This is a genomic window from Roseicyclus marinus (assembly GCF_030163795.1).
Lineage (GTDB): Bacteria > Pseudomonadota > Alphaproteobacteria > Rhodobacterales > Rhodobacteraceae > Roseicyclus > Roseicyclus marinus.
In genome coordinates, this window is sequence record NZ_JASJOF010000002.1 from 1 (window position 1) to 57509 (window position 57509).

The window sequence follows — 57509 nt, forward strand, 5'->3', positions numbered from 1 at the left end:
CGCGGCTTTACCCGATCACCATGGGCCTGTCGAAACAGCTTTTGCCGATCTACGACAAGCCGATGATCTACTACCCGATCAGCGTGCTGATGCTGGGCGGCATCCGCGAGATCGCCATCATCACCACACCGCAGGACCAGGACCAGTTCCGCCGCACGCTGGGCGATGGCAGCCAATGGGGCCTGTCGCTCACCTATATCCCGCAACCAAGCCCCGACGGCCTCGCGCAGGCCTATATCCTCGCCCGCGATTTCCTGAACGGCGCGCCCTCGGCCATGGTTCTGGGCGACAACATCTTTTTCGGTCACGGCCTGCCCGAGATCCTGGCCGAGGCCGATGCGCAGACCCATGGCGGCACGGTCTTCGGCTATCGCGTGGCAGACCCCGAACGCTACGGCGTGGTGGATTTCGCCCCCGACGGATCGGTGCGTGCCTTGATCGAGAAACCGACCCATCCGCCCTCACCCTTTGCTGTGACGGGGCTTTATTTCCTCGACGGTACCGCCCCCGACCGCGCGGCGACGGTCACCCCATCGGCGCGGGGCGAACTGGAAATCACCAGCCTTCTCGAAAGCTATCTGCACGACGGCACGTTGCGCGTCGCCAAGATGGGGCGTGGGTTCGCCTGGCTCGATACGGGCACCCATGCGAGCTTGCTCGATGCGGGAAACTTCGTGCGGACGCTTGAGCAACGTCAGGGGATGCAGACCGGCAGCCCCGATGAAATCGCCTATGCGCAGGGCTGGATCTCTGCAGAAGATCTGGCCGCCCGCGCATCCCTGTTTGGCAAGAACGAATACGGGACATATCTATATTCGCTTTTGACTGCGATAACCGCCGATCATTCATCGGACCGACGATGAACACACGCCCAGATTGAATAGTTCGGCTGAACGCCTACCGCCCCGCTATCGAAGTCTTTTTGCGGAACGTTCAACCTTCCGCGCAGATTAGACCAGGCTCAAATTTTTATACTGGAAAGCGCAGATTCTGTATCCGACCATATCGACCGCAAGCGTGAGCCAGTCGTTATATCGTTATGCACCCCCCGATGGATCGCATCCTCAACGGCGACGAGTTCTCCATGAAGTGCTAAGGCACCGAACATGGCGGCAGACCCCGCTGCGTGATGGGCTTCATTGGCAAGCTCGGGTCCTATCTCACCGCGCTCGATAAAGGATGCGACTGCCTCTACGCTTTCCGCCATTTCATTGCAAAAGCTCGCTAAGAGATCTGAGAACTTCGAACGGCCTAGAGCGCTGTTGAGCTCCTTGAGCTGGGTATCGTCAAGCAATATGGTCGAGTTGGGAGTGGCAATGGCGGACCAGTGGGGACCTCGTGAAAACCGAGCAAGCATGGAGCGCAGACCGCGCCTCGAGATCGGCTTGACAAGGATGTCATCAAGACCCGCAGCCCGGAAACGCTCTTTATCGGAGTCGGCTGCATGCGCCGTAAGGGCGACTATTGGAAGACGTGTGCCTCGCCCCTCAGCTAGACGGATGGCCCGAGTAGCTTCTACACCGTCGAGCACGGGCATGGAAATATCCATGAAAACGATGTCGTAGGAAGCTTTATCGACCTTTTCGACACCCTGTTGACCGTTATGAGCCTCGTCTACAGTGTGACCGTCCTGCTCGAGAAGGTCGCGTAGCACGATCCGGTTGATACGATTGTCCTCTACGATAAGAATTTTCATCGGCGCGACGACCGCTGCATCTGTAGAGTACTCTACGGTGCTTTCAGGCGGGCTAGGGGGCAACCCCATAGCTGTGACCGATTCCAATGGTATGCGCACGCGGAATAGGCTTCCTTTACCTTTGACACTCTCAACGCAGATCTCGCCGTCCATCGCCTTTACGAGGCGTCGTACGATGCCAAGGCCAAGACCTGTACCGCCGACGGCACGGGTATAAGAGGTGTCAAGGGTCACGAAGTCTTCAAAAATCCTTTCGAGGTCAGAGCCATCGATGCCAATTCCATCGTCGATCACGCGAAACTCAACTGCTTCAAGACCATCTAGGCGTTCGGCCTCAACCAAGATCGTGCCATTGCGCGTAAACTTAATTGCATTGCCCAAAAGGTTTAGCAGCACCTGCCGAATACGTATCGGATCGCCAACAACAGTGTTTTGATCGCCAATCATGACACGACATGCGAGAGCATTTCCTCGGTGCTCTGCTACAATACGCTGACTTTCAATTAATTCGCGCACAAGCGCGTCCAGCGAGAATGGCTCTTTGTTGAGAGCGATCTTGCCTGACTCAATGCGAGACATATCAAGCACGGTGTCTACATGATACAAGAGTTGTCGCCCTGACGCTCGGATTATATCAAGATATTCACGTTCCTTCGGTGAGCGGTCGCGCACGTCGAGCAGATCGAGCGTGCCAAGCATTCCATTTAGTGGCGTGCGCATCTCGTGACTCATGACGGCGATCAGATCGGCCTTGGCCTTTTCGCCGGCCACCGCCTCGTCTCGGGCTTCGATCAACTCACGCTCGGCGGCGACCCGGTGCGAAATGTCACGTATGTAGGAAATGAAAACCTCACCATCGCGGGTTTCTGCAGACGAGATTGACAATTCTACAGGAAAAACTCTACCCAACTTGTTGCGCGCTTCGAGCCGGACGCGTCCCTTGTCGATCACGCGTTTCTCGCCGGTGCTCAAGTAGCGCCGCATGCCGTCAGCGTGGGCAGCGCGGTGGTGGTCCGGCACGATCAGGTCGTCCATCGGATTGCCTAGAGCTTCCTCGCGGGCATAGCCGAAGATATTCTCTGCAGCACTATTGAATTCAAGAATACGTCCCTGGTCGTCAGCCACAATAATTGCATCGAGCGACGTTGAAATTATCGTTCCAAGTCGAGCCCTTGTTTGCCCCTCTTGGTAGGCGCGAGTGCGTTCCCGAAGCACGAAATGAGCAAGTAAAGCAAGTAGCACAACCATAAAGAAGAACAGCGCAAATGTAATTCTAGAGACAAAAGACAGCGTCGAGGCAACGCCAGACCTTTGTTCGTCCGATTGGCGCGCCAGGGCAGCGACACCCTGAATAGTTACAGTCCGCACATCGGCTCTGATCTGTTCGGCACGGGCAGAAAGCATGGGGAGCCCAGCGCGAAGCTGAGCATCTTCCGCATCAATCAACGGGACCATATCTTCGAGAAAAGCTTCGAGACGAGAGAGGGCCGCCATCGCGGACGGGTCTTGTCTTACGATCGAGAAGAGCGGGCTCGACTGAAGAATATTGAAACGGCTGTACAGTATGTCGAACCGACGTCGTACTTCGCCGACTGGATTAGGTTCCAATCCATCCGTAACCAAAGCATCGTTGATGGCATCGACCAGCCCGAGAAGTTCGACGTCGGCCTGCGCTAGCGACCATTGGGTGTTGTCAGAATTAGCGGTTGCGAGCTCATCGATCTCTCGGCTGACTTGCTGACCCATATTGATCAGAAAAGCAAAGGCCAAGACAGCTGGTATCAGGCTAAAAAGGATAAATGCCCACAGACGAAATCGTCGACTGTCAGACTGGCGACTTGTCCCTCTTGGCCGCTCGTCAACCTGGGTCAGGGCAGCACCTCGATCCTGTCGAGCTGCCAAATGCTGCGGGAGTAAATCGTCTCGCTCTGATATTCAGGCGAACTATCGAATGGATAGATCAGCCAAAGCGGACCCTTGTCGCGGAGGCCCATAAGTTCGCCATTTCGAAGAAACGCGATGATCGGCCCGCCTTCGATCGCATCCGCTATTGGGATATCGACGGCATAATCATTGTGAGCAATAGCACGAAGGCTACTGCCCTCGGCCATGATGGCATCGAGCAAGTCGACAAGCTCCACGCCCTCGAAGGTCTGTAGGCCGTCGGTCCAGATCGTTGAGGTTTCAATCACCACCGTGCCGAGAGTCTCAAGGAGCGGAAGATCAAACTCAGCCGCTTGCCCGGAGTTTGTCGCGCCGATCTCCCCAGTCACGGTCAGCAGGACCTCACCCTCGGTCGGTTCAAGCGCCGTCGCGGTCCCTGCCGCCAGAATGGCAGCCGCGAGCGTCAACGGTTTAGCAAGCGAATAGAAACCCATTCCTTGGCCCCTTTAACATCCTGTCTGCAGTGATCTGCACACTAACTTTGCTTGTGCCACAGCGCCCGAGGACAATCACTGGCGCAAGAGGATAATAAGCTATACTTTTGTATAGGAAAGTATGTCGTTTTTCTTCTTCTCTCGCTTTCCAAGTATATTGAACGATGCAATGATGGGACGATAGTAGGGCTAGCAGGTGTGCAGATTATGGTTGAGTTCAACCAATCACGGAGCGACGACATGCGCATTTTGGTAGCCGATGATCACGACCTCGTCCGTGAAACCATCGCCGCCTTCCTGAAATCCGAAGCCCAAGCCGAAGTCTCAACAGCCGGTTCCCTGGCCGATGCGCTCGAGATGGTCGCGACGAACGGCGCCTTCGATCTCGTGCTGCTTGACTACAACATGCCGGGCATGAACGGGCTGGAGGGCCTGCGGAGAATGATTGCTTCAAACGGCGACAAGCCTGTGGCTGTCATTTCTGGAACCACGACACGGGCGCTTGCTGAAGAAGTGCTGAATGCCGGGGCACAAGGGTTCGTCCCGAAGACACTATCCTCCAAATCGATGGTGACGGCCGCTCGCTTCATGGCTGCAGGTGAAATCTACGCGCCATTCCAGCTAGTCCGCGACCGCGACGAGGCCGCTTCGGAGCTATTGACGCCCCGAGAGACCGATGTTTTGCGTGGTGTCTGCCGCGGACAATCGAATAAAGAAATCGCACTCGACTTCGATCTGGCGGAGGCAACTGTGAAGCTTCATGTCAAAACTCTTTGCCGCAAGCTCGACGCCAAGAACCGCACCCATGCCGCGATGATCGCGCGGGACCGCAACCTCGTGTGACCGGCCCTCGCAGGCGACCATAGCACCCCAACGCCCCACGCACGAAATTGTTCTTGCGGGCAGCCTTACCCCGGACCTATCCGAATGGATAGGATGGACTGTCCAACCGGGCGGCGTTCTCTTCTCCTGCGCGGACGACTTTATCATTAAAGCACCTTATCGCTGCCTCGACCAACTGAGGTGGACCCATGATCACGATTCTCAACGCCGCTCCGGACACCGGAAATCAGGGTGTCAGCGCATTGTGCCATTCCGTCGTCGCGGGGCTTTGGCAGCGCGGCGGCCGCGCGATCACGGTCGCCGACCACGGTCGCGGCCTGCGACGTGCGGAATGGGGGGCGGTAAGTGTAGATCTTGTGGGGCTAACGCATCACCGCCGTGTCTGGCGCAGCGATAATCTACGCGCAACGCACGCTATGCTGCGCCTCGGCGTCGTCGGCACGGCACCCGCACGCGTCATTGCCCGCTCGCAGGCCGTGCTCGACATTTCAGGCGGCGATAGCTTCACCGACATCTACGGGTCGAAGCGATTCAGCGCGATGGTGTTGACTAAGCGTCTTGCACTTGACGCCGGCGTTCCGTTGATCCTCCTACCGCAGAAGCTGGGGCCGTTTCGCGACCCAGCGAACGAAGCCAAGGCCGTCGCGATTCTGAAGCGAGCCACCGCTGTATGGGTTCGCGACGCCAGCAGTTTTGCGTTCCTGCAGGCAGCCCTGCGTGAAGACTTCGATCCTGAACGGCACCGTCTTGCAGTCGACGTCGCGGTCGCTCTCCCTGCAGAGGCACCTGTTGGGCTCGACAGCGAGACGATGGCCTGGCTTTCTCCAGAGCGCGGTTTCCCACTGGCAGCACTGAACGTATCGGGGCTTCTATGCAACAATGCGGTGGCTGCGAAGGACAACTTCGGCTTGACCGACCGTCACGACGCCCAAATCGAGGCTGTAGCCCGTGCTTTGCTGGAGGCTGACCCATCGCTGCGATTGCTCCTAATGCCGCACGTGCATCGTCCGGTTGGCGACGCAGAAAGCGACCTTGCCGCGTCGAACGCTCTATTTCACAGGCTCGGCGCCGAAGCTGAAGGCCGGGTTCGGATAGTCGAGGCACCGCTACCGGCGATGCAGCTGAAGTGGGTACTTTCAAGATTGGACTGGTTTGCCGGGGCACGGATGCATGCCACGATCGGTGCCTTCTCCTCAGGCACACCAACGCTCGGGTTGGGCTACACCGATAAGACCGAGGGCGTCTTCGCCGAATGCGGGATCGCCAGCGACGTTGCCGACCTTCGGAAGCTCGACGCGCGTGCGCTGTCGCATCGCGCTCTAGTGTCCTACGCTCGTCGGCACGACCGTGCGGACGACCTCGCCAAACGCGTAGTCGCGCTGCGAACTCGCGCCACAAAAGAAATGGAAGAAATCGCGCGGCAGGCTGGGCTTTGATGGCACGCAGTCTGCAAGAGGGTAAGGCACTGGCTTGGGGCGTGCCAATGCTGGCCGAAGCCGCAGCGCTGGGTCGCTCGGTTGCCTTTGCCTGGGCAATTGGTCCGGACGAACTGGGCCGCGCTTTGATGCTGGCGCTCACGGTGCGACTGGTAGAAATGATGAGTGATCTCGGTGCCGACCGGCTCATGCTTCAAGCGCGTGACGGCAATTCCGCGGCGCTACAGGCCGAGTTGCAGGGCGGCTTCGTGCTACGCGGGCTTCTGGGCGCGCTTGTGCTACTCGCGGCCGCGCCGGTCCTTCCGGTGCTCTTTGACGGCGGACCCACAGCTGCTTCTTACGCTCTGCTCGCGTTGGTGCCGCTTCTGCGCGGCGTCACGCATCTCGATTTCCGCCGCGCTGAGCGCGGCTTCCGCTACCGGCCGATGGCCTTGGTCGAAGGCGGTGCGACGCTGGCGATGGCCCTGGCGGTATTGCCCGCCGCCGCCGTGTTGGGCGACCACCGTGCGATGGCGTGGGTCCTAATCGCCCATGCCTCGGCGCTTGTCTTGCTTTCGCATGCCGTCGCATCGCGGCACTATCGGCTGCGGGTCTCGATCCCTGCGCTCCGGCGCATGTGGCTGTTCGGCGCGCCCCTGATGCTCAACGCGCTCCTGATGTTCGTGACCTTCTACGCAGACCGAGTGATCGTAGCGACGGCCTATGACTGGGCGACGCTGGCTCTTTACGGAGTGGTGCTGCAACTGGCGCTGTTGCCTGCACAGATCGTGGGCCGCGCCGCCGGCTCGCTCGTGCTACCGCGGCTACGCACCGCCCTTGCGCAGGGGCGGATGGGCGCAGTCTGGGCACCGCTCGTGGCCGCCCATGCGGGCCTTGCGGCGTTGCTAGCACTTGGTTTCGCCGTACTCGCCGCGCCCGTGATTGGACTGGTCTACGGCGCGGTCTTCCAGCCCGACGCGGCGCTCGCCTTGGCGACGGGCCTTGCAGCCGGGTTCCGCGTGCTGCGCACGCCGTTTTCGCAACTGGCAGTTGCCACGGGCCGCACCGGCGACCCGGCGCGCGCCAACATCATCCGGGCGCTGGCACTGATCCCCGCCGCGGGCGCGGCCGCGCTCGGCCTGCCGCTGGCCGGCATCGCCGCCGCCGCGGCACTTGGCGAGGCCGGCGCGACCCTTCGCGCCTGGCTTCTCACGCTGCCCCGGCGCAACCAGACACAGGAGAGCTTCGCATGAGCGCCGATCCGATCACCAAAATCGTCGCCTGCAACCTCTGCACCGGCTGCGGGGCCTGCGCGGGCGCCTTCCCAGAGTTAATACGCATGGTCGATGACCCGATGAACGGCCGCCGCCCCGTCGTCGCCGCCACCGCCGAGGGCCGCGCCGCCGCACGCGATGCCGTGGCGCTTTGCGCCGGAAGTGCAAGCGACTGGACGACGCTCGACCGCGCCGACAAAATCGATGACGACTGGGGTCCGGTGCTGGCCACGTGGGAGGGTTGGGCCACCGACGACGAGATCCGCCACCGGGGGTCCTCGGGCGGGGCCGTCACTGCATTAGCAGCTTTCGCGCTGGAGAGCGGCGTTGCCAAGGGTGTGGCTCATATTGCCGCCCGCGTCGATGATCCGCGCCTGAACGAGGCCGTCATCAGCCGCGATCGTGCGGCCCTGATGCGCGGGGCGGGGTCGCGATATGCGCAAGCAAGCCCGGCCGAGACCCTCGGACGGATCGCCCGCAGCGACGAGGCCGTGGCCTTCATCGGAAAACCCTGCGATGTCGCATCGGCCCACAAGGCGATGCGAGCGGATAGCGGCCTTACCGACAAGATCCCACTGACCATCGCCATCTTCTGCGCCGGTGCGCCGAACCTCAATGCGACCAACAATCTGCTCGACAGGTTAGGAGTACCGAAGGGCGGCAAGGTCGTCGACCTGCGATATCGCGGGGAAGGGTGGCCGGGGCTGATGCAGGCGGAATGGGTGGACGACGATGGCAACCGCCACACCTCGGACGGTATCCCCTACGCCGAGGGCTGGGGCCGTATCCTGCAAGTCGAGCGCCGCTGGCGCTGCCGGGTCTGCGCCGATCACACCGGCGCTTTCGCCGACATCTCGGTCGGCGATCCATGGCACAACCCGCCCGAGGGCAACACCGACGCGGGTCGGTCGCTGATCGTGGCGCGCACACTCCGCGGGCGGGCCTTTGTCGAGGCCGCCATCGCGGCGGGCGTGCTGGTGACCGAGGCACGCGGGCGCGCCGTGATCGCGGCGGCGCAGCCGAACCTGAAGGCGACGCATGGTGCCGTCTGGGGCCGCCGCGTTGCAATGCGGGCCGTCGGCCTGCGGGCGCCACGTGACCGCGGGCTTGCGCTCTTCGGGATGTGGCGCGGGCTGAGCTTGCGCGAAAAGCTACAGTCGTTCGCGGGCACTTGGAAGCGGGTCATCCGCGAGCGCCTGTGGCGCCGCGTCGTGATTTCAGGGGCTGCGCGATGAAGCTGGGCCAGGCCTTTTCCGAGGGGCGGAGCGTCAACCTCGACGCGCTGCGGCTGGTGCTGGCGGCTGCCGTCATGATTAGCCACGCCTGGCCGCTGGCGCTGGGTTCGGGCACGCCTGAGCCGCTGTTGGCGCTGACCGGCCATGCACTCGGGGGTTGGGCCTTGGGGCTCTTCTTCTTCCTATCGGGTCTCCTGGTGACGGCCAGCGCCGAGCGCCGCGGTGCGCGCGCCTTCTGGGCCGCCCGAGCACGCCGGATCGTGCCGGGGCTCGGCGCTGCACTTTTGGTTACTCTCGGGCTGGCCTATGCCAGCGGTGCTGTCGCCGGCCCAGCGGAGGCCGCAGCGTGGTTCCTTCGCGCGCTGACGCTCGTGTCAATCGAGCACCGCCTGGAGGGCGCCTTTGCCACGAACCCCTATCCGGAGGTTTTGAACGGCCCGCTCTGGAGCCTGTTCCACGAGGTCACGGCCTACGTGGTCTGTTTCGGCTTCGTCGCTCTCGGCGGCACGCGGCGCCCGGTCGCGGTCGTGGCCCTTATTGCTCTCGCGGCCTTCGCCGCGCTCTTCTCCGAGGCGCTGCCCGGTCGGATCGGCACCTTTGCGCCACTTTTCGCGGCGTTCTCGCTCGGCACCGCCGCGCATGTCTTCCGTGACCGGCTGCACCTGTCGCCCGTGCTTGCTTTGGCCGCTCTGCCGCTTGCCCTTGTCGCAGCCTGGCCGCTGGCCATCGCGGCGCTCGGCTACGCGGCGCTTGTCCTATCGCTCCGCGCCCCGGCGCTGCACCTGCCTAACGACATATCCTACGGGGTCTACATCTACGGCTGGCCAGTGATGCAGACTATTGTCCACCTTGTTCCCGAAATAGGTCCGCTCGCCCTAGCAGCGGCCAGCCTCGCCGCCACGCTGCCCTTCGCCATAGCGAGTTGGCACCTGGTAGAGCGCCCTGCCCTGACCCGCTGCAGGTCGCGTTGTAAGTCATGAGCACCGCGACTGTCCCCTCAAAGATCAAACGCATTTTCGGCGTACCCGCAGCGGTCGCGCTGTTTTTCGTCGCGATGATGCTGCCGACCGCGGTATCAGTGAACCTGGGCGGCCTACGTCTTTCGGCCTATCGAGTGGTTCTGATCGTGATGTTCCTGCCGATGCTAATCCAGCTGTTGTCAGGCCGAGCCGGGCGTATCCACATCTTCGACATGCTGGTCTTTGCCCATTGCGCATGGGCGCTCATGGCACTGATCAACTGGGGCGGCGTTGCGCAAGGGATCGAGTCGGGCGGAATTTACATCGTGGAGTTCGCCGGCGCTTACCTGTTGGCCAGGGTCTACATCCGCAGCTATGAGGACTTCTCGGCCATGGCGAAGCTCTATGTGGGGCTGGTGCTTGGCACCCTGATCTTCACGATCCCCGAGGCGCTGACCTCGGTCCATTTCCTGCACGACACAATCTCGGGCGCGCTGGGTGGCCCGATGGCCCCCTATATCGAGCAGCGCATGGGGCTGGAGCGCACCTTCGGACCCTTCGATCACCCCATCCTGTACGGCGTCTTTTCGGCAGCAGCCTTTTCTCTCGCGTATTACGTGATCGCCGAGGCGCGGCTCATGAACGGGGGTGGCATGCTCAAGGTTTTGGGTGTGGGGCTGGCGACATTCATGTCGGCCTCAGGCGGGCCTTACGTGGTGCTCATGATGCAGGGCTTCGTCGCCGCGTGGCAAAGGGTGCTGGGCAAGATCCAGGGCCGCTGGGCGGCGCTCTTTACGATGTTCGCCTTGATGTATGTCGCGATCGACGTCTTCTCGACTAAGACGCCTTTCCATGTCTTCGTCAACAACTTCACCTTCTCTCGGCAATCGGCCTACAACCGCATCCTGATCTTTGAATTCGGCAGCGCCGAGGTCCGCCGTCACCCGATCTTCGGGATCGGACTGGGAGATTGGGAGCGTCCAGTCTGGATGTCCGACAGCATGGACAATTTCTGGCTGGTGACAGCGGTGCGTTACGGGCTGCCTGCCCTGTTCCTTCTTATGGGGCTGCTGTTCGGGCTGCTCTGGGCAGCGGGCCAGCGCAAGGGTCTTCCGCCGGAATGGCGCCGCGCTCGCCATGCCTGGGCCTTCACGCTCTTCGGGATCACCGTAGCCGCAGCCACTGTACACCTGTGGAACGCGCTCTTCGTGCTGTTCCTGTTCCTGATCGGTGCGGGCGCCTGGCTGCTTGATGCTAAGCCTGGAACCGCCCAAACCGCCCTGAACACCCGCCAGCGCGGCGGCTCCGCCGTCCGGCGCGCGCAGCCAGCCCGCCTTTTCTGAGACCGTTTTCCATCAAGGACGCATTCGCATGGACCTCTCCATCATCATCGTGAACTGGAACACAGAAGACTTTCTGCGCGATTGCCTGCACAGCGTCCTTGCAGGGCTCGGGCCGCTCACGGCCGAGGTGATCGTCGTCGACAACGCCTCGTCCGACGGATCGGTTGCAATGCTGCGGGCCGAGTTCCCGCAGGTGCGGCTGATCGAGACGGGGCGAAACCTGGGATTTGCGGGTGGCAACAACGTGGCCCTGAGGGTTGCGCGGGGGCGGCACGTGATGCTCTTGAACACCGACACGCTGGTGCATGGCGATGTCCTGCCCCGCGCGGTCGCCTGGATGGACGCGCATCCGGGGGTCGGTGTGATGGGGCCGCGTGTGCTGAACACAGACGGGACGGTGCAGCCGTCCTCCTCGGCGTTCCCCTCGCTGAAACACCTTGCCATGCAGACGCTGGGTCTGACGCGTATCCGTCGCTTCGACAGCTATAGGATGACGGGATGGGACCGGAGAACCGAGGCTCGGGTCGAGGTCATCTCGGGCGCGGCCATGTTTGTCCGTCGCGCGGCGATGGATGGGGTGGGCCTGCTGGACGAGGCGTTCTTCTTCTACGGCGAAGAGACCGACTGGTGCCACCGCTTCGCGCGCGCGGGCTGGGATCTGGTCTTCGTGCCGATACCGTCGATCACCCATTTCGGCGGCGGTGCTGCGGGCAAGCTGAACCACCGGCGTGACGTTCTGATGACCGAAGGCACCACGCGTCTGCACCGCAAGCATGGCGGGCTGGTCGCAGGGCTGGCCTGTTTCGCTATGCTGTCGGCGCATAACGCCTCGCGCGCAATACTATGGACGGGGCTGGCGCTCCTCGGGAACCGTGGTGCCCGCGCCCGCGCCCGGCATTTCCGCGCCGTGGTCGCCGACCTGCCCAAGGCATGGCCCACACGGGGGGCTACGGCATGAAGGTTTTGCTGCTCGCCCCGAACGTCGACGGCACGGATGTCGGCGAAGCGCTGATGGCCTTCAAATGGGCCGAGGCGCTGGCTGAACGGGTCGACCTGACGGTTCTCTGCTTTCAGCGGCCAAGCCGGGCCGAGGTCGCGCGGCAACTCCCCGGTGCGCGTGTCGTCACCTGGCCTGAGCCCGCCTGGGCGCTGAAACGCGAGCGGCTGAACGCGATGCTGAAACCGGCGTGGCCAGTATTCGCAGGCCACGTCCGGCGTTGGATCGCGGCGGCTGTGGCGCAGGGCGAGCGCTTCGACATAGCCCACCAGCTTATGCCGCAGGCGGCGCGCTACGCTTCGCCGCTTCGGCATTTCGAGATGCCCTACATCATCGGCCCGCTTGGCGGCGCGCTCGACACTCCCAAGCCGTTTCGCGCCGAGGCGGGCAGCGCGCCGCTTTTCACCCGGCTGCGAGGGCTGGATGCTACACGCTTTCGCTTCGACCCTTGGCTGCGAGCAAGCTACACGCGAGCGGCCTGCATACTAGGCGTTGCACCCTACGTGAAGGACGTGCTGGGCGCTGTGCCGCTCAACAGGTTTGAAAGCGTGCTGGAGCTGGGCGTCGACAGTGTTGCGCCGGAGCGCGCGCGCCGGATGGAAGCCGGTCGCCTCGACGTGCTCCATGTCGGGCGGGCCGTCCGTACAAAGGGGCTGCGCGATGTCATCCGCGCGCTGGCGCTCCTGCCTGACCTTCCAGGCGTCCGGCTCACCAGCGCGGGCGCTGGCGAAGAGCTGGAACTCTGCCGCGCCGAGGCCAAGCGGCTGGGCGTGGCCGATCGTGTGCGGTTTCTCGGCCGGGTGCCGCGCGCGGCGGTAGAGGCGCTTTATGAAAGCCACGACCTGTTTTGCTTTCCGTCTTTCCGCGAGCCCGCGGGCGGCGTCCTTTACGAGGCAATGCGTCATGGGCTGCCGGTGATCACCGCAGACCGTGGCGGCCCCTCCTCCATCATCGACGCGGCGTCGGGCATCAAGGTGCCGGTCACAGACCCCTCGGGCTTCGCCGCCGACATCGCCGCCGCGCTGCGCCGAATGGCGATGTTTCCGGAACACCGCACCACCTTGGGTGAAGGCGCACGGGCGAAGGTCCTGCGAGAGGGACTGTGGTCGGCCAAAGCCGAAAGGATGGTCGGGCTCTACAAGGAGATCACGGACCATCCGACCGGGCGTGCGACCCATCCGAAAGGATAGGACCACCTCTCCTAGATCGCCGTTAACATCGCTTTTTGCGTTGTAACATCAATTGGTTAATTCGGGTTAACCAGGTTGCGAAAACCGCAACTGACACCCGGATGACTAGACAATGTTCACTACTTCCCGCTCTCGCCCCGTCCTTCTCGCCGTCGCTTCCGGTGGCGGTCACTGGGTGCAGATGCAGCGCTTGCGCGCGGCCTTCGACGGAGCCGACGTGCATTACGCGACGACCGATGCAAGCGCCGTCGAAGCGACGCGCGGTGGCTGCGTCCATGTCTATCCCGATGCCAACAAGCAGACGCCGCTGCGGTTGATGCTGTGCCTCATCCGACTTGCATGGATCGTGCTGCGCGTACGGCCTGACGTCGTCGTCTCGACCGGGGCGGCGGGCGGTTTCCTGGCAATCCGGATCGCGCGGCTGATGGGCGCGCGGACCATGTTCATCGATTCCATTGCCAATGCCCGCGAGCTGTCGATCTCGGCCCGGCTGTCGCTGGGCGTGGCCGACCGCGTGCTCTCGCAATGGCCGCGTGTGGCCGAGCTGTCGGGTGCAGAATACCGCGGCGCTGTCCTCTGACCCTGACACGCATATCGGGACATTCATCATGATTTTCGCGACTGTGGGCACGCAGCTGCCTTTCGACCGTCTTTTGCTTGGCTTAGACAGTTGGGCTGCCCTGAACCCCGGCGTTTCGGTCTTCGCACAATGTGGCGATAGCCGAAAGCGCCTGCGCCACATCGAGACCGTCGCGCAGTTGAGCCAGCGCGATTTCCGCGCCCGCCTCAAGGCCGCAAAGCTCGTAGTGTCCCATGCGGGGATGGGCAGTATCTTGACGGCGGCCGAGCTCGGCAAGCCGGTCATCCTGATGCCGCGACGCGCCAAGTTCGGCGAGCATCGCAACGACCACCAGCAAGATACCGCCATCGAGATGGCGCGACTGTCGAACGTGACCGTCGCCGAAGATGGCGAAGCACTGCACGCTGCACTGGATGCAGCGGTGGCGCTCGGCTTCGAAAGCCCGATTGGCCGGGCCGAGCTGGGAGGCGAGGCGCTAGCGCCGTTGATCGAAGTGGTGCGCGACTTCGTCTGGAACCGCACGCCGTGCGGGGGGGCCTCGGCATGACCCGCGCCACCATCCTGATTCCTGCTCATGACGAGGCACAAGTTATTGGTCGCACCCTATGGTACTTATCGCGCGGACTGCCGCTGGATAAGTTCCGGGTCGTGGTCATCGCCAATGGCTGTGCCGACGCAACCGCGGCGCGGGCGCGCGCGGCACTGCCGCAGGCGTTGGTGATAGAGACCGACCGGGCCGGCAAGTGCCATGCCCTCAACCTCGGCTACGAAGCCGCTGACAAGAACGCGCCCGTTGTCTGCCTTGATGCCGACCTCGACGTTACCGCCGAGGCGGTGGTCGCGCTGATCGCGCCGCTCGCAGACGGCCGCGCACTGGCCGCCTGCGGCAAGATGGACGTCGACACCTCGGGCGTCTCGCCCGCGGTCCGGGTCTTCTACCAGGGATGGCGCACCAATCCCTATTTCGCCCGCGGAAAGTTTGGCGGCCTTTTCGCGCTGGCGCCCGAAGGCGCCGCACGCGTCTTCCCGCTGCCCGAGATCACCGCTGACGACGAATTCATCCGCCGCAGCTTCGGATCCGCCGAAATCGCCTTCTTGCCTGCCTGCCGCTTCGTGGCGCGAGCACCGCGCACGCTGGCAAGCCTCGTGCAGGTGCGCCGCCGCAGCCTGCGCGGAGCGCGTGAGGTCTCGCGCATGGGCAAAGCAAGCCCCGAGCGCGGCAGCGCCCGGAGGATGATCCTGAATACGCTCAGCGCACCTGCCACCCTTTGGCCAGTCGCGGTGTTCCTTGGCGTGTCTGTCTGGGTGCGGCTGTCGCTCATGCGCGAGCGCTCCGGTGCCGCGCCGCGATGGGAACGCGACTTGACCACGCGCGTGGAGGGCTGAGCCAATGACCGCTGTCGCCACCCCGCTTCCGCTCGAAGTGGCCCCCGAAGCCGCCGCTGCCGTATCCGAAGCGCCCGAGCCGAACCCGATCTCCGATGTTGTGCGCGCCATGCGCGGCCGCTGGAAAGGAACCATTTGCGGCGCGCTGGTCCTCGGCGCGCTGATGGGCGCAGGAGGCTACCTGTCCGGCGTCCAGCTGTACGAAAGCCAAGCGATCCTGCGCGTCTTCCCACAGGAATCGAACATCCTCTATTCAACCGGCGACGATAGCGTTCTGCGCACCTTCGAGAGCTTTGTACGCGCCGAGACCACTTACGTGGCTTCGCATCCCGTCATGTCCCGTGCAGTTGAAACGCTAGCCGCAGCGCGTCCAGACCTTGCCCAAGGGTTAACCTTGCAGGACCTGACGAGCTCCATCGAGATCCGTCGCTCCGATAGCCTTATCGTTCTGACCACGCTTAGCCGCGAGCCGGCTTTTGCCGCGCAGAAGCTCGAGGCGGTGGTCGATGCATATCTTGCACTCAACCTAGAGGCTGACGATGCCCGCTATGGGGTGCGCCTATCCGAGCTGCACGACCGCGAGGAAGAACTCGTCGCGCGGCTTGCAGAGTTGCGAACAAACCAGCTTGAGATTGGAGGCGAGTTCGGCATGAGTGCCATCTCGCGCGCGCACGTCGAGAAAATCGGGCAGATTGACGCGCTGGCCATTCGTCTGGGCGAGATTGAAACCTCCATAGCAGCGATGGAAGCCAATACTGGTAGCACCTCTGTCGACGGTGCCGACCAAGAAATCATGCGCGCGACGCTACTCGACGATATCATTGGGGCCCTCGGCACGGAACGCGCGAGGCTACTTGCTGAACTGGCGGCGCTGCGAGTCGATTTCGCCGACCGCACCAACCCTCGCTTCGAACAGCGCGAGCGGACACTGGTAGAGGAAATTCGTGTCGTCGAGACTGCGCTGGAGGATAGGCGAGAGCAAATTCGCGTTCTGGCGCAGACCGGTGCGCTGACCGATGCGCCCGACCAAGGCGACGAACAGAGCATCGCTGAGATCCGTTCGCTGCGTGACCGCATCTCCAACCAACTGGATGCCGCGCGCGAGGAGGCACGGGACCTCAACCGCCGCAGGATCGACCTTGACCGGGTCGAGCAAGAGATTGCCGCTGCCGAGGAACTTCTGAGCGAAACGCGCCGTGCTCTCGAAGTGATCATGGTTGAGTCCGGCCGCGATCTCCCAGGGTTCACGGTTCTCATGTCCCCCCCGTCAAGGCCGGTGAGCCCAGCGGAAGATAGCCGGAAAATGCTGGCAGCGGGCGGTTTCGCGGGCGGTGCAGCCGCAGCCTTGCTGATCGCGCTGGTTCTGGCCCTGACCGAGCGCAGGTTGCGGTTTGCCGAGAGCCTTACCCCAATCAGCCACCGCCTACCGGTTTTGCAGGTCTCAGCTGTCAACGAGGCTGATACCGATGCCGCCGACCGGTTGCGCAACGAGTTGCAACTCCTCCCTCTGCGCCGTCCTCGGCTTGTGGGCAAAGCACCCATCATCACAGTGGTGCGCGCAAGTTCCGGGTCGACGACAGATCTCGCGGTGTCACTTGCCGAAAGCTACGCACGCGCTCGAATGAAAGTCCTCTTCATTGAGGCCGATATGGGTCACTGCGTCGAGGGCGCGACCGAGATTGGTTGGTGCGACTTGTTGTGTGGTGCGCAACTCACGTTGCCCAGATCCTCCGAGGCGCATGGTCTGTGGACGCTCCCCGTCGGATCGTTCCAAAGACTTGATGACCGAGCCATCTCAGCACCAATGGTGAGGACGGCATTGGAACGCGTCGTTCATGATTTCGACATAATAATCATCTCGGGCGGCAGCCTGAAGGATCGGCTCTCGTGCCAGTTCCTTCTTTCCGCAGCCGATGTCGGCGTCCTCGCAACTCGACCTGACGAGCCCCGTGCGGCTGTCCATAGCCAAGTTGAGCGGCTCGATACCCTACCACGCAATGGTTCAGTCGCCGTGATGCGCAACGCGCTACCCGGAGATCCCTGGCTCGCCGTCAGAACCTGATCGTTCTCCCTTTATTCAGCCTCTCGACAATTCCCTCTGAAAGGAAATGCCATGACCTTGGCTTCTACAAATACGACTTTGGTCTCCCGCTCCCTGCTAATCAATCAGGCATCCTCTCCAATTCCATTTGGCAAGCGGATATTAGACATCGTCGTTTCCACTCTGATGATTATCGTTCTCCTTCCATTGATGATCATTACAGGCCTTGCGATTAAGCTCAACAGCCAAGGGCCAGTCTTTTTCGTACAGACGCGAGTGGGCCTGAACGGAAAGACCTTTGGCATGGTCAAATTTAGGTCGATGTACCGGGACGCTGAGGCAAGGCGGGCCGAGCTTCTAGCTCAGTCGGATCGAACCGGTGTGTGCTTCAAGAAAAAAAACGATCCGCGGATCACCCCTGTAGGCCGCATCATTCGGCGCTACTCAATCGATGAACTGCCTCAACTTTTCAACGTTTTGAAAGGAGACATGTCACTCGTTGGCCCCCGCCCCGCGCTCCCTTCCGAAGTCGCTTCATACCCAATCCATGCCCTTGATCGCCTCAAGATACTGCCTGGCATTACGGGTATATGGCAGGTCTCCGGTAGAGCCGAAGTCTCCTTCGAGGAAATGGTCGAAATGGACATTTCCTACGCCCGGTCAATGGGCCTGCGCCGCGATCTCCACGTCCTATTTTTGACAATTCCAGCCGTATTATTGGGACGCGGTGCTTATTGATCGCTCCGGAAAGTAAGAAACGGCCATTCGGTCGCACTTAAAAAGTAGGAACTCATTTAAAAAATCGGAACCGACAAGGCATAAGAAATGGTTATCGACACACACCAGTACAAAGACCGCGATTTTCTTGTAATTAAGATCATGACGCCGAGTCTTAATACAAGTAATGCGTCTCACCTGCGCCTGCTTCTCTCCGACAACATTGATCAAGGCGATCGTAATATAGTCCTTGACATGACGGGAGTTAAGTCAATCGACAGCTCTGCTCTTTATGAAATTATTGCCGCGGTGAAGCGAGTAGGAAATCTTGGCGCAATTAGTGTCGCGCAACTCACACCGAAGGTGGAACAGGTCTTTAAGCTAACACGAATGGACAAGGTGGTCACTGTCGCAGAAACGGTCGATCACGCCATCCTGGGCATTGCGAAGGCATCGAATGGTCCGTCCGCACGGCAATCGTGGTGGCGCTTGATCGCACGACCCTTGGCCTCACTTAGCCGCCCACACGCAAATTCGCCTCGCGATATCTCAACGCCATATTGGCCAGAAACTTCAGGTCTAGGGCGGACGCAACGCTGATTGTGAGGGCATCGCTGTATTAAGAGGCGTATGTGCTGACTGAACTGGCCCCCGTTTCGACCGGACACTTGGGCATAACCATGGAGGCTTAGGCATATGCCTGAGCACGTGCTTATGTCTGAAATAGAGATCATCACCGATGGCGGCCGCCGGCGCCGCTGGACTGCCGCTGAGAAGCTGCGAATTGTGGAAGAGACGCTGGACGACCGGGCCAGCATCTCGGTCGTAGCGCGCCGCAATGGCGTGGCACCGAACCTGTTGTATCGGTGGCGGCGGCTTATGCTCGAAGGGGGAAGTGTCGCCGTGTCCGAGGACGATGACGTCACCAGCAACAAGGTTGTCCGCCAGATGGAGGACCGTATCCGCGAGCTCGAACGCCAGCTCGGGCGCAAGACGCTGGAGGCGGAGATCCTGCGTGAGGCACTGGACAAGTCACGGTCAAAAAAACCGACCTTGCTCGCGCGGTCGCCGCTGAAGGACGATTTCCGGTGAAGGTCGTGGCCGAAACCCTGGGCGTGGCCCGCTCAAACCTGATCGATCGGATGAACGGGCGAACGAAGCCGCGGCGGCGCTATCATAAAGCGCAAGACGCGGCGCTGGTGCCGTTGATCACCACGCTGGTGGCGGCGCGCCCGACCTACGGCTATCGGCGGATTACGGCGATCCTGAACCGCCAGTTGCGCTCGGAGGGCTTGGCCCCGGTCAATCACAAACGGGTCTACCGGATCATGCAGGCCCACAACCTGCTCCTGGCTCGAAAATACACGGAGCGCCCCGAGCACGTTCACGATGGCAAGGTCATCGTCATGCGCTCGAACCTGCGCTGGTGTTCGGACGGGTTCGAGTTCACCTGCTGGAATGGCGACATCCTCCGTGGCGCGTTCATCATTGATGCTCACGACCGTGAGGTCATCGCATGGCGGGCCGTAGTGAACGCTGGGATCAGCGGCTCGGACATCCGCGACATCATGCTCGAAGCTGTGGAGCGCCGCTTTGGCGGTCACCGTGCGCCGTCGGTCATCGAGATGCTGTCCGACAACGGCTCGCCCTACACCGCGAAGGACACGCAGATCTTCGCCCGCCAGCTGGGTCTGAAGCCCTGCTTCACGCCGGTCCAGAGCCCGCAGAGCAACGGAATCTCAGAGGCCTTTGTGAAGACGCTGAAGCGCGATTACGTCCAGGTGACACCGTTGCCGGATGCTAAAACCGTTCTCGGATTGATCGGAGGCTGGATCGAGGACTACAACGACAACCACCCGCACTCAGGGCTGAAAATGCGCTCGCCACGCGAGTTCATCGCAGCTCAAACCGCAACCGCCTGAGTGTCCGGTGAATTGGGGGCAAGACCACTGACCAGTCCATCGCCTTTCAAGTCGGCAGCATTGGCTCGCCCCAAGAACCCAGCTTTCCCTTTGAAGCAGAGAGATAAATCCGTCTGAAATTTTGTGAGATCGAGCCGGAGACCGCTTTCGTCGATCAAGAACAAGGAACGTCGGCAAATCCTGCCACACTTTCGCATAGGAAACCCTTGTCGAAAGGAAAGCAGACTCGCCGCATGCGTTGAAGACAAAAGCTGACGAGTTTCCTATCCAAGTTCGGAGCGTACGGAGAAGCAGATGTGTGCAGATTGTGAAGCGGAAATCTTGGCCGATAAAGAGAGCGAGAGCGAGCGCAAAAGTTTCAGCCTCGCACTCGTCTTCGCCATTGTGTCCACAGGCGCTGCAGCGAATGCGGCAGCGCCCTCGATGCTGCATCAATTCCGCGTGCAACAAAATTCTTGGCTCACAACACCTGACCTCGGTGTGAGCAAGATCGTTTTCATCTGCATCATGATCGGTATCTGGAGAGCGTCATCCGGCCTGCATGGTCCGGCGCGACCGTGGCACGTCTTTCTACTCCTTCCTGCCGCAATTGGCACTCTTGGTGTGTCAGGAAACAGCGCTTGGGCAGGACTGGCTTTGAGCGCAATAGCCTTCCTGGCTGTCTTCTCTCAACCATCGGGTACACGTTGCGGTTTATGGATTATCCTTCTGGGCGCGCTCCACGGTCCTGGCACAAGTCTTCTTGGGCAGATGGCGGGCGGCAACCTGCTGGCGATTGATCAATTTGTGACGGTTTCGATCCTTTCGCTGTTTGAGACCATCACGCCCGTCCGGGGAAATGTGATTCAGACCGCCGGCGGCGATGCGATACTGCTTGTATGGGAATGTGGCGTGTTAAAAAATATCGCCTTAGTTCTGTTGCTTTGGCTAACAATGCTCCAGCTTCTGATCGGGCCCGAATATCGCGCGCCACTATCAGACGCAGTTCTGCTTGTTGGCGTCTGCGTAGCAATCAATACTGTTCGCTTGTCACTGATGGCCATCACAGCGGATTGGTTCGATCTTTTTCATGATGGAGCGGGAGCGACAACACTTCGGCTGCTTCTTCTCTCCACACCCGTGGCTTTAGCCTGGTCGAAGGCAAATCATGCGCGCGCGTGATATAATTTTTTGGCTTGCCCTTTTCATCACGCCGGGTCTTGGCCTTGCGCTGAAATCTCGCGATACTTCGGTAGAGGCATTCGACAGGGTGAGTTCGGTGCAGCGAGCCGAAGACGTCCTCTTGGAGCACGGCCTCGTGAGAGACGATACTTCCAGAGTGCTTATCAGCGGGATCTCCGCTGCAGCTATATTCCACCGACCGCATTGTGACGGGTTGCTTGCGGTAGTCCCCTTGCCACTTACCGCCCAACGATTTGAACATGTCGTTCCGACGCTAGGGGAGAACGTGACGGCTTCCGGATATGTATTCCAAGGGCGCCATTCAGACGCATATCCTGCGCTGGCGCGCCTCCGCGCGCGCCTCCTTGCAGATCTGCGCATTCGAGATCAAACCGATACAACCGTTTTTTCTTTCAAGGAATTGGGTAACTGCGGCCTGGCGGCAATAATAGACTGGTCCAAGCTTGAGCCAAGGAGAACGTAGAAAATGTTTTTTCTTTACAACAGCCTGAGGTGTAGCTTTCGGAGCGTATTTGTAACACTGACTGGTTCCTTATTTTTCATGACTGAAGCAGCGAAGTCTCAAAGTGGCACCGCTCATGCATCAGCTAATTGTAATGCAAGCTTTAAGGTCAATTGCACCGGGAGTAACATTACTATCGACTTTACTCCGTCTGCCGCGCCATTAGAAAATCTCGGAGACCATCCAAATGAGCTTTTGGCGATACTTGCGATTATGATTTTTTTTGCAATGCGACTTGGCGTACGCCGCAAGGGTTGAGTTGGGAACCCATAAAACTTGAGGGTTTTTAGTTGCATAAGCTACTGAAAGACTTTTCCATCAAGGCTGGATACTTATTTCATTATTTTTGCACAACCTACGCGTGACACCGCTAATTTTCTTCATGGGCCGCGCGGGTCAACTTATACTCATGGCAAGTCTTGCCAGCTGTTCATTTCGCGCACGGGGAGAACAATGGCAAGCCACGACGCGCAGCGTTGTCTGCAGCCCCTTGCTCGTTTCCAGCACCATGCGCGGCACCGGATCCTCGACCGCGCCCCGCGCATCCAGCGCCCGATAGGTGTTGATCGTAAAGGCGACAGTGGCCACCTCCCCAAGACCCATTAGCCCCACCCAGACGACATGAGCCGCGCGCAGCGCGGGCAGCCGCCGCCGCTCCTAGCCGAGGGTCATGTGAAATCTGTCGAAACGGCCGGTGGCAGCCATGGCGCGATCTCCGCATTCTGTCTCTGGCGCCTCCGGGCCGGGTCGGCCTTTCGTCGCGTCCAGATCACACTACGCGGAGCGCGGGGATGCCGCGCGCGGACAGGGGTATCGCCGGGCCGTCCAAAACGGCATCCGGGCGGCCCAACGGTAGCACCATGCTACTTTGGATACGTCGCACCCGCCGATCGACGCAGGCCGGGCCCTCCCACCGGACAAGAAAAAAGGCCGCCCCCGCAGGGACGGCCTGATCTTTCGCGCCCTTGGGCGACTCGGCTCAGCCGACCAGTTCCATCCCGGCGAAGAAATACGCGATTTCCTCGGCCGCGGTTTCCGGCGCATCCGAGCCATGGACCGAATTTTCGCCCTTGGAGATGGCGAAATCCTTGCGGATCGTGCCTTCCGCCGCTTCCGCCGGATCGGTCGCGCCCATCACTTCGCGGTATTTCGCGATGGCGTTCTCGCCTTCCAGCACCTGAACCACGACCGGCTCGGAGGCCATGAATTCGCACAGTTCGCCATAGAACGGGCGTTCCTTGTGGACGGCGTAGAAGTGGCCGGCCTGTGCGGGGGTCATGTGAATGCGCTTTTGCGCGATGATCCGCAGGCCCGCGGCCTCGATCTTGGCGTTGATCGCGCCGGTCAGGTTGCGCTTGGTGGCGTCGGGCTTGATGATCGAAAAGGTGCGCTGAATGGCCATGTTTCGGGTCTCGTCTGCATGAGGAGTGGAGTTCGCGCGCCGGGTAACATGCAGGGCAGCGGTTGAAAAGGCGTCAATCGACCGGTTGGCGCGCCGCCCCGCGCGCGGCCAGCACCGCAAGACCCAGCGCAATGACCGAGGCCGCGATCATCAAGGCCAAAAGCCTCAGCGGCGTTGCCCCCGCCGCCATCACCGGCAGCGTCAGCCCCGTCAGGACCGCACCCCCGAACAATTGAAGCGCCCCCGACAGGCCCGCCGCACTTCCCGCCAGATCGGGCCGGACGGAAATCAGCCCCGCATTGGTGTTGGAAATCGTCAGACCATTGCCGAACCCCACGCAGATCGTCGCCCCGAACAGGACCAGCGGGTGCCAGAACCCCAAAAGGAACACCCCCGCCCCCGCGCACAGACCCGCCAGCGCGAAACCGCGCCCCACGAGGATCAGAACGGTCACGCCCAGCCGGGGCGCCAGCCGCGCCGTGATCACCGACCCAAGCATGTATCCGCCCGTGATCGACCCCAGCCCGACCCCGATCCACGTCGTCGATAGGCCGAAACTCTCCAGCGCCACAAAGGGCGCACCCGTCAGGAAGATGTAGAAGGTGCCCACCGACACGCCGGTACACAGCGCATAGGCCCAGTAAAGGCCCGATCCCAACAGCGCCCGGTAGGCCGCGATCTGCTCGCGCGGACTGCGCCGCACCCGCACGCGCGTCTCGCCCCAGTCGATCCACGCCAGCACAAGACAGATCGCCCCAAGCAGCGTGTAGAACCCGAAGATCGCCCGCCAGCCGACCAGCGTATCCAGAATGCCCCCCACCGTCGGCCCGATCATCGGCGCAATCGCCATGGCGGCGGCGATCGTGCCCATCTTTCCGGCCGCCTCGCGGGTCGAATACATGTCGCGCAGCGCCGCCAACCCCACCACGCTGCCCGCCAGAACCAGCGCCTGCAGCAAGCGGCAAATCAGGAAAAGCGTGAAATCCACCGCCAGCGCCGCACCCAAAGACGCCAACACATAGACCGCCAGCGCGACCAAGATCACCCGCCGCCGCCCAAGCAGATCCGAAATCGGCCCAAGGATCAGCTGCATCACCCCCGCCGCCACCATGTAGGCCGAAACCGCCAGCCCCATCGTGGCCTCGCTCACGCCGAAAACCTCGGCCATGCGCGGCAGCGCGGGCAAAAACATGTTCAATGTCAGGACCACAAGGGCGACGAGCAAGATCATCGTGGCCAGATGCGGAGGTCTCTGGGCGGGGGCGATCACGGGGCGGATGGGTCCTGAGAATTCTTCCCCCTCGCGCTACCACCGCCCGCTTGCCCGCGCCAGTGGCCGCCCGCACGAGGATCGAATATGCCTTCCGCGCAAAAGCCCTATGCCCATGCCGCGCTGAGGCATTGACCGTGACGCCCTGCCCTGCCACATCGCGCCCATGCTGCGCATCACCGACATTTCCTATTCCATCGCCGGTCGCCCCCTCATCGAAGGGGCGAGCGTCACCATTCCCGCCGGCCACAAGGTGGGCATCGTGGGCCGCAACGGTGCGGGCAAGACCACGCTGTTCAAACTGATCCGGGGCGAATTGACCCTCGACTCGGGCGAGATCGAGCTTCCCTCCCGCGCCCGCATCGGCGGCGTCGCGCAGGAAGTGCCGGGCAGCGAGGTGTCGCTGATCGACACCGTTCTGGCCGCCGACACCGAACGCGCCAGCCTCATGGCCGAGGCCGAAACCGCCACCGGCAACCGCATGGCCGAGATTCAGGCCCGTCTGCAAGACATCGACGCATGGTCCGCCGAGGCGCGCGCCGCAGCCATCCTCAAGGGCCTCGGCTTCACCGACGAGGAAAGCCGGATGCCCTGTTCCGCCTTTTCCGGCGGCTGGCGGATGCGCGTGGCGCTGGCCGGTGTGCTCTTCGCCCAGCCCGATGTGCTGCTGCTCGACGAACCGACCAACTACCTCGACCTCGAAGGCGCGCTCTGGCTCGAAAGCTATCTCACGCGCTATCCGCATACCGTGATCATCATCAGCCATGACCGCGAGCTTTTGAACCGCGCGGTCGGCCATATCCTGCATCTCGAAAACAAGACCCTCACGCTTTACACCGGCGGCTATGACGCTTTCGCCCGCGCCCGGGCCGAAGCGCGCGCCATCCAGACCGCGGCGGCCAAAAAGCAAGACGCCCAGCGCGCGCATCTTCAGGCCTTCGTCGACCGCTTCAAAGCCAAGGCGTCAAAGGCGCGTCAGGCGCAATCCCGCGTCAAGATGCTCGAAAAGATGACGCCGATCCGGATGCCCGAGGATGCGGCACGCACCGTCTTCACCTTCCCCGCGCCCGACCAGCTGTCGCCGCCGATCCTGACCATGGATGGTGCGGCGGTGGGCTATGACGGCACCCCCGTTCTGCGCCGTCTCGCGCTGCGGATCGACCAAGATGACCGGATCGCGCTGCTCGGCCGCAACGGCGAGGGAAAATCAACACTTTCTAAACTCTTGGCCGGAAAACTTAACGCTTTGGAAGGAAAGGTTACCGCCTCCTCCAAGCTGCGCGTGGGCTATTTCGCCCAGCACCAGGTCGACGAATTGCACATCGACGAAACGCCGCTTGCCCATATCCAACGGATGCGCCCGGGCGTGACGCCGCCCAAACTCCGCGCGATCCTCGCCGGTTTCGGCCTCGGCGCGGATCAGGCCGAGACCGAGGTGGGCCGCCTGTCCGGAGGACAAAAAGCGCGTCTTTCCCTATGCTTGGCCACGCTCGACGCGCCGCACATGCTGATCTTGGACGAACCGACGAACCACCTCGACATCGAAAGCCGCGAGGCGCTGGTCGAGGCGCTCACCGCCTATTCGGGCGCGGTCATCCTCGTCAGCCACGACATGCACCTCCTGTCGCTTGTCGCAGACCGCCTCTGGCTCGTGAAAGATGGCGCGGTGCAGCCTTATGACGGCGATCTGGAAACCTATCGCAATCTTCTCCTGAAAGGTGAAGATCGCCCCGCAAAGTCCCAGAAAAAAGAAGAAAAAAAGAAACCAGCCTTGACGCAGGAGCAGATAAAAGAGCTGCGCGCCGAGGTTCGCCGCTGCGAGGCCCGCATCGAAAAGATCGAGGATATGCGCGGCAAACTTGCCACAAAACTGGCCGATCCCGCGCTCTACGAAGACGGTCGCGCGGGCGAATTGGCGACCTGGCAAAAGAAATATGCCGAGGTGATGGAAGGTCTCGACCGCGCCGAGGCACTTTGGGTTGCCGCCTCCGAAAAACTGGAAAACGCCAAGGCGGGTTGACCATCCGCACACGGAAATGGCGTTGGATGACGGGTGCCTTGCAGTCTTTCACCGGCCTTTTCATGCGGCCGGAGAATCAAAATGCCATCCAGAAAGGTCACCGCAATCACTGCGACCGGAATGACGAAGGATATCGCTCTCCCCCGTCGTCACATAAACTGACAGACCAAAACGCGCCGAAGCGGTACATCTTGACCACGCCGATTGATTTGGCCCGCAACAAGGCAGTTGTTGCCGACAGCACAATCGCGGTTTCACTTTCTTGGCTTGGTTCGAATTCCCGGAGATGTCTGGCCGCGCCGGATCATCCGAATTCGACTTGCCGCAAAGCGCCCATTCCTGTGGCGCTGGTCACAATTCGACGTCTCGGACAATCACATTTCCGCCGCCATCTTTCTTGGCAACATAGAGCAGCTTGTCGGAGGCTTCGAGAAGCGCTTCGATGTTCTCGGGTGGCTTCGGGACAAAGGCGACACCGATGCTGACCGTGATCATGGCATGGGCCGCTTTCAGGTCCGGATCGGTCTCGGAAACCTGGATTTCCGCAAGCGCGCTGCACAGGCGCTCGGCGGTGTCCACGGCCTTCTCCTGCTTGATATTCGTGAGGACCACCACGAATTCGTCCCCCCCGGTTCGGGCAACCAGATCGCTTTTGCGCACGAAGTGACCGATCCGATCCGCCACCAGCCTCAGAAGCCGATCACCGACCGTATGACCGAAGCTGTCGTTGACTTGCTTGAAGCGGTCGAGATCCAGCGTGGCAAGCGCAATCCCGGTGTCCTGCTTTTCGGACAGAAAGGACTCGTATTCCAATTTCAGGCCACGGCGGTTCAGCACTTGGGTCAGCTCATCCTTGCGGGATGCCGAAATGGCGCGCTGTCTTTGATCGACGACGTTTCGCAGGTGAAGATGGATGAACCCCGAGGCAACCGCCCCACAGACCACGCTGGCGATCGTCAAAACGGCATATGTGGAATTGAGCGACGGCATGCGCATGGAGTCTGGCAAGACCGAAATCCAGAACACAGCCACGAACAAACACAACGACCCGCCCACTGCTCCCCACATGAAGGATCGATTCAGCCTGCTTTTTTCGATCACGATATGTCCAAGAATTCCGAAAGCCGCGGCCGCACAGAGAACGAGGATTTTGGTCTGCAGATCGGGGCCCGCAATGGCCAGCTGCGTGATCGACGTAAAGACAAGAGCGGTGACGGCGGCAATCCAGCCGCCCAGCAATCCGGCGAAACCCACAAACATGGGTCGATTGCTGAAAGTGACATCACTGCCCAAGTCCAGCGGCTGGAGGATCAAAATCGAGCCACCCACCCCCAGCATCGCGCCAAGCGCCAAAGCCTTGATGTGTTTCGATGCGACACGGTGCCGGATGTGATGATGATAAAACAGCATGATCGCCGCAAACATCACCAAACTGCTGGTGACAATCGAAATGACCTGAGTCAACGCGCTTTCCCCTGTTGCCATACATTTACGGCAAACACGCCTGTCGACCCTCAGGTACTGATCCTCATTCTCCTCACTCGTGACACGGCCGAAAGTTGTGGACACCCGATACGGAGGCTCGCGCAAGTTGGCGTATCACATTGTGGAACTCAATCCCCTGAATGATGCGGCCCTTGAATGATCCGGCGCGAACGGCCGTCATCGCCGCGCGTGACAGCTCATCCGTGTCGCCGCGATGGGCAAGGCATTGACCTTGTGCCCGAGGCGCGGCATGGGCTTTGACATGGATCTGGCCGCCTATATCCCAGCCTTCGTGGCGCTTTTCGTCGTGATCGATCCGATCGGCATGGCACCGCTTTTCGTTGCCCTGACCGCGGGCCAGACGACGCGGCAGCGCCGCACCATCGCGCTGCGCGCGTGCCTCGTGGCCTTCGGCATTCTCACGTTGTTCGGGCTGGCGGGCGAGGCGGTGTTGAACTTCCTTGGGATTTCAATGCCCGCCTTCCGCATGGCCGGGGGGATCTTGCTGTTTCTGACCGCGCTCGACATGCTCTTCGAGCGTCGCGCACAACGTCGCAAGGGCCAGGCCGATCAAAGCCATCCCGAAGATCCGTCAGTTTTTCCGCTGGCCATCCCGCTTATCGCTGGGCCGGGCGCGATTGCCACGATGATCCTCCTGACCGGCCAGACCGGCGCGGATGCGACACATATCCTGCTGGTGCATCTGGTGATGCTGGCGGTGCTGGCCGTTGTCCTGTCGCTCTTCCTGCTCGCCGCCCCGTTGGAGCGGCTGCTGGGCCCCACGGGCATCAACGTGGTCACGCGGCTTTTGGGCATGCTGCTCGCGGCGCTGTCGGTGCAATTCGTGATCGACGGGATGCGCGACCTGCAGGTGATCTGAGCACCTCCCAACCCCATATAAGGTGCGGAACGGCAGAGGGGCGCAGCAGATGGACATGACCGGAGACCAGATCGGATCGCTGATCTACCTCGGCCTTCTGTTGGCGGTGATCGCAGGCTGGTATCTTGCCGCGAACCGCAGGAACCTTGGCCGCGTGGCGCAACATGCGGCGATCTGGGTCTTTATTTTCTTGGGCGGGATCGTGGCGGTCGGCCTGTGGTCGGACGTGCGCGACACCGTCGTCCCACGCCAAAGCGTGATGCAAGACGGCGCGCAGGTCGTTGTGCCGATGGACCGCGACGGGCATTTCTACCTGACGCTCGACGTGAACGGCGTGCCGGTGCGTTTCGTGGTCGACACCGGCGCGAGCGAGATGGTGTTGTCAGGTCAGGATGCCGCCCGCGTCGGTATTGCGCCAGACGACCTGATCTTTTCCGGACGCGCCTTCACCGCCAATGGCATGGTGGCCACCGCCCCCGTGCGGCTGGACCGTGTGGACTTGGGCGGCATCGTCGATCACGACGTGCGGGCTGTGGTCAACCAAGGCGATCTGGAGGAAAGCCTTCTTGGTATGACCTACCTCAACCGCTTCGAAAGACTGGAAATTTCGCGCGGGCAGATGGTGCTGGAACGCTAGGGTTGGCCGGCCAAAGGCGCGGAGTGCGCCTCAGGTCTCGGCCTTCATCGCCCAGCGGCCGCTTTCCTCGGACCAGTATTTTGCCTTGACCCCGGCCTCCTTGAGGCTGCGCCACTGGTTCCGCGCCTCCTGCACCGCTTGCGGATCATGCCCGTCGAACACGATCATGGCACGCGCCAGCAGCCCAACCTCTTCCGCGCCGATTTCGGCCCCCTCGACGCAAAGGAGGCAGTCGGGGCGGTTCACGGCCTCCCGCCCCACGGTCAGAAGGATGGGCTGATCGGCATCATGTGCCCCGCCCGCCCGACCATGCGGCAGGAAACCGGCCTCATCCCCAAGCCAGAGCGCGGCATCCAACTGATCGAGCAGGGCCTCCGAGCGCCCACGCACCGCCACGCGCCAACCCGCACCGAGCGATTTCTCGACCAAGAGCCGCACCGCCCCGTCGAGCGGCGATTGCGTCAGATGGTAGAAGAAAACCTCGCCCAATGCGCGGCCCTCACCCTTCGAACTGGTCGCGGATCAGCCGGTCCAGCGCCATGACACCCCATCCGGTCGCCCCCTTGGGCGCCAGCATCGTGTCGGATTTCACGCTGGCCACGCCCGCAATGTCGAGATGGATCCACGGCGTCTCGTCCTTGACGAAGCGTTGCAGGAATTGCGCCGCCGTAATCGAGCCACCATCGCGACCACCCACGTTCTTCATGTCGGCGATCCGGCTCTTGAGCTTTTCGTCGTAGGCCGAACCCAAAGGCATCCGCCACGCACCCTCTCCCTCGGCCTTGGCTGATTTGAGGAAGGCGTCGCACAGAACGTCGTTGTTGGAAAAAACGCCCGCGTTTTCATGGCCCAGCGCGATGATGATCGCACCGGTCAACGTGGCAAGGTCGATCATACCCACCGGTTTGAACCGGTCCTGCGCATACCACATGACGTCAGCAAGAACCAAACGCCCCTCGGCGTCGGTGTTGATGACCTCAATCGTGTCGCCTTTCATCGAACGGACCACATCGCCGGGGCGCTGTGCGTTCGGGCCCGGCATGTTTTCCACCAAGCCGACAAGGCCCACGACATTTGCCTTGGCACGGCGAAGTGCCAGCGTACGCATGACGCCCGCCACGACACCCGCGCCGCCCATGTCCATGGTCATGTCCTCCATGCCCCCTGCGGGCTTGAGGCTGATGCCGCCGGTGTCGAACACGACACCTTTGCCGACCAGCGCAAGCGGTGCTTCGGCGTCGCCCCCCTTCCAGTTCATGATGACGATCTTGGAGGGGCTGTCCGATCCCTGCCCCACGCCCAGAAGCGCCCCCATGCCGAGGCTTGTCATCTCGTCCTCGTCCAACACCTCGACCTCGACACCAAGCTCGCGCAGCGCCACGAGGCGCTCGGCGAAATCTTGCGTCGTCAAGATGTTGGCGGGCTCGTTCACCAGATCGCGGGTAAAGAACACGCCTTCGGCCAGCGCCATCATCGGTTCGGCCTCGGCCTGCGCCTCGTCGGGTTTGGCGACCATGATCTTGGCATCCTTGGGCGTCTCGGCAGCCGCGGATTTGTGACGGGTGAAGTCGTAGCTGCGCAGGACAAGACCGAGCGCCAGATCGCCGATGCGGCCCGTGCTGCCCGCGGCGAGCGTCAGCGCCTCGGTGCCCTTGAAGCGGGCCAGCGTCGCGCCCGTCTTGCGCGCCTCCTCCGGCGCGGGTCGGCGGGGCAGCTTGACCGCCATGAGGCCGGAGGCCGCAAGGCCCGTGGGCCATCCGAGCGTCAGCCCCTCGCCCGGCTTGAGCTTGGTCCAGCCCTCGCCCGCCACGGCGCGGGACAGCGCGCCACGGGTCAGCCTGTCGACACGCCGGGCCGCCGGATCGAGCTTGCCATCCGGCGGCACGAGCACCGCAAGGCGCCCCTCGGCACTGGCCAACGCCTCCAGATCAAGGGGGATAAAGGCAACGGCGATCGGATTGGTCATCGGGCGTGATCCTCAAGTCGGGTTCGGAGTGGCGTGTCGCGTCGCGGCGGCATCGTCTGCCGCAAGACTAGGCCGAGGACCGGGCGAAGACCAGATCGCCCTCGCATGAAGTCCATGTTTGGCCTAAGACTGCGCGCATCCGGACCGGGCAACCGGCTGGAAACAGACATGAGGGATGTTGCGTCTTGGGGCGGTATGACCGCTATATCTTGTCCCAATTGACCGTGCTGTTTGGCTTTTTCAGCCTCGTGCTGATCTCGGTCTATTGGGTCAACGAAGCCGTCGACCTGTTCGATTCGTTGATCGCGGACGGACAGACCCTATCGGTATTCTTCGAATTCACGGCGCTCAGCTTGCCGCAGATCATGCTGGTGGTCCTGCCGGTCGCGGGGTTCGTCGCCACGCTCTACATCTTCAACCGCCTGATCGGGGACAGCGAATTGGTCGTGTTGCAGACCGCGGGCCTGTCGGCGGCCCGACTCTTGCGGCCTGTGGCACTGTTCGGCCTGTTTCTCGGGCTGGTGATCACGGTTCTGGGCAATGTCGTGGCCCCGGTGGCGCGCGCCCAATACATCGACCGCACGCAGCAGGTGCAGGACGACATGACGGGAAAATTCCTGCGCGCGGGCCAATTTGTGCATCCTGCCCCAGGCCTGACCGTCTACATCCGCGAGATCACCGAACTGGGTGAATTCCGCGACCTGTTCCTGCAGGACCGGACCGCCCCCCTGTCCGAGACGACCTATACCGCGCAAAGCGCCCTGATGTTGTCCTCGGAAACCGGGCCGCGGATGGTGATGTTCGACGGGATGGCGCAAACGCTTTCTGCAGAAACCGGACGCCTGACGACGGTTTTGTTCGACGAATTCACCTACAACCTCGGCGAGCTGATCGCGAGCGGGGGATTGCGCAGCTACGACCTGCGCGAGATCCCCACCTGGGTGCTTTTGTCGGCCACGCCCGAGATCGCGCAACAGATGGGCCAGGACCTGGCCTATATGCGGTTCGCGGGGCATGAGCGGATCGCGCGCGCTCTTTTCGTGATCTTCCCTCCCCTGATCGCGGCGGCCTGCCTGATGCTGGGAGGGTTCTCGCGCTTCGGGGTCTGGCCGCAGATCCTGCTGGCGGTGGGCCTCGTGATCCCCCTCCAGATGATCTGGAATGCCGCAGAGACAGCGGCGGTCCGCAACGTCGACTTGCAATATCTCGCCTATGTGCAACCCGTGGTCGCTGCGGCGCTGACACTTGTGCTGATCTGGTTGGCGATGCGGCGCAAATGGACGAAGGCCGCGGCGCGGCAGGCGGTGGCGGCATGATCCTGCATTTCTATCTGGCGCGGAGGTTTTTGCGGGCGCTCGGGATCGTCACGGCGGTGTTCGTGGCCATCCTGCTCCCCATCGATATCGCGGAACAATTGCGGCGGATCGGCCCTGCGCAGGGGTTCGGGCCGGTGCTGGAACTGGCGCTTCTGAACCTACCCGGTTCGCTTTACGAGATGATCCCGCTGTTCGTGCTGCTTGGCACGCTCCTGATGTTCCTCGGCCTTGCGCGCAGTTCGGAATTGGTGGTGGTGCGCGCGGCCGGTCGCTCGGCGCTCAAGGCAGCGGCGGCACCCGTGTTGGTGGCGGGGCTTTTGGGCGTGTTCATCATCATGGTGCTCAATCCGATCGTCGCCACGACTGAACAACAGTTCGATTTGCGCAGCGCGCGGTATCTGGGCGCGGAGGAACGCACCGTTTCGGTCAGCGCAGAAGGCCTTTGGCTCAGGCAGGGCAGCCCGGAAAACCAGACGGTGATCCGCGCGAGCGCCGCCAATTCGGATGGCACGCAATTGTTTGACGCCACTTTCTTCGGCTTCGACGCCGAGGGTACGGTGACGGAGCGGATCAACGCCCGCGAGGCCGTTCTGGTCGACGGCGCGTGGGACTTGACCGGGGTACGGCGCTGGCCGTTGATCGAGGGGGTAAACCCCGAGGCGCAGGCCGAAAGCCTGCCAAGCCTGTTGCTACCCTCGACGCTGACCCGCGAACAGATCCGCGACAGTTTCGGCAAGCCAGAGACCGTGCCGATCTATCAACTGCCCGCCTTTATCGCGCAGTTGAACAGGGCGGGCTTTGCCGCCCTGCAACACCGTGTGTGGCTGCAAAGCGAATTGTCCTCGCCGCTCATGCTGGCAGCGATGGTGCTGATCGGGGCGGGGTTCACCATGCGCCACACCCGTTTCGGGCGGACGGGGATCATGGTCTTGTCCGCCATTCTCCTGGGCTTCGGCACGTTTTTCGTGCGTTCTTTCGCGCAGGTGCTGGGTGAGACCGGCCAATTGCCCGTGGCGCTTGTGGCTTGGACGCCGCCGATCGCCGCGATCTTGCTCGCTGTCGCCTTGCTCCTGCATACGGAGGATGGGTGATGCGGGCGCAAGAATCCAACAGCCACAGTTGCCTTCGGGCACGGCTCGGTCCACAACAGGGACGGGGCACGCACCCGACCACGCCCGCACATGAGCAGACCGGACGACAGACGCGATGATCCAGAGCATTCAGACCCCGATCCGCCGCATCCTTGGGCCGCTCGCACTGGCGACAGTGACCTTTCTTGCGGGCACGGCAGCCATGGCGCAATCACCCTTTGCCGCTGCGGCGCGGGTCAATGACAGCATCGTCACGAATTACGACATCGAACAGCGCGCCCTTTTCCTCGAGGTGCTGCGGGCACCGGGCGACCTGCGCGCCGAAGCCCTCGAAGCGCTGGTGAACGAACGTTTGCAGGTGGGCGAAGCGCGCCGGATGGATGTCGTTGCAACCCCCGAAGAGATCGAGGCGGGCGTTGCCGAATTCGCCGCCCGCGCCGATCTGGGGGCGGAGCAATTCATCCGCACCATCGGCGAAGAAGGGGTCGCTCCCGAAACTTTCCGCGATTTCGTGGCGAACGGCATTTCTTGGCGCAACGTGGTACGGGGCCGCTTCGGACCTAGAGTGCAGATCACGGAGGCAGATATCGACGAGGCCTTGGCTTTTGCGCCCCGACTTGATCCCGCGCAGATCCTTCTGGCGGAAATCGTCGTGCCCCTCACGCCGGAGAACGAGGAAAACCTCCGCAGCGAATTGGCCCGTCTTGCCGCCGATCTGAATTTTGACACCGAGACCTTTAGTGAAGCCGCACGCCGCTTTTCGGCAGCACCGACGCGGGAAAACGATGGTCTGACCGGATGGCGACCGCTGATGGCCGTGCCGCCGCAGCTGCGAGAGGATATGGTTCTGCTCGCACCGGGCCAAACCTACGGCCCCGTGTCGCTGGGACCGGCAATCGCCATCTTCCAGATGCGCGGCCTGTCCGAGGGTACGTTCCGGCAACCGAGCGTCACTTCGGTCGATTACGTCACCATCGCCCTCCCCCCGATCAGCACCGAGGAAGGCGCAGCCGCCGCCGCCGCGCTGCGGGCCGAAATCGACATCTGTGATGATCTCTATGCTACCCGACCCGGTGGCTTTGAACGGTTCGACCAATCCCTTGGCGCCATTCCGGGTGATATCGCCATGGCGCTGGCCGCACTGGATGCTGGCGAGATGGATTTCGGCCTGACGCGAAATGGCGGTGCGACGACGCTCGCCGTTATGCTCTGCGGTCGCACTATCGAGGAACCCGAGGCAGGCCGTGAAGCGGTGCGCCAGCAGTTGATCGCCCAGCGTCTTGAAGGCTACGCCGAGGCCCTGCTCGAGGAACTGCGCGCCGACGCCATCATCGTTTACGAATGAGCATCGCCAAGGCTCCCGTCGCCGTCAGCATCGGTGAACCTGCAGGCATCGGCCCCGAGATCTTGGCGCGGGCTTGGGAAAAGCTTGGCACGCGCCTGCCCTTTTTCGTGATCGGGGATCCCGCGCATCTTTCTGGCCATGGCGTCGAGCCTGTACCGATCGCGCGCGCCGCCGATGCGAGTGCCGCGAGCAGCCGTGGCCTGCCGGTCCTGCCCCACCCCTTTCCCGCCCCCGCCGTGCCAGGCCGACCCGCCCCGGAAAACGCCGCTGCCGTGATTGAGGTGATCGCGCGCGGCGTCGATCTGGTGATGCGGGGCGAAGCAAGCGCGCTGACGACCGCTCCGATCCACAAGAAGGCACTGATGGACGGCGCGGGTTTCCGGTTTCCGGGCCACACCGAATACCTTGCGCATCTGGCCGGGGTGGAACGGGTGGTGATGATGCTTGCCTGTCCGGAGCTGCGCGTTGTGCCGACGACGATCCACATTGCGCTGTCCGAGGTGCCGGGGACGCTGACACCGGAGCTTTTGCGCGACACGATCCGGATAACCCATGCCGCGCTCAGGCAGGATTTCGGGATCTCATCGCCCCGCCTCGCCGTGGCGGGGTTGAACCCCCATGCCGGCGAAGGCGGCGCCATGGGCCGCGAGGAGATCGAAACCATCGCCCCCGTGATCGCCGCCCTGCGCGCCGAGGGTCTGGCGCTGAGCGGGCCGCATTCGGCCGACACGATGTTTCACGCAGGCGCGCGGGCGGAGTATGATGCAGCGATCTGCATGTATCACGATCAGGCACTTATCCCGATCAAGACGCTGGATTTTGCGGGCGGCGTGAACGTGACGCTGGGCCTGCCCTTCATCCGCACGTCACCCGATCACGGCACGGCCTTCGACATCGCGGGACAGGGCCGCGCCGATCCAACCAGCCTGATCGCCGCGCTGGACATGGCGCAGGAAATGGCGCGCCAACGCCACGCCGGCTAAAGCATGTCGCGCAAAGGTGGAAACCTGTTTTGCGCTCCTCGAACATGCGACATCAAAGGGTTGGAGCGAGGCGCGCGCTCGGGCACGCCATCGTGCCGCCTGCCTTGCCCCGTCAAGTCAGACCGGCATATCGTTGAACAAATCATCCTCGTCCGCGTCCCCGGTTTGATCGATGGGGCGACGTGGTACCACGGAGTGGATCGTGGTAGCGGCTTCCGCCTCGGGATCACTGACGGGATTGTCCTGCTTGCTCAAGTCGGCCTCGATGGGCTGTTTGCGCTTCACGTGGTCGGGCATTCTTTATCCTCTCGCTTGTTTTCTCAATCTTGTTTGGCCCAAGGCGTGCGGCGCTGGCCTGGCTCCAACCGCGCCGCCTCGATACAATCGATATCGCGGTGCAGAAGAGCCTCGGCGCGGCGGCCGTGCAGATCTTCCACCATGCAGCGCAGATCGCGAGCGACAGCCCCGCGGATCAGGGTTTCGGCCACTGCCCGCCCGGTGCCTGGTGCGAGCCAAAGCACCTCGAGAACGTGGTGACGCTGCTGGGGGTCCGGAACGGTTCGGGTCGGCATGGCAGCTGCCTTTTGTGGCGGAACGCCCCCTATCGGGCGCAGGTCCGGCAAAACGGGGTGCTGGGCAAAAGGTCGAGGCGTTCGTCCGAGATCGGATCGCCGCAGGTGACGCAGATGCCGTAGCTGCCTTCGTCTATCCGGGTCAGCGCTGCACGGATCTGGGCGATTTCCTGCTGTCCGGTCTGTCCCAGCCGTTCAAGCACCTCGTCATCCTCGCGCTCGACGGCCAGTTCTTCCCAATCCTTGGCCTGATGGCTGTCCAACTCCGCATCGAGATCGCGCAGCCGCGCGGTCAGCAGCGCCAATTGATCGTCCAGCTTTGCACGATATCCGGCAAGATCTTTCATCGTTTTCTCCCGCCCTGTGATAGGGTCCTGTCATCCTGACATCTTTGGCGGTCTCGCCCTGCCGGTGCCATGAGGCTACCGACCTTCGCACCGCCCGACCTTGATATGGGTCAACGCCATCTTTCCCTCGACGCGGGCTTGCGGCATGGTACGCACAGCTTTCCAGACAGGAGCCTTTCGATGGATCTGCGCCAGATCACCGACACCTACACCGTCGCCCCGCAACTCGAACCCGGCGACATGGCCGTGCTTGCCGAACAGGGTGTCACGACCGTGATCTGCAACCGCCCCGACGCCGAGAACCCCGCCCCCCTTCAGGCCGCCGCGATGCAGGCCGCCGCCGAAGCGGCAGGGATTGCCTTCGTGTTCAACCCGGTCGTGGGCGGTCAACTGACCATGGACAATGTCGAGGAACAGCGCGACGCGATCGACGCCGCCGAAGGCCCGGTGGTGGCTTATTGCGCCTCGGGCAACCGGTCGACCATCGTCTGGGCACTGGGGATGGCGGGCGAGATGCCCACGACCGAGATCATCGCCCGCGGCGAAAAATGGGGATACCAGCTGGAATGGCTGCGTCCCCAGATCGAGGCGCTGGCGGCCCGGAACGGGTGAGCGCCTTTGGGCGCCTGACGCCGACGGCGCAGGGCATCGTACTCATGATCGCGGCCATCTTACTGTTCTCGACGATGGATGCGACGGCCAAGATGCTGATGAGCCGCTATGCGCCCATGCAGGTGGTTTGGGCACGCTACGCTGGCATGATGCTGATCGTGGGTCTGGTTCTGGCCCCCCGGCTGGGACCAATCCTGCGGACGCGGCGGATGGGGCTGCAACTTCTGCGGTCGGCGTTTTTGTTCGCGGCGACGCTGTCGTTCTTCACCGCGATCAGCCGGATGGATATCGCCGCCGCGACCGCCGTGATGCAGGTGCATCCCGTACTGCTGACGCTGGGGGCCGCGCTCCTGCTGCGCGAACCCCTCGGGCCACGGCGCATTTTCGGGATCGGAGCAGCGCTGGCGGGGGCCTTGATCGTCATCCGGCCGGGGACGGAGATCTTTACGCTGACGGCTCTTCTGCCGCTTTTGGGCGGTGTGTTCTACGCTTCCTATGCGCTGACCACGCGATTTCTGGGCCGGGACGAACCGATCCTGACCTCTTTCGTCTATACCGCGATCATCGGGACGCTGGTGGCAAGCCTTCTGACCCTGCCCGTCTGGCAATGGCCCGGCCCTGCGGATGCCGCGATCTTTCTGGGGCTTGGGGCGACCGGGGCGCTTGGGCAGTTCCTGCTGATCCGCTCGCTCACCATCGCCGAGGCCGGGGCCGTCGCGCCCTTCGGTTATGCCGGCGTGGTCTTTGCCACCTTGTGGGGTCTTCTGGCCTTTGGCGAAGTGCCCGATCTGTGGACACTGGTCGGTGCGCTTGTGATCGTGGGGGCCGGTGTCTATGTCTGGCACCGCGAAACTCGCGCCCGTGCCGCCACCGCGGCGTGATCGCTGCGCGAAGAACGGACAGGATTAAAGAACCGGATGCCCAAACCCCGCCGCCTCTGGGTCGACTGGAGTGTCGACCGCGCCGCCCGCGGGCTTTTGTGGATGGCCTTCCGCCTGCCCTATGAGACGCGGGTGCCGATGATGGGCCGCATGTTTCGGGCCCTGGGCGGGGTCAGCGGCTACCGCGCCCGGGCCGAAGAGCAACTGGCCTATATCCACCCCGACATACCCGCCACCGAACGCCGCCGCATCGCAATGGGTGTGCTGGACAATTTCGGCCGCGTTCTGATCGAGAATTATTCCACCGCTGATCAACTGGCTTGGGCGCGCCGCTGGCAACCCAAGGGACCCGGGTGGGAGGCGTGTGAGGCGGCGCGTCAGTCCGGGCGCCCGATCCTGTTTGTGTCGGGGCATTTCGGAAATTACCAAGCCGCGCGCGCCGCGATGAACGTGCGCGGCTACGAGATGGGCGGCCTCTACCGGCTGATGAACAACCCCTATGCCAATGCCCATTATGTCGCCTCGGTCGAAGGTGTCGGCGGCAAGGCCTTTGCCCGCGACAGGCGCGGCCTCGCGGGCTTCGTCAAAGTGCTGCGCGACGGCGGACAGGGCGCGATGCTGATCGACCAGTATTTCGCGGGGGGTACGCGGCTCGATTTCCTTGGCAAACGCGCGCCGACGGCGCTGTCGGCGGGCGAGATGGCGTTGAAATACGAGGCCCTCCTTGTGCCGATCTATGCCGAACGGCAGGAAAACGGCGTCGACTTCGACGTGACCGTCGAGGCGCCAATCCCCCACAGCGATGCGCGGGCCATGACGCAGGCCCTGAACGACAGTCTATCGGCGCGCGTGACGGCGCGGCCCGAACAGTGGTTTTGGGTACATCGCCGTTGGAAACCCGCGCGGCAGGCCAAGTATTTCGCGCCCGAGGACGACGAGCTGCCCGAGCTGGACAGCCTGCCGGCCGACGATCACCGAATGTGAGGTTTGATCTTCAGTCGATCCGGGCCGCGCCAAGGATCGGCCCCTGCCCGGCCACCTGCACGATGACAGCTATGGGCTGGGTGTCTTGCGACGCGATCCGGGCGTTGAACGGCATGGAGCCATCCCAATCGGCCACGACCTGCCACGATGTCACCACGTTGTAGTGTTCCGAGATGCTTCCAGCCCGTTCGCCGCGTTCGATCCGCACCTCTTCATGCGGGGTGAAGGTGACGACCTGTACCACCATGGCGGGGCGTGGCGGATCCATATGCGCCTCGGCCGAAACACGGATCTCCGCGCCATCGCGCGTCACATCGACCGAGACAGGATCGGCAGCCGCATATTCCGCCTGGATCAGATCAGCCACGGCCATGGGTCGCACGCCCACCACATGGTCGCGCCCCCCCACCACGATCTGCGGCGTGTAGACGACGGTGGACCCCTGAGCGTGGGCATATCCCTGCTGGCGCGCGGTCATTTCCGGCATGGCGAAGGTATCTTCCCAGCCAATGTAATCCCAGTAATCGACATGCAGCGCCAAGGCGATAACCTCTTCACGCATCGCCAGTTCGCCAAGGAGAGCATCGGCCGGCGGACAAGAGGAACAGCCCTGCGAGGTGAACAATTCGACTACCACGGGGCCGTGACGTTCCTCTGCCATCGCCCCTTGCCCGATCATCACAAGCGCCACAAACGCCCCAGCCAATGTCGGTTTCATTTCCGTCTCCGTCTCGTCGGCGTGATGCCACGACATCCTAGGTAGATGCGCCAGACCGGCTTTGCCAATCAAGCCTTTGCGAGACGGCGTTACAACGGACGGCGTATGGTGGTGAAATAGCGCCGGGCCTCGGGCCCGAAGGCACGGAAAAGCGCAGCTACTTCGGGAAGAATGAAGCGGCGCAAGGGAATGGCAGCAAAGACGAAGGGTACGGGCAATGCGCTGAGCGCTCCTTGCCACATTGCCACGTCTGTCAGGATGGCCAGCAGGCCAAGATAGACGGGATTTCGCGACACCGGGTAAGGGCCTTCGACAATGAGCGCGCTTGGGGCATGGTGGGGCTTGATCGTGATGCGTTTGCGATAGAACCAGAGCGCTGCCCAGAGGATAAGCAAGCCCGGCCAGAGCCAGCGCCAAACCTGCCACCTGCTCGACCGAGCCGAAGAGCCGCCTGAGCGGGAGCTCATTTACCAACAGCCATGCAGATGCGAGGGAGAGCAGGAACAAAGGGGCGGGAGATCGGGGAAACCCTTCATTGTTGATTGAACCGCGCCTCGTTACGGTAAACTGCCGTCACCCGCGTGAAGCCCGCCTCGATAAGCCGATAGCCGCGAGCCAGCAGAAAATCGTTCACTTCGATGAATGTGTGCTGCGCTGCGCGCCCACGTTCGTATCCGCAATCCGCCGCTATATAGTCGAGATGGGGCAAGAGACCTTCGGCACCTTGCAAGATCTCAGGCTCTGCCCCCTCACCCTCGAGCTTGAAGATACGGGTTCCGGCGCCGAAGGTGGCGGGATCAATCGCAGCATCGAGCCGAACCGCCTGCACCTCCCGCGAGCCGGCGGCATCATCGATCTCAAACACGGAGCTATCAGCAGTGTCGGGCTTGGAGTGAAATGTCAGAGTTGTCGCCTCATTCCACAACGCCACACGATGCGTGCGCGCCGCGCCATCGAAGTTATTGAGGTCACAACAGCGGGCCTCGAGCGGCTCTGGCTCGAAGGCTTCGTAGGCAAGGCCTTGTTCACGCGCCCAGATGCCCAGCTCACCAACATTCGCACCGCAATCTATAAAGACGCCACCAGGCGAGATGGGGAGCTTGTGCAGGTGATAGGTGCGGGCAAGCCCTTCCACTCCGGCCAAAACACCCTTCTTGTAACGCCGATGGCGTATCCTGCGACAGATATGGATCCGCCGTGGATCATGGCGATCATGATCCGTGGTTACCAGAATGTCGCCCTCGCCGAACGGCTCGACCCGGTAGGGTTTATGACCGAGCCGCGCGAAAGCATTTGCGAGGCGCGTATAGAGGCCGATCGGCAGCGTATCGAGGAGCTTAAAGGCTTTTTCAGAGGGCATAGCGGCACATCCGGATTGGTCTATCGCTGCGGTAGCGGATCGGCTGGCAGGCAACAAGGCAGTACGATTTTGGCGTGGCCTAGCTTGCTGAGCGGACCAACAAGGTGAGCCGATGCGATCTGTCGACGTTTCTCGGCGACTTATCAAGGCGCGCCGCTCCATGATCTATGACGACATCCACATCGCGAGGGCCGCGCCAATGCTGAGAGCGTAGGTCTTTGAAACGCCCGGGTCCCAAAAACTGTCACTATGGAACAAATGGATGAGGGCATCGCGGCAGTCACGGTTGTCGGAACACTATGATTGCTGCCAAGACATCTGTCCTCGAAGACGGGCAAAGGACGCCTCTGGTAGTCTATAGAAATCAAAAAAACCGCCTCGTGATCATGCAAACCGTAACTTGTTGATGTTTGGAACGTCGGGCAGCCTTTTTGAAACGCGTGTCGCAGGTCAAGAGCACTGCTTCCCGACCCTCTGCTGTTGTAAAAATATGGGGGCTGTCCTTGCAGGCTCATCCGTTTTCGTTCGAGCGGCAAAAGCGGTGGTCCACGCAACGCGCGATCGAGATCGTCGGCGCGCACCGGACACGGCCCTAGCTGAAAGGATCAAAGACTCGAGCGCCCGTGTGGACAAAATCCGCCGTGTTGCCGGTCACGACCGTGGCATCTCGCGTCAAAGCTTGAGCCGCGATCATCAGGTCGGCACCAGTGTGACCAATCCGAGCCGATAATCTCCCCCAGACGAGTGCATCGCTTGGCGTAAAGTCGATGAGCCGGTCAGAGAAGATCAAGATCGGCTGATCGAGCCAGTGCCGGGGATCCAAGGCGAAATCGCGATTTCGGTTTTCCTGCAGGCAAATACCCCGCTCGATCTCTCCGAGGGTGATTACGCTAATAAACAGCCCCGCTTCCTGTTGGGCCTTTCGCCAACTTGCCACTTGCGGCGCGCGATCTGCGCGGCGCACGGCCGAAATCACATTGGTGTCGAGAATGAATGTCAAAAGAGGACTTCCCGAGGTCTGGCCTGCGCGCGCTCCATGACGCCGCCCGGGAACGCCATCACGTGATCTGCGAAAGATCCACGACGCGACTGTGCCGCGTCGACGAGCCGGCGATACTCTTCTGCGGAGATCACGACGACTGCAGGCTTGCCTCGGCGGGACACTTCCCGTGGACGACCGGCCAAGGCGGCTTCGACCACAGCGCTAAACCGGTTCTTTGCGTCTTGACGCGTTAGCATGCGACCACCATAACTGGCTAGACATCTGGCTAGCTACACAAAGATTTGTGGGAGTTCATTCAAGCTGCCAGACCGAAAAGGCGATGCGGACCTGCGCGCGCTGCGTTGGCGCAAAGCAATCGACGCTAAAGAAAAAGGCCCGAGAGTAAGCGTTATCGGCCCTTTGCACAGGCCACGGAGCTCCAGGCTACACAAGTCATGCGCCCACATGCCCCTCTCTTTGACGCCGCTCTGCTCCCCCCCAAAAAATCCCCTACCCCCAGCAGATCGAGCACGCCAACGGACCACCACATCAGCCGCCCAATGAGGGTCCCCCCAAGGGCGCGTGCCCTGTTTGCGCAGGTTTTCTAGTAGGTCGTTCCTTTCAAAACCTGCGCAAACCTCTCTCAGCGATATTGGGAGTTACACCGTCAGACCGTATCCTCGTCTTAAAGCACCGCACACGAGGACCCCCGCCAATGACATTCCATCTGACTGATTTTACTCCGGCCTGGCCATTCAACCCCAAGCTTGCCCCCTTCCAGCGCCGCTACTCTGCCGTTTTGCGCTTCGAGTCCATCGGGCTCCACGACCTATGGCGCATCTTGATCCACGAACTGCGGGCAGGCGGTGATCTCTCCCATGTCAATCGCGACAAGTCGGATCACAACCGCTACGAATACGGTGACCTCAGCGCGATACCTGAGCTCATCGCGAAGATCGAGTCGATCAAGCTGCAAAATCAAGCCCAGCATGTTGCAGCGCTGCGCGCGCGGCGGCGCACGTCTGAAGCTAACGAGCTTGAAGCGGCAGAGCCCCCCTCGCCCTGGCATGGCAACACCAATACGCCGCTTCGCGAAGGCATTCTCACCGTCCACAAGGCCTGGTTCGGCGGCAGTGGCGTTGACGCCTGGAACGAGGCCAAGGTCGAAATGTTTCGACTCTTCGCCATGGCCTTCATCATTGCAAACTTTCCCGACGATCAGCTGATCTACGCGAGCAGTCACAGCGATGAGGAAAGCTTTCACATCCATTTCCTCGTGGCGGTCTGGGAAACGCGATACAGCAAGAGCCGTGGCTGGCAGTGCCTTCTCCGGGCCGACGCCAACCCGCTTTTGCGCGACTACGAGTTGGCGCAAGACCTTGCTGGGGCGCATTTCGCACCACTCGGCCTTGTTCGTCCAAAGCGCCACGCCGCCGCCCGGCGTGACTACAACGCCAAGATCCGCGCGGCCGAGCTCGCAGGTGAGGAGCTCAACATCCCGCGCCCCGTGCCGCCCTTGCATGTGTCGCCGAGCCGTTACCGCCTGACCGAGCGGAAAAAGGCACGCTTGGAGGCAGACGCAGTCGCGGCTGCACGACAGGAAGACTGGCGGGTTGCGATAAAGAAACTCAAGAAGCGCCACGCGCGAGCGATTGCAGCCCAGTCTCGCCAGCAGGCCCGAAACGCTCGCGTGATTGCAGCCGAGGCGAGCAAGATCGCAGCCCTGCAAGAGACCAGCGCGCGACTGTCAAACCAGAATGACCGCTTGTCCGATGACATCGTGCGCCGCAGCCTCGAGAGCGAACTCCGCGCTGCCGATACCCAGGAGACGGCGGAGGTGGCTGCCGCAATGACCCGCAAGGCCGCCGAAGATGAAGCCAAACAGATTGTCGAGAAGGCGCAGAAGCAGGCGGAAATCGTTGCCACCGCTTCTAATGCCAAGATCGACGAACTCACCCAAAAGGAACTCGCGTTGCGAGCTACGTGCGACGCCCTCACCCAAGACGAACAGGCCTTGAAGGCTAAGTGCGGCACACTCGAACGCGAACTCGGCGCTTTGGCAAACGACCTTCAGGACACCAAAACAGAGCTTCACGCGACACAACGGGCCCACAGCCGCGAAAAAGACGCGCTTGACGCGGTCAAAGAAGAGCGTGCGACGGAAGATAATGCGCGCGATGCCGCGATAGCCTCTTCTTTGGCGGCCCGGCAATCGCGCGACGAGCTCCAAAAGGAGATCGAGGATCTCACAAGACGCGAAACCGAAGCAAAGGAAAGGCTTCAAGCCGTCGCAGATCAGGGCAAGGCGGCGGTAGAAGTGTTCAACTGTATCTCAAAGGGCGTTCTTGAGATCAGCCCCGATGGGCGGATCGGGTTTGGGCCTGCGGCGCCACTCAAGGAAACTGGTGCTCGGAAGCAGATCGTCGCGAACTACAAAGCAAGCGCAAAGCTTGTCAACCCGGTGCTTGCCGCGTTCCGCGACGCGGTGGAGACACGCGTAGCGCAGCAAAAGGTGGAGCTGGCGAAGATGAACGCGGATCTGGCAGAGAAGGACGTGAAACTGGCGAGGAAGAAGGCGGACCTGACCAAGACGGCCGTGTGGTTGGCCAGCGAAGTCGGCAAGAATGCCCGGGAGGCTTCGGTGTTGACCGAAATGCGGGAGGCCATGGGGCTGAAGCCAGATGACACCCTAGCCGACATCCAGGCGCGCCACCCCCTCCTACCGAGCGAGGATGCAGGCTATTCACTCGAGCCGTGAGGGTCAATGCAGAAGCCCCGCGTGCGGTGTTCAGGTATCACCACTGCAGGCGAGGCCGAGAGCTTCTCACTCTCGGGTTTTCCCAACATCCCAAAACGCGGCTGCGGCATCAACTGTACTTCCCGGTTCGGTAGGTTAAAGCTGATCTGCGAGTTTTAACCTTGCAAAAGCGGATTTAAGATCCATAATCGCACGGATGATGATTGATCGCCGCATAGCTGACGAACTGCAAGGTCTTCTCGAGGATGGCCCAGCCGTAGCCCTGCTAGGACCACGGCAGGTTGGAAAAACAACGCTGGCACAACAGATCGGAGAAGGGCGCCCCTCGCTTTATCTTGATCTCGAGTCCGATGGCGATCGCGCGAAGCTGTCCGACCCGGAGCTCTATCTTTCCTCACATGAAGACAAGCTGGTGATCCTTGATGAAGTTCAGCGTATGCCGAACCTTTTCCAAAACCTGCGCGGGCTGATCGATCGAGGACGACGCAAGGGGCAGCGCACTGGCCGTTTCCTGCTTTTGGGGTCGGCTTCCATCGACCTGCTGAGACAGTCGGGGGAAAGTCTAGCGGGGAGGATCAGCTACATCGAACTTGCGCCACTCGATGCGTTGGAAGTTCCTGCCATCGATCTTGACAAGCTTTGGCTGCGCGGGGGGTTCCCTGACAGCTTTCTGGCTCGCAACGATCAGGCCAGCTTTCGGTGGCGGCGCGACTTCATCCGCACGTATCTGGAGCGCGATATTCCGGCCCTTGGCCCAAGGATCGCCGCCGAAACCCTGCGTCGTTTCTGGACCATGCTGGCCCATCGCCAGGGGGGACTTTCGAATGCTGCCGAGCTTGCCCGCGCCCTCGGTGTCGATGGGAAAACCGTGGCATCTTACCTAGACCTACTGGTCGACCTGATGCTTGTGCGCCGACTGGAGCCCTGGCACGCCAATATCGGCAAACGGCTGATCAAATCTCCCCGTATTTATGTCCGAGACACCGGCATCCTCCATGCCCTTCTGGGGCTGCAAACTCTCGATGAGGTGCTTGCACATCCTGTCGCCGGTGCGGGCTGGGAGGGGCTGGTCATTGAGACCGCGCACGCCACGATGCCGGATGGCACGCAGGCGCAGTTCTACCGCAGTGGGGCGGGGGCCGAAGTTGATCTGGTGCTGACATTGCCCGGAGGTGCGCGGTGGGCCATAGAAATTAAGCGCAGCCTGTCCCCCAAAGTCGAACGTGGCTTTCACCATGCCTGCGAAGATCTGGACCCGGAGCGGCGCATCGTCGTCTATCCAGGAAATGAGCGCTTTCCGCTCTCAAACGGGATCGAGGTCATGTCGCCGCACCAGCTCGCGCAAGACCTCGTTGCGCGTCGGTAGCTCATCACGGCTGCAGGATCGCCATTACTACGCCGTGCAGTGGGCCCCAAAGGTGATCGGGGACCCCCGATGGCTGTGACCGGAACATACCCAAACCAGGGACCGAACGCTTTCCGAACCCTTGACTGGATGACCCCGGGCTGTGCAGCCCCAAATCACATTCCCAGCTTTGGACACCAGCTTTTCGCGCTATCTTGTCACCTTGACTTTTTCAAAAACATTAAAAGTTCTTATTGACACATCGATTCCATGGCGATATCTATAAGGTGTGGGCAGAGACCCGCAAAAAAAATCGGGCGAACACAGGGCTCCTACCCCCTGCATCCGCCCTAACCTCAACGACGACCTATGGAGTCATCGTCATGGCTAAGCCAAATGTAAGCGCCCGGGCGGCGCGGCGCAACGAACAGCGTAAGACTGCCCATCCCATCACCACGAAATTCATCGATTTGCTGAGGTGGCTGCACCTCGCGCTTGCGATCGAGCAGCATCTGATGACCTGTCCGGGCTCGAGCCCCCGCACGGTCAAGGTGATCGCAGCAGCAGAGAGCAGCTGGAACAAGCTCGACATCGACGGCCGTCGTTTCCTTGCCGAAACGGCGCCGTTCGCAAGTCACTGGCCTTTGCGCGAAGCCTGCAAGCTGATGCTCGCGGCTTACCTGCTCCGTGACCACGAGCGCGCACCGATCCTGTTCAGCAAGATCCTGAGGCGCCTTGTCATCCTGCGCTTCATGCCTGGCATCAATGCAGGAATGCGGCCGCCGCTCGCGATTGCAAACGAACTGATGGCACAAGCCTGCGTGCTCGAAAAGCTTTCTGCCGCCTGCCCGATGCCTGAGGCAGCTAGCGCCGCAAGTTCTAAGAGCCCGTCGCCCGATATCCGGGTCTGACAGCTTGCGAAGGCCGACGGGCGTCTGCCCGTCGGCACCCCCCTCACACCTCACAAGACGCCCCTCCCGTTTCGGGAGCTCCGCCCATTGCGAGCGGAAAGGAACACCTCATGCCCAAGCGCCCCTTCAACACCTTGATCTCTGGCGATGACTGCACGCTCAGCCGCGCCTCGGAAGACTTGCGCGACTACCCGAATGTTTCCCCTGACGCTTTGAGCCGCCATGCCCGCGCCATTGGTGCCGCCGGCGAGGCGCTCGTCGACAGCCTCTTGTTGCGCCACGGCCTCACGCCGGCAACCGTCCAAGATGGCCTTGCAACCGACCGTTTGCTCCAGCTGCCGGGAGGTGTTGTCAGGTTGCAGATCAAGACGAGGACCAGTCCTGGCCCCACCGGCTATACGTTCAGGATGGCCAAGGGCTATCGTGGCAATCCCTGCGGGCGGCGGCCTTACAGCACGACGGACTACGATATCGCCGCGCTCGTGATGCTTCCGCTTAACTTGGTTTATTTCACCGCTGAGAAGGCCCCGCAGCACCTGGTACGCTTCTCCGAAATCAGGCGGCTGCACACCTCCCCGCTCGCCAGCCTCGACGTTGCGCTGCGCCACTTTCTTGACCTCGAAGAGATCGAGCCACCCCTGCCCGGCTTCTGAACGTTGAACACGGAGGGCCCGCGCGCGGGCCCTCTTGCTGCACTCCTGATTACTGTTTGGAGACACGTCCTATGGACAGCACTGCTTCGCAATACATCGCAGAACCCACCTCCACGGAAAACTGGGTTTCGAATGCCGAGACTTTTCTTGCTGTAATCGAGCGGCGCGCCATTGGTGATTGGGCCTTTGTCGCCGCTGACGCCCTCTTGCAAAACCAGAGCATTCAAAACGACGGGACCGAGGCCTGTGGAACTGAAGCCGCCGGGGCGGTCTTCGATCAAGACCTCGAAGACATTCTGCAACAGTTTGGTGTGGGACCCGCGACCCAAACCGCTAACCCCGTCACGATCCCAGTAAAGGCAAAGCGAAGACCGCGCACCGCCGCTGCCCAACTCGCGTTGCGCCTTGCACGTCAATTTGGATCTCAAGAGGCGTTTGAGGCCGCTTTGTCCTCTGGACGGCGGATTGTCATCTTCCGCTGTGATCGCGATCTAGTCTCTGTCACCGAACAGCTGTTACCTGACCTGTTGCATCAAACACATCGGATTGGAGGTCGCGTGTCACCCCTCGTCCTGAAGTTGCAACATGCATGCGACAACGCTTCGAGCTCCACCCCCGGTTCGCCGCAAGACATCTCAGACAGTTTACGGCGCGGCCTTGATAGCGATCGTACGGTCGTCATTTTAATGGAGAGTGGCGAAACGCTGCCATCTCTGATCCGCACTCTGCGACCCGAGATCATCGATCTCTCGTCCTTTGATCAGGCGCTTTTGCTGGCGCATTTGCGCCTCCGCTATCCCAATGCCGAACTTACGGAAGAGGAGGTCGACCACGCCTTCCCGGAAAGTGGTGATCTCGCACATATCGGCATGACGGATCTCGCTCATGCCTGCCGCGCCGAGACGCCAGGTGAAGCACTAGGCCTTTTGATCGGCGCAGCCCACGACCAGAATTTCCATGATGGAAGAGAGTTGGCGAATTTCCCAGTGACGACCAAAGTGCGCGAAGAACTCGAGCAGGTCGTGCATGATCTCCGCGACTGGAAGGTTGGACGTATCGGCTGGCAGGACGTGACCCGCGGAATTTTGCTTTGGGGTCCGCCCGGCACGGGAAAGACGGAGCTTCCGAGGTTGGTCGCACGAGAAGCTGGGATCTCGGTCTTGGCCGCCTCGCTTGCAGCGTGGCAAGGCAAGAGCGCTCGCTCAAGCGATACCATCTCGCAGATGCAGGCGTTTTTCCGGGAAGCTGCGGCACGGGCTCCGTGCATCGCGTTCATTGATGAGCTTGATGCAATCGGGGATCGTGCTCGCCCGGCCGATCACAACAGCGCATGGACGTCACTGATCGTCGGGGCTCTTCTAGAACAACTGGATGGGTTTTCCGACCGCAATGGTGTCGTTGTTATTGGGGCAACCAACCATCCCGATCGCATTGACGATGCGCTTATTCGGGCTGGCCGCTTTGATCGGCACATCAGGCTCGATCACCCTACGCCAGACCTCCTGCCTGATGTCCTGCGATGGCATCTAAAAAAGGATCTTGCTGAGCTCGACCTCGCTCCGTTCTCCAGTCGCCTCATCGGGATGAGCGGCGCGGCTGTTGGAGAAGTCGTGCGTCGGGCGCGGGCTCTGGCGCGGCGCGCGCGCAGCAGCCTCAGCCTCACCGACCTCGACGTCGCGCTCTCCGAGCAGCGCCCCAAGCTGCCGAGTGCCCTCCGGCGGGTCATCGCCGTGCATGAAGCGGGACATGCGCTGATCGCCCATGCCATTGGACGCAACACTCCTGACATGCTTGCGATTTTGCCAGAGGGCGGCATCGCGCGCCAATTGGTGACACCAGGGCCCGTCGGGGTTGAGGAGCTCGAAGACGAGCTTGTGGTGCTTCTGGGTGGACGGGCAGCGGAGCGGGTTATGTTTGGACGCGTGACCACCGGTTCAGGAGGTGACGAAACAAGCGATCTTGCTGCGGCAACGAAGATCGCGGTCGCCATCGATTCGTCTTTTTGCTTGGGAGGCTCACCGATCTGGCGGGGGCGGCCGGAATCCGCACAGCGGCACCTGCAGGAAGATCCCGAGCTCCGCAGGCAGGTGGGCATGCGGTTACGTCACGCCGAAAATCGCGCGATGAACGTGCTTACGGCGCACCGTTCTACCCTCGAGCGTCTTGCAGCAGAACTAGACGCAAGAGGCAATCTCGGCAGGGCGGCATTGGCGGCACTTCTTCAAGACATCGAGGCAGGCTCAGCATCCAAGATGGATTGCTCGGCCATCCAGATTGCCAGTGCTGAGCGCCCTTGCTCATCCCGCATGTTCAAAAATGCGGTTCCTCGGGGCTGAACACGGCACTCTTGCCTGATAATCGTCGCAAAAGAGGTATTCAAAACTATGAGCGGGATGTCAGACGCCCCCGAATGGCGCTTCGAGCTTTCACGGCTCGATGGCGCCTATGCGCCCGCGACTATGCGCAGCTACCGTGCCGATCTCGACGCATTCGAGGCGTGGTGCGATGTCAAGGGCGAGATCCCTTTCCCCGCCACCGTGGCGGTGGTTTGCAGTTTCATCGAAGATGAAGGAAGGACGAAGGCACCGTCGACCGTACAGCGCCGTCTTTATGCAATACGTAAAATGCATAGGCTCCTGCGCATGGATGACCCGACCGATGACGAAGAAATCAATCTCTCGCTACGGCGGGTGAAACGGCGTCGATCCGTACGTCCCAAGCAAGCAAAGGGCTTGACGAGGCAATACCTTGCAAGATTTCTGGCCGCACAGCCTGACAGCCCGATCGGGGTGCGGAACCGTGCCATGCTGGCCCTCGGCTACGACTTGCTTATTCGCAGGTCCGAGTTGATCGCGTTGACAACCCACGATCTCGAAGAGGCCTGTGACGGCAGCTACCGGGTGTTGATCCGGCGTAGCAAGTCCGACCAATTCGGCGAAGGGCGGCTTGCCTTCACGTCGCCGCAGACGGCAACCTTGCTCAGGACTTGGTTGGCGGTGCGGGGACCTGAAATTGAGTGGTTGTTTTGCCCTGTATACAAGAACAGGCCGATCAATAGGGGATTGAGCACGACCACGGTCAAACGGCTGATCAAGCAATCCGCATTACGGGCCGGGCTCAGCATTGCGGAGGTTGCGGAATTCAGCGCTCATTCCTTAAGGGTCGGCGCTGCACAGGATCTGCTCTACCGTGGCAAAGATACGACCACGATCATGCGAGCGGGCGGCTGGACATCGATCAACGTGCTTGCCCGCTATCTCAAGAAGGCGGAGCATAATGTTTGGACATGACAATTGTGGCTGCATTTTAGCTATCACTGCCCCATGCATGCCGTGAATTCGCTTGGTTCGGTTGCAGGTTTCACCGCGTGCCGACTGAGCATCGCAATACCTGACCACCGCCCTGAGTTCCTGCCGCTCGTAGCAGCAGCGACAACCGCGCCCTCGTAGGTGCGGGCTAAACGCCTTGGAATAGTCTGGGAACTATTATATCCTTGCAATTATTCCAGATCGTGGAAGATATGCTAGGTATGTATCAGCGTCGAACCCGTCAGGCTGTGCAAGACGCCCTCCAAGCCCAAGCGGCCGTTGTCCTCTTGGGACCCCGTCAGGTTGGCAAGACGACTCTTGCACTGGAGATCGCAGAGCATCACCCATCCGTCTACCTTGATCTCGAGCGTGACGCAGATCGGCAGGTCCTGTCAGAACCGGATCTTTATCTGGACGAGCAGATCGGAAAGCTCGTTATTTTGGACGAGGTTCAGCAAATGCCGGATCTGTTCAAGACCCTCCGCGGTCAGATCGATATGCGGCGCCGCAAGGGTGCCCGAACAGGCCAGTTCCTCCTCCTTGGATCTGCATCCAACCTGCTTCTTCATCAATCGGCCGAGTCCCTGGCCGGGCGCGTTCGTTACATCGAAATGCCCCCGCTTCAGCTGGATGAGGTCGGTTCTGACAGTTTGAATGATCTGTGGTTGCGCGGCGGCTTTCCGGACAGTTTCCAAGCCGCCAGCGATCCCGAGAGCCTGGCCTGGCGCGAAGACTTTCTAAGAACCTATCTCGAACGCGATATCCCGGCCCTCGGGCCACGCATCCCGGCGACTACGCTACGCCGTTTCTGGACGATGCTGGCGCATTCACAAGGTGGCCTTCTGAATGCAAGCGCATTGGCCGGTGGCTTAGGCGTTTCAGGACAGACAGTCGGACGATACCTCGACCTCCTCGTTGACCTGATGCTGGTCCGTCGATTGCAGCCGTGGCACGAAAATGTCGGCAAGCGTCTTGTGAAGTCGCCCAAAGTTTACGTTAGGGACAGCGGGCTCGTCCATGCGTTGCTCAACCTTGGGTCGATTGAAGGCGTTCTGGGGCATCCGGTCGTCGGCGGGAGCTGGGAAGGGTTGTGCATCGAGACCCTGATCGCCACAGCGCCAACAGGTAGCGAGCCCTACTTCTACAGGACTGCAGCGGGGGCCGAATTGGACCTAGTCCTGCGGCTTCCCGGAAACGACATTTGGGCAATCGAGATCAAGCGGACGACCGCGCCCAAGGTGTCGCGCGGGTTTCACCTAGCCGTACAGGACATCAAGGCTGACCGGCAGCTCCTCGTCTATGCCGGCGAACGCGAAATCCCAGCAGGTGATGGGGTGCGCGCGCTGTCCTTATCGGCGGCCGTTCAACACCTGCGCGAGGTTTAGGTATTCAGTCCCGGCATGTGGTGGATCGGATTGAGGATCAGTCGATCTGGCTCCGAAATCTCGTAGGCCTTGCTGACGGATAGTCGTCTTTTCCGGACATTTGGCCTAAACTAGGCACATCTAAGAGCCCCGATTGCGACAACGCGGCCTTTTCGCGTTTCAGCGCCCCCTACGACCTACGCTTCAGACGACCAAGGCATCTTGCCTGCTTACGCACACCGAGATCCAATCAAACTTGGTGGCTTGCGCCCGCGCCTGTCCCCAGCAATCCCCTGCCCCGCAAGTATCCATAGGCAACGGCGATAAAGGCCATACCCGCCTGTCCGTGCTCATTCATCATGGTCGTGTTGCCGAGACCCGCCACGACAAAGCCAACCGCCACCAGCAGACCACCCACGGCAATCCCACGATCGACCGGGTCGTTCTGGTCACGACCAAGAACGATCGGCAGAAATGTTCTGAAGTACAGAAATAGGAGGAGTGTCACCAGCACAATGCCCACAAGGCCGCGCTCGATCAGCATGGTGGTCCAGAGGTTGTGACCATGACCGTAGTGCCAGTACACGTTGGGGTCGTACTCGAGGCCTTCAGCCTCAACGGCTTCGCGGACGACCCCTTCTGATGTCGCTGGCCCGAAACTGAACCAGCCCGTCCCCAGAATTGGGTGCCGGTCCCAGACCGCCAAAGCTGAGTTCAGGATCGTGTCACGCCCGGAGAATATGCTGTCGCCCGAGACGCGATAGGCCAACTCCGCCCTGAAATTGGCTGCTGGTGGCGTCATGAGGGCGCCCGCGACGATGATTACTCCAGCAGCTATCGCCGCCGGGAGCCCGCGAAGCGACCAGCGCCAAACCGCGTAGATACTGATAGCAAAAATTAAAACTGCCGTGACGGCCACACCGCCAACAAGGCTTCTCGACGGCGGGAGAAAGGCCAGCGTTGACGCAATCGCCAGCAACCCAAGCACTTGCAGCCACCTGTTTTGCAGATACAGGGCACCCAACCCCGCAGCGAGGGTTACGAGTGTGTACATGGACGAGTGATTGACGTGCCCAACCGACCGAAACTCCGGATAGTCTTTTCCGTTGGAGGACCAAACCCAGAAGCTCTCCACGACTGCCCACAGGCCACCAACCAGTAGCGCTGCCCAGATCAAGAGCAGTTGAGAACGCGAATAGTCCAGCTGCGCAGCTGCGATCACAAAGAGCGCAAGCAGTGTCCACCGCGGCGCAGAATTTAGGGGCGTGATCGTGTCTCCATACGCGGAGAACATCGGCGCTAGCCACAAGACAGCCGCGAGGCCCACAATGGGCCAGTTGAAGACGCAATTAGCGCCGAGCGACTTGGTGCGGACCGCCTGCATGACCCACGCAATCAGGAACAGCGCGCTGAAGATGTTCTTAGGCGCCTCAAATAGTGGAATGCAAAGTATGGCTAAAGAAAGAAAAAGTACCTCGACGAGCGTCCCTGCGCGTTGATTATAATTTATCATTAGGTGCCTACCTGTGTTGCAAACTTTACCTGTATTTCCAAATTTCTCTTCATAAAAGGTTAAGAATCCCGGAAATTCCAGCTTCCGGCAGCCCGAAGAGGGGGATGTAAACCTTGAGCTGCTGCCGGTTCCGCGGACACAGGGTTAAGTTTGCATAGGTCGGTCATCTAACGCCATGGGGCTTAGGGAGCCCAGCATCGAGTAGTGTCGCCTCGGATTGTAGAAGCACTCGATGTAGTCGAACACGTCGGCACGGGCGGCATCGCTGGTGCGGTAGACCTTGTAGGCTGTCTGAGCTGCTCCCCGAAAATCGGACAGTGACGTAAGCCACGATATGACGTCTGCTGGTCTCCAAGAACGAGGAGATCAGAACATGAAGAAGCGCAGGAACCATGATGCTGGGTTCAAAGCTCGCGTGGCGCTGGAAGCCGTGAAGGGTGAGCGCACGGTGTCGGAGCTGGCCGCCGAATATGGCGTGCATCCGACGATGATCCATCAGTGGAAGAAGGCCCTCTTGGATGGCGCGGCCGACATCTTTGAGCGGGGCGGCAAGAGAGCGCCTGAGATCGACGAGCAAACGGTGCGGTCGTTGCATGCCAAGATCGGGGAGCTGGCTGTGGCCAATGATTTTTTGTCCAGAAAGCTCAAGCCCTGGACCGGCAAGTGAGGCGCGGGATGATCGAGAAAAACCATCCGAGCCTGTCGGTCGGGGCACAATGCCGTCTGCTGTCGATCTCGCGGTCGTCGTTCTACTACGAGCTGATAGGCGAGACGGCGATGAACCTCGACCTCATGGTAGTGATCGACCAGCAGTTCCTTGAGACGCCGTTTTATGGCGTCCAGCAGATGACATGGCACCTGCGGAACGAGGGGTATGTCGTAAACTAGAAACGCATTCGTCGACTGATGCGGCTGATGCACCTGATGCCGATCTCCCTCAGTCCCTTCACCTGCCTGCCCCCGTCGTTCTCCACTCGGAGCATCAGGCCTGTGTCCCGCGTCAGCGCCAATTCCAAATAAACAAGGTTCGGAACTGGCCCTGACGCTTATGTCTGGGGAAAATTCAAACGGCGGTTTTGGGGAGATTACGTCCGGCGGTTACATGGAGGGCTGCGGGTCGATAGGCCCAATCAAGTCTGGTGCGCCGACATCACCTACATCCCGATGCGCCGCGGCTTCCTCTATCTGGTTTCCATCATGGACGGGTATACTCGGAGGGTGCTGGCCTGGCGGATATCCAACACGCCGGAAGCCGACTTCTGCGTGGAGGCTTTGAACGAGGCAATCCACAGCTTCGGTCCGACCGAGATCATGAACATCGATCAGGGGTCGCAGTTCACATCATTCGTATGGACGGACCGGCTGAAAAGGGTCGGCCGCCGGATCTCGATGGATGGTAAGGGACGCTGCATCGACAACAACTTCATTGAGCGTCTCTGGCGGTCCTTGAAGTACGAATGCGTTTATCTGCACGCTTGGGAAACCGGGTCGCAGGCTTGGGTCGGCATCGGGCGCTGGATCACCTTCTGCAACCACCAGCGCCCTCACACAGCCCATGGCGGACAGCCGCCCACCGTGATCTACTTCAACGCCATCGAAGCCGATCAGCAGGTGCAGGCAGTAGCTTAAATTACCCGGAAAGCTGTCCAAGAGTTGGGGTGTAGCTCAATATTCCTTCGCTTCTTGCGCGGCCTTAGCGCGCACCTTATTGGCTTTGTAAAAGCCATGGCGGCCACCAACAAAAGAAGTGCCCTGTGTTGAGTGTGTTGGAATTCAGGCTGAGGAGCGACGCAGTTGCATAACATTTTACATGTAACCCTGACGCCTTGTCGCAATGAGAGCCGCCTGATGAAGCAGTGCAGCACCTTGGCGGCCAACTCTGGAATATCGCAAGTTGTGATTGCCGCTCTTTGGGAAGATGATTTGCCGCCTGAAGAAAATCTCGTTTCAGGCGTGGTGGTGCGGCGACTGCGGTTGCGCAGCCGGAACTGGGGACGCAGCCTGCCAATACAGCTTATCAAATATCTGGAATTCCTGATCCGTGTACTCTTGCTGGCCTTTCGGTTGCGCGTTTCGGCCATCAGTTGCCATGCGCTGGCGCTCTTGCCATTGGGGGCGACGGTCAAGCTGCTCACCCGAGCGCGGCTGATCTACGATGCGCATGAGTTGGAAACTGAACGAGCCGGGCTGCACGGACTACGAAAGCGGCTCTCACAGATCGTGGAACGGCGATTGATCCCCTATTGCGACCATACGTTTGTTGTAAGCGAGAGCATCCACAATGATTACGTCGCCCGATACGGGCTCAGCCGCATTTCGACAGTGATGAACTGCCCGCATCGTTTGGAGCATCGTCCTGTCTCGAGCCGCTTTCGGGATATTTTTTCTATTCCCGATAGCGATGTGATCTTTCTTTATCAGGGGTTGCTTGACGAAGGGAGAGGGCTACGGCTGATGCTGGACGCGTTTAAGCTGTTACAGGCGCGCAGCAATACCGCGCATCTGCACCTCGTGATCATGGGATATGGTCCCATGAAGGAAGAAATCGAGCAAATGGCAGCCCATGTTCCTTGCATTCACCTTCATCCCGGCGTGGCCCCTGATCAGGTTCTTGATTATACTGCGTCTGCTGATATTGGTCTGTCACTGATTGAACCAATCAGTCTGAGCTACGCCTATAGCCTGCCTAACAAGCTTTTCGAGTATCTGGCCTGCGGCTTGCATGTCTTATGTGCCGACCTGCCTGAAATTCGCCGACATGCAGATAATCTGAATATCACGCTTTTGCCCAAACTCAGCGCCGAGGCGCTGGCCGGGTACTGTATCGTGCTTTCTAAGGGGAATAAGGCAAACACATCTCCTTTACCCAAACAATATAGTTGGGAATATCAGGGCGAAGTGATGATGCAGGCATATCGTACGTGCTTGACCGATCTCGCTACACTAACGGTGTCAGAAGAAAGAGCTTCTGATGCGTAGCAATATTCATCTCTACCCAAGTGATTTCCGTTCCGAAAGCCGGATAATGCGCGAAGCACGCGCCCTAGCTGGCATGAATATCTTCAGCCATATCTATCTGATTGGTGCATGTTCTGCAGATCTGCCAAAGCGCGAGCAGATCGACCCAAGGATAACGCTTTACCGTC

At 61.3% G+C, this 57509-nt stretch carries 53 protein-coding genes and 2 pseudogenes (1 of these 55 running past the window's edge); 37 read left to right on the forward strand and 18 right to left on the reverse strand.

Annotated elements, in window-relative coordinates; genetic code table 11:
- Positions 1–863, forward strand: an 863-nt coding sequence (rfbA, locus tag QQK63_RS02805) for a glucose-1-phosphate thymidylyltransferase RfbA (protein ID WP_284283171.1), incomplete at its 5' end; no start/stop codon positions are given.
- 98 nt (positions 864–961) lie between these two features.
- Here rfbA and QQK63_RS02810 read toward each other — a convergent pair.
- Positions 962–3466 (reverse strand): hybrid sensor histidine kinase/response regulator, encoded by a 2505-nt coding sequence (locus QQK63_RS02810; protein ID WP_277827754.1) that lies wholly within the window; start codon positions 3464–3466, stop codon positions 962–964.
- A gap of 98 nt (positions 3467–3564) precedes the next feature.
- Entirely contained in the window at positions 3565–4074 is a 510-nt protein-coding gene (locus tag QQK63_RS02815) for a putative pterin-binding protein (protein ID WP_277827752.1), read from the reverse strand.
- 240 nt (positions 4075–4314) lie between these two features.
- Here QQK63_RS02815 and QQK63_RS02820 point away from each other — a divergent pair, with 240 nt between their 5' ends.
- The 16 genes from QQK63_RS02820 (at position 4315) to QQK63_RS02895 (ending at position 21137) form a co-directional block, all read left to right on the forward strand.
- The gene (locus QQK63_RS02820) at positions 4315–4917 is read left to right on the forward strand and encodes a response regulator transcription factor (RefSeq protein ID WP_277827845.1); all 603 of its coding nucleotides are present in this window, start codon (positions 4315–4317) and stop codon (positions 4915–4917) included.
- Positions 4918–5105: 188 nt separating this feature from the next.
- The gene (locus QQK63_RS02825) at positions 5106–6353 is read left to right on the forward strand and encodes a polysaccharide pyruvyl transferase family protein (protein ID WP_277827750.1); all 1248 of its coding nucleotides are present in this window, start codon (positions 5106–5108) and stop codon (positions 6351–6353) included.
- Entirely contained in the window at positions 6353–7585 is a 1233-nt protein-coding gene (locus QQK63_RS02830; protein ID WP_277827748.1) for an oligosaccharide flippase family protein, read from the forward strand. Before QQK63_RS02825 ends, QQK63_RS02830 begins: the two co-directional genes overlap by 1 nt.
- Positions 7582–8841: a Coenzyme F420 hydrogenase/dehydrogenase, beta subunit C-terminal domain gene (locus tag QQK63_RS02835; protein WP_277827746.1), complete on the forward strand. Its 1260-nt coding sequence runs from the start codon at positions 7582–7584 to the stop codon at positions 8839–8841. The genes QQK63_RS02830 and QQK63_RS02835 overlap by 4 nt, the downstream gene beginning before the upstream one ends.
- Positions 8838–9821 (forward strand): acyltransferase family protein, encoded by a 984-nt coding sequence (locus tag QQK63_RS02840; protein WP_277827744.1) that lies wholly within the window; start codon positions 8838–8840, stop codon positions 9819–9821. Before QQK63_RS02835 ends, QQK63_RS02840 begins: the two co-directional genes overlap by 4 nt.
- Entirely contained in the window at positions 9818–11143 is a 1326-nt protein-coding gene (locus tag QQK63_RS02845; RefSeq protein WP_277827742.1) for a hypothetical protein, read from the forward strand. The genes QQK63_RS02840 and QQK63_RS02845 overlap by 4 nt, the downstream gene beginning before the upstream one ends.
- Before the next feature lie 28 nt (positions 11144–11171).
- Positions 11172–12101 carry a glycosyltransferase family 2 protein gene (locus tag QQK63_RS02850; protein WP_277827740.1) on the forward strand — a complete coding sequence of 310 codons (930 nt, stop codon included), beginning with the start codon at positions 11172–11174 and terminating at the stop codon, positions 12099–12101.
- The gene (locus QQK63_RS02855; RefSeq protein WP_277827738.1) at positions 12098–13330 is read left to right on the forward strand and encodes a glycosyltransferase; all 1233 of its coding nucleotides are present in this window, start codon (positions 12098–12100) and stop codon (positions 13328–13330) included. Before QQK63_RS02850 ends, QQK63_RS02855 begins: the two co-directional genes overlap by 4 nt.
- Before the next feature lie 112 nt (positions 13331–13442).
- Complete coding sequence (locus QQK63_RS02860) at positions 13443–13910, forward strand: glycosyltransferase family protein (RefSeq protein ID WP_277827736.1); 468 nt, start codon at positions 13443–13445, stop codon at positions 13908–13910.
- A gap of 28 nt (positions 13911–13938) precedes the next feature.
- Entirely contained in the window at positions 13939–14457 is a 519-nt protein-coding gene (locus QQK63_RS02865) for a glycosyltransferase (RefSeq protein WP_277827734.1), read from the forward strand.
- Complete coding sequence (locus QQK63_RS02870) at positions 14454–15296, forward strand: glycosyltransferase family 2 protein (RefSeq protein WP_277827732.1); 843 nt, start codon at positions 14454–14456, stop codon at positions 15294–15296. The genes QQK63_RS02865 and QQK63_RS02870 overlap by 4 nt, the downstream gene beginning before the upstream one ends.
- Before the next feature lie 4 nt (positions 15297–15300).
- A complete protein-coding gene (locus QQK63_RS02875) occupies positions 15301–17358 on the forward strand; it encodes a GumC domain-containing protein (protein ID WP_277827730.1) in 2058 nt (685 codons plus the stop codon).
- 51 nt (positions 17359–17409) lie between these two features.
- Positions 17410–18075, forward strand: coding sequence for a sugar transferase (locus QQK63_RS02880; RefSeq protein ID WP_277827728.1), 666 nt, complete (start codon positions 17410–17412; stop codon positions 18073–18075).
- 87 nt (positions 18076–18162) lie between these two features.
- Positions 18163–18654, forward strand: a complete 492-nt coding sequence (locus QQK63_RS02885) for an STAS domain-containing protein (RefSeq protein ID WP_277827726.1) — start codon at positions 18163–18165, stop codon at positions 18652–18654.
- A 96-nt stretch (positions 18655–18750) separates the two neighbouring features.
- A protein-coding gene (locus tag QQK63_RS02890; protein WP_277827724.1) for an IS3 family transposase occupies positions 18751–19976 on the forward strand; the annotation gives its coding sequence in 2 pieces (ribosomal slippage) (positions 18751–19093 and positions 19093–19976; 1227 coding nt in all).
- 321 nt (positions 19977–20297) lie between these two features.
- Positions 20298–21137: a hypothetical protein gene (locus QQK63_RS02895; RefSeq protein WP_277827722.1), complete on the forward strand. Its 840-nt coding sequence runs from the start codon at positions 20298–20300 to the stop codon at positions 21135–21137.
- A gap of 919 nt (positions 21138–22056) precedes the next feature.
- Here QQK63_RS02895 and QQK63_RS02900 read toward each other — a convergent pair.
- The 3 genes from QQK63_RS02900 to QQK63_RS02910 form a co-directional block, all read right to left on the reverse strand.
- Positions 22057–22263 carry a hypothetical protein gene (locus tag QQK63_RS02900; protein WP_277827718.1) on the reverse strand — a complete coding sequence of 69 codons (207 nt, stop codon included), beginning with the start codon at positions 22261–22263 and terminating at the stop codon, positions 22057–22059.
- Positions 22264–22639: 376 nt separating this feature from the next.
- Positions 22640–23062 (reverse strand): nucleoside-diphosphate kinase, encoded by a 423-nt coding sequence (ndk, locus tag QQK63_RS02905; RefSeq protein ID WP_277827716.1) that lies wholly within the window; start codon positions 23060–23062, stop codon positions 22640–22642.
- A gap of 73 nt (positions 23063–23135) precedes the next feature.
- Positions 23136–24332: an MFS transporter gene (locus QQK63_RS02910; RefSeq protein ID WP_277827714.1), complete on the reverse strand. Its 1197-nt coding sequence runs from the start codon at positions 24330–24332 to the stop codon at positions 23136–23138.
- A gap of 166 nt (positions 24333–24498) precedes the next feature.
- Here QQK63_RS02910 and QQK63_RS02915 point away from each other — a divergent pair, with 166 nt between their 5' ends.
- A complete protein-coding gene (locus QQK63_RS02915) occupies positions 24499–26352 on the forward strand; it encodes an ABC-F family ATP-binding cassette domain-containing protein (RefSeq protein ID WP_277827712.1) in 1854 nt (617 codons plus the stop codon).
- A 351-nt stretch (positions 26353–26703) separates the two neighbouring features.
- On the opposite strand, the gene QQK63_RS02920 is transcribed toward QQK63_RS02915, so the two are convergent.
- The gene (locus QQK63_RS02920; protein ID WP_277827710.1) at positions 26704–27816 is read right to left on the reverse strand and encodes a GGDEF domain-containing protein; all 1113 of its coding nucleotides are present in this window, start codon (positions 27814–27816) and stop codon (positions 26704–26706) included.
- A 283-nt stretch (positions 27817–28099) separates the two neighbouring features.
- Here QQK63_RS02920 and QQK63_RS02925 point away from each other — a divergent pair, with 283 nt between their 5' ends.
- The gene (locus QQK63_RS02925) at positions 28100–28717 is read left to right on the forward strand and encodes a MarC family protein (RefSeq protein WP_377134762.1); all 618 of its coding nucleotides are present in this window, start codon (positions 28100–28102) and stop codon (positions 28715–28717) included.
- A gap of 49 nt (positions 28718–28766) precedes the next feature.
- A complete protein-coding gene (locus QQK63_RS02930) occupies positions 28767–29354 on the forward strand; it encodes a retropepsin-like aspartic protease family protein (protein ID WP_336618807.1) in 588 nt (195 codons plus the stop codon).
- Between the two features lie 30 nt (positions 29355–29384).
- Here QQK63_RS02930 and QQK63_RS02935 read toward each other — a convergent pair whose 3' ends face one another.
- Both QQK63_RS02935 and QQK63_RS02940 read right to left on the reverse strand, forming a co-directional pair.
- Positions 29385–29843, reverse strand: coding sequence for a DNA polymerase III subunit chi (locus QQK63_RS02935; RefSeq protein ID WP_277827706.1), 459 nt, complete (start codon positions 29841–29843; stop codon positions 29385–29387).
- Positions 29844–29853: 10 nt separating this feature from the next.
- Entirely contained in the window at positions 29854–31320 is a 1467-nt protein-coding gene (locus QQK63_RS02940; RefSeq protein ID WP_277827704.1) for a leucyl aminopeptidase, read from the reverse strand.
- A gap of 185 nt (positions 31321–31505) precedes the next feature.
- Here QQK63_RS02940 and lptF point away from each other — a divergent pair, with 185 nt between their 5' ends.
- From lptF to pdxA, 4 genes are all read left to right on the forward strand, one after another.
- The gene (gene lptF / locus QQK63_RS02945) at positions 31506–32636 is read left to right on the forward strand and encodes an LPS export ABC transporter permease LptF (RefSeq protein WP_277827702.1); all 1131 of its coding nucleotides are present in this window, start codon (positions 31506–31508) and stop codon (positions 32634–32636) included.
- On the forward strand, positions 32597–33727 hold the full coding sequence (lptG, locus tag QQK63_RS02950; protein WP_336618806.1) for an LPS export ABC transporter permease LptG: 1131 nt from the start codon (positions 32597–32599) through the stop codon (positions 33725–33727). Before lptF ends, lptG begins: the two co-directional genes overlap by 40 nt.
- Positions 33728–33842: 115 nt before the next feature.
- Entirely contained in the window at positions 33843–35072 is a 1230-nt protein-coding gene (locus QQK63_RS02955) for a peptidylprolyl isomerase (RefSeq protein WP_277827700.1), read from the forward strand.
- On the forward strand, positions 35069–36055 hold the full coding sequence (gene pdxA / locus QQK63_RS02960) for a 4-hydroxythreonine-4-phosphate dehydrogenase PdxA (RefSeq protein ID WP_277827698.1): 987 nt from the start codon (positions 35069–35071) through the stop codon (positions 36053–36055). The genes QQK63_RS02955 and pdxA overlap by 4 nt, the downstream gene beginning before the upstream one ends.
- Positions 36056–36172: 117 nt before the next feature.
- Here the strand turns inward: pdxA and QQK63_RS02965 are convergent, their stop codons facing one another.
- Genes QQK63_RS02965 through QQK63_RS02975 form a run of 3 tightly spaced genes read right to left on the reverse strand, consistent with a single transcriptional unit; the run spans position 36173 to position 36974 of the window.
- Positions 36173–36352, reverse strand: a complete 180-nt coding sequence (locus QQK63_RS02965) for a hypothetical protein (RefSeq protein ID WP_277827696.1) — start codon at positions 36350–36352, stop codon at positions 36173–36175.
- 23 nt (positions 36353–36375) lie between these two features.
- Positions 36376–36627 carry a hypothetical protein gene (locus QQK63_RS02970; protein WP_277827694.1) on the reverse strand — a complete coding sequence of 84 codons (252 nt, stop codon included), beginning with the start codon at positions 36625–36627 and terminating at the stop codon, positions 36376–36378.
- A gap of 29 nt (positions 36628–36656) precedes the next feature.
- Positions 36657–36974: a TraR/DksA family transcriptional regulator gene (locus QQK63_RS02975; protein WP_277827692.1), complete on the reverse strand. Its 318-nt coding sequence runs from the start codon at positions 36972–36974 to the stop codon at positions 36657–36659.
- A 180-nt stretch (positions 36975–37154) separates the two neighbouring features.
- Here QQK63_RS02975 and QQK63_RS02980 point away from each other — a divergent pair, with 180 nt between their 5' ends.
- Genes QQK63_RS02980 through QQK63_RS02990 form a run of 3 tightly spaced genes read left to right on the forward strand, consistent with a single transcriptional unit; the run spans position 37155 to position 39451 of the window.
- A complete protein-coding gene (locus QQK63_RS02980) occupies positions 37155–37586 on the forward strand; it encodes a protein tyrosine phosphatase family protein (protein ID WP_277827690.1) in 432 nt (143 codons plus the stop codon).
- A complete protein-coding gene (locus tag QQK63_RS02985) occupies positions 37583–38467 on the forward strand; it encodes a DMT family transporter (protein ID WP_277827688.1) in 885 nt (294 codons plus the stop codon). Before QQK63_RS02980 ends, QQK63_RS02985 begins: the two co-directional genes overlap by 4 nt.
- Positions 38468–38503: 36 nt before the next feature.
- Entirely contained in the window at positions 38504–39451 is a 948-nt protein-coding gene (locus QQK63_RS02990; protein ID WP_277827686.1) for a lysophospholipid acyltransferase family protein, read from the forward strand.
- 10 nt (positions 39452–39461) lie between these two features.
- Here the strand turns inward: QQK63_RS02990 and QQK63_RS02995 are convergent, their stop codons facing one another.
- The 5 genes from QQK63_RS02995 to QQK63_RS03015 form a co-directional block, all read right to left on the reverse strand.
- Entirely contained in the window at positions 39462–40169 is a 708-nt protein-coding gene (locus QQK63_RS02995; RefSeq protein WP_277827684.1) for a DUF1223 domain-containing protein, read from the reverse strand.
- 89 nt (positions 40170–40258) lie between these two features.
- On the reverse strand, positions 40259–40564 hold the full coding sequence (locus QQK63_RS03000) for a methyltransferase family protein (RefSeq protein WP_277827682.1): 306 nt from the start codon (positions 40562–40564) through the stop codon (positions 40259–40261).
- Between the two features lie 137 nt (positions 40565–40701).
- A complete protein-coding gene (locus tag QQK63_RS03005; protein WP_277827680.1) occupies positions 40702–41529 on the reverse strand; it encodes an FkbM family methyltransferase in 828 nt (275 codons plus the stop codon).
- Positions 41530–42121: 592 nt separating this feature from the next.
- The gene (locus QQK63_RS03010) at positions 42122–42529 is read right to left on the reverse strand and encodes a type II toxin-antitoxin system VapC family toxin (RefSeq protein ID WP_277827678.1); all 408 of its coding nucleotides are present in this window, start codon (positions 42527–42529) and stop codon (positions 42122–42124) included.
- Positions 42526–42768: a type II toxin-antitoxin system prevent-host-death family antitoxin gene (locus QQK63_RS03015; RefSeq protein WP_277827676.1), complete on the reverse strand. Its 243-nt coding sequence runs from the start codon at positions 42766–42768 to the stop codon at positions 42526–42528. The genes QQK63_RS03010 and QQK63_RS03015 overlap by 4 nt, the downstream gene beginning before the upstream one ends.
- Before the next feature lie 458 nt (positions 42769–43226).
- On the opposite strand from QQK63_RS03015, the gene QQK63_RS03020 reads away from it, so the two are divergent.
- From QQK63_RS03020 to QQK63_RS03050, 7 genes are all read left to right on the forward strand, one after another.
- Positions 43227–45269, forward strand: a complete 2043-nt coding sequence (locus tag QQK63_RS03020) for a hypothetical protein (protein WP_277827674.1) — start codon at positions 43227–43229, stop codon at positions 45267–45269.
- Between the two features lie 196 nt (positions 45270–45465).
- Complete coding sequence (locus QQK63_RS03025) at positions 45466–46635, forward strand: ATP-binding protein (protein ID WP_277827672.1); 1170 nt, start codon at positions 45466–45468, stop codon at positions 46633–46635.
- 362 nt (positions 46636–46997) lie between these two features.
- Complete coding sequence (locus QQK63_RS03030) at positions 46998–47525, forward strand: hypothetical protein (RefSeq protein ID WP_277827670.1); 528 nt, start codon at positions 46998–47000, stop codon at positions 47523–47525.
- A gap of 110 nt (positions 47526–47635) precedes the next feature.
- Positions 47636–48178: a PDDEXK-like family protein gene (locus QQK63_RS03035; protein WP_277827668.1), complete on the forward strand. Its 543-nt coding sequence runs from the start codon at positions 47636–47638 to the stop codon at positions 48176–48178.
- 71 nt (positions 48179–48249) lie between these two features.
- Positions 48250–50514, forward strand: a complete 2265-nt coding sequence (locus QQK63_RS03040; RefSeq protein ID WP_277827666.1) for an AAA family ATPase — start codon at positions 48250–48252, stop codon at positions 50512–50514.
- Positions 50515–50562: 48 nt separating this feature from the next.
- A complete protein-coding gene (locus tag QQK63_RS03045) occupies positions 50563–51468 on the forward strand; it encodes a tyrosine-type recombinase/integrase (protein ID WP_277827664.1) in 906 nt (301 codons plus the stop codon).
- Between the two features lie 239 nt (positions 51469–51707).
- A complete protein-coding gene (locus tag QQK63_RS03050; protein ID WP_277827662.1) occupies positions 51708–52871 on the forward strand; it encodes an ATP-binding protein in 1164 nt (387 codons plus the stop codon).
- 229 nt (positions 52872–53100) lie between these two features.
- On the opposite strand, the gene QQK63_RS03055 is transcribed toward QQK63_RS03050, so the two are convergent.
- Positions 53101–54363, reverse strand: coding sequence for an O-antigen ligase family protein (locus QQK63_RS03055; RefSeq protein ID WP_277827660.1), 1263 nt, complete (start codon positions 54361–54363; stop codon positions 53101–53103).
- A 144-nt stretch (positions 54364–54507) separates the two neighbouring features.
- Positions 54508–54657: pseudogene (locus tag QQK63_RS03060) on the reverse strand (IS3 family transposase); the annotation flags it as partial.
- Positions 54658–54736: 79 nt separating this feature from the next.
- On the opposite strand from QQK63_RS03060, the pseudogene QQK63_RS17720 reads away from it, so the two are divergent.
- The 3 genes and pseudogenes from QQK63_RS17720 to QQK63_RS03085 form a co-directional block, all read left to right on the forward strand.
- A pseudogene (locus tag QQK63_RS17720) lies at positions 54737–55992 on the forward strand (IS3 family transposase).
- 219 nt (positions 55993–56211) lie between these two features.
- Complete coding sequence (locus tag QQK63_RS03080; RefSeq protein WP_277827654.1) at positions 56212–57342, forward strand: glycosyltransferase; 1131 nt, start codon at positions 56212–56214, stop codon at positions 57340–57342.
- A protein-coding gene (locus tag QQK63_RS03085) for a glycosyltransferase (protein WP_277827652.1) crosses the window boundary here: on the forward strand, positions 57335–57509 show its start. Its footprint extends 965 nt past the window's final position; the window shows 175 of its 1140 coding nt (coding positions 1–175); it begins with the start codon at positions 57335–57337; the stop codon falls past the right edge of the window. Before QQK63_RS03080 ends, QQK63_RS03085 begins: the two co-directional genes overlap by 8 nt.

Excerpts from the sequence above, each read along its gene's own strand:
- QQK63_RS02815 (WP_277827752.1), bottom strand. The coding sequence starts at position 4,074 with ATGGGTTTCTATTCGCTTGCTAAACCGTTGACGCTCGCGGCTGCCATT.
- QQK63_RS02820 (WP_277827845.1), top strand. The coding sequence starts at position 4,315 with ATGCGCATTTTGGTAGCCGATGATCACGACCTCGTCCGTGAAACCATC.
- QQK63_RS02825 (WP_277827750.1), top strand. The coding sequence starts at position 5,106 with ATGATCACGATTCTCAACGCCGCTCCGGACACCGGAAATCAGGGTGTC.
- QQK63_RS02830 (WP_277827748.1), top strand. The coding sequence starts at position 6,353 with ATGGCACGCAGTCTGCAAGAGGGTAAGGCACTGGCTTGGGGCGTGCCA.
- QQK63_RS02835 (WP_277827746.1), top strand. The coding sequence starts at position 7,582 with ATGAGCGCCGATCCGATCACCAAAATCGTCGCCTGCAACCTCTGCACC.
- QQK63_RS02840 (WP_277827744.1), top strand. The coding sequence starts at position 8,838 with ATGAAGCTGGGCCAGGCCTTTTCCGAGGGGCGGAGCGTCAACCTCGAC.
- QQK63_RS02845 (WP_277827742.1), top strand. The coding sequence starts at position 9,818 with ATGAGCACCGCGACTGTCCCCTCAAAGATCAAACGCATTTTCGGCGTA.
- QQK63_RS02850 (WP_277827740.1), top strand. The coding sequence starts at position 11,172 with ATGGACCTCTCCATCATCATCGTGAACTGGAACACAGAAGACTTTCTG.
- QQK63_RS02855 (WP_277827738.1), top strand. The coding sequence starts at position 12,098 with ATGAAGGTTTTGCTGCTCGCCCCGAACGTCGACGGCACGGATGTCGGC.
- QQK63_RS02860 (WP_277827736.1), top strand. The coding sequence starts at position 13,443 with ATGTTCACTACTTCCCGCTCTCGCCCCGTCCTTCTCGCCGTCGCTTCC.
- QQK63_RS02865 (WP_277827734.1), top strand. The coding sequence starts at position 13,939 with ATGATTTTCGCGACTGTGGGCACGCAGCTGCCTTTCGACCGTCTTTTG.
- QQK63_RS02870 (WP_277827732.1), top strand. The coding sequence starts at position 14,454 with ATGACCCGCGCCACCATCCTGATTCCTGCTCATGACGAGGCACAAGTT.
- QQK63_RS02875 (WP_277827730.1), top strand. The coding sequence starts at position 15,301 with ATGACCGCTGTCGCCACCCCGCTTCCGCTCGAAGTGGCCCCCGAAGCC.
- QQK63_RS02880 (WP_277827728.1), top strand. The coding sequence starts at position 17,410 with ATGACCTTGGCTTCTACAAATACGACTTTGGTCTCCCGCTCCCTGCTA.
- QQK63_RS02885 (WP_277827726.1), top strand. The coding sequence starts at position 18,163 with ATGGTTATCGACACACACCAGTACAAAGACCGCGATTTTCTTGTAATT.
- QQK63_RS02900 (WP_277827718.1), bottom strand. The coding sequence starts at position 22,263 with ATGGGTCTTGGGGAGGTGGCCACTGTCGCCTTTACGATCAACACCTAT.
- ndk (WP_277827716.1), bottom strand. The coding sequence starts at position 23,062 with ATGGCCATTCAGCGCACCTTTTCGATCATCAAGCCCGACGCCACCAAG.
- QQK63_RS02915 (WP_277827712.1), top strand. The coding sequence starts at position 24,499 with ATGCTGCGCATCACCGACATTTCCTATTCCATCGCCGGTCGCCCCCTC.
- QQK63_RS02925 (WP_377134762.1), top strand. The coding sequence starts at position 28,100 with ATGGATCTGGCCGCCTATATCCCAGCCTTCGTGGCGCTTTTCGTCGTG.
- QQK63_RS02930 (WP_336618807.1), top strand. The coding sequence starts at position 28,767 with ATGGACATGACCGGAGACCAGATCGGATCGCTGATCTACCTCGGCCTT.
- QQK63_RS02940 (WP_277827704.1), bottom strand. The coding sequence starts at position 31,320 with ATGACCAATCCGATCGCCGTTGCCTTTATCCCCCTTGATCTGGAGGCG.
- lptG (WP_336618806.1), top strand. The coding sequence starts at position 32,597 with ATGGACGAAGGCCGCGGCGCGGCAGGCGGTGGCGGCATGATCCTGCAT.
- QQK63_RS02955 (WP_277827700.1), top strand. The coding sequence starts at position 33,843 with ATGATCCAGAGCATTCAGACCCCGATCCGCCGCATCCTTGGGCCGCTC.
- pdxA (WP_277827698.1), top strand. The coding sequence starts at position 35,069 with ATGAGCATCGCCAAGGCTCCCGTCGCCGTCAGCATCGGTGAACCTGCA.
- QQK63_RS02965 (WP_277827696.1), bottom strand. The coding sequence starts at position 36,352 with ATGCCCGACCACGTGAAGCGCAAACAGCCCATCGAGGCCGACTTGAGC.
- QQK63_RS02970 (WP_277827694.1), bottom strand. The coding sequence starts at position 36,627 with ATGCCGACCCGAACCGTTCCGGACCCCCAGCAGCGTCACCACGTTCTC.
- QQK63_RS02975 (WP_277827692.1), bottom strand. The coding sequence starts at position 36,974 with ATGAAAGATCTTGCCGGATATCGTGCAAAGCTGGACGATCAATTGGCG.
- QQK63_RS02980 (WP_277827690.1), top strand. The coding sequence starts at position 37,155 with ATGGATCTGCGCCAGATCACCGACACCTACACCGTCGCCCCGCAACTC.
- QQK63_RS02990 (WP_277827686.1), top strand. The coding sequence starts at position 38,504 with ATGCCCAAACCCCGCCGCCTCTGGGTCGACTGGAGTGTCGACCGCGCC.
- QQK63_RS02995 (WP_277827684.1), bottom strand. The coding sequence starts at position 40,169 with ATGAAACCGACATTGGCTGGGGCGTTTGTGGCGCTTGTGATGATCGGG.
- QQK63_RS03005 (WP_277827680.1), bottom strand. The coding sequence starts at position 41,529 with ATGCCCTCTGAAAAAGCCTTTAAGCTCCTCGATACGCTGCCGATCGGC.
- QQK63_RS03015 (WP_277827676.1), bottom strand. The coding sequence starts at position 42,768 with ATGCTAACGCGTCAAGACGCAAAGAACCGGTTTAGCGCTGTGGTCGAA.
- QQK63_RS03020 (WP_277827674.1), top strand. The coding sequence starts at position 43,227 with ATGACATTCCATCTGACTGATTTTACTCCGGCCTGGCCATTCAACCCC.
- QQK63_RS03025 (WP_277827672.1), top strand. The coding sequence starts at position 45,466 with ATGATGATTGATCGCCGCATAGCTGACGAACTGCAAGGTCTTCTCGAG.
- QQK63_RS03030 (WP_277827670.1), top strand. The coding sequence starts at position 46,998 with ATGGCTAAGCCAAATGTAAGCGCCCGGGCGGCGCGGCGCAACGAACAG.
- QQK63_RS03035 (WP_277827668.1), top strand. The coding sequence starts at position 47,636 with ATGCCCAAGCGCCCCTTCAACACCTTGATCTCTGGCGATGACTGCACG.
- QQK63_RS03040 (WP_277827666.1), top strand. The coding sequence starts at position 48,250 with ATGGACAGCACTGCTTCGCAATACATCGCAGAACCCACCTCCACGGAA.
- QQK63_RS03045 (WP_277827664.1), top strand. The coding sequence starts at position 50,563 with ATGAGCGGGATGTCAGACGCCCCCGAATGGCGCTTCGAGCTTTCACGG.
- QQK63_RS03050 (WP_277827662.1), top strand. The coding sequence starts at position 51,708 with ATGTATCAGCGTCGAACCCGTCAGGCTGTGCAAGACGCCCTCCAAGCC.
- QQK63_RS03055 (WP_277827660.1), bottom strand. The coding sequence starts at position 54,363 with ATGATAAATTATAATCAACGCGCAGGGACGCTCGTCGAGGTACTTTTT.
- QQK63_RS03080 (WP_277827654.1), top strand. The coding sequence starts at position 56,212 with ATGAAGCAGTGCAGCACCTTGGCGGCCAACTCTGGAATATCGCAAGTT.